Annotated in this window: 57 protein-coding genes and 4 tRNA genes (2 of these 61 only partly in view); 39 read left to right on the top strand and 22 right to left on the bottom strand. The window is 66.5% G+C overall.

Annotated features, from left to right (window positions below; translation table 11 throughout):
• Window positions 1–357 carry the 3' portion of a carboxylesterase/lipase family protein gene (locus EYE40_RS05120; protein WP_240034721.1) on the top strand. The gene continues 1,185 nt to the left of window position 1, outside the view, so 357 of the gene's 1,542 nt are visible here — the last part of the coding sequence; its start codon lies beyond the left edge, outside the window; it ends in the stop codon at window positions 355–357.
• On the opposite strand, the gene EYE40_RS05115 is transcribed toward EYE40_RS05120, so the two are convergent.
• Window positions 358–2,847 carry a DNA gyrase/topoisomerase IV subunit A gene (locus EYE40_RS05115; protein WP_130980939.1) on the bottom strand — a complete coding sequence of 830 codons (2,490 nt, stop codon included), beginning with the start codon at window positions 2,845–2,847 and terminating at the stop codon, window positions 358–360.
• A gap of 57 nt (window positions 2,848–2,904) precedes the next feature.
• Here EYE40_RS05115 and EYE40_RS05110 point away from each other — a divergent pair, with 57 nt between their 5' ends.
• Complete coding sequence (locus tag EYE40_RS05110; RefSeq protein WP_240034720.1) at window positions 2,905–3,999, top strand: alkaline phosphatase family protein; 1,095 nt, start codon at window positions 2,905–2,907, stop codon at window positions 3,997–3,999.
• 3 nt (window positions 4,000–4,002) lie between these two features.
• Here the strand turns inward: EYE40_RS05110 and sepH are convergent, their stop codons facing one another.
• Window positions 4,003–5,022 (bottom strand): septation protein SepH, encoded by a 1,020-nt coding sequence (sepH, locus tag EYE40_RS05105; protein ID WP_130980937.1) that lies wholly within the window; start codon window positions 5,020–5,022, stop codon window positions 4,003–4,005.
• Window positions 5,023–5,222: 200 nt separating this feature from the next.
• On the opposite strand from sepH, the gene EYE40_RS05100 reads away from it, so the two are divergent.
• Window positions 5,223–5,516, top strand: a complete 294-nt coding sequence (locus EYE40_RS05100) for a DUF4193 domain-containing protein (RefSeq protein ID WP_130980936.1) — start codon at window positions 5,223–5,225, stop codon at window positions 5,514–5,516.
• 14 nt (window positions 5,517–5,530) lie between these two features.
• Here the strand turns inward: EYE40_RS05100 and EYE40_RS05095 are convergent, their stop codons facing one another.
• Entirely contained in the window at window positions 5,531–5,983 is a 453-nt protein-coding gene (locus EYE40_RS05095) for a DUF3093 domain-containing protein (RefSeq protein WP_130980935.1), read from the bottom strand.
• Between the two features lie 54 nt (window positions 5,984–6,037).
• On the opposite strand from EYE40_RS05095, the gene dut reads away from it, so the two are divergent.
• The 6 genes from dut to EYE40_RS05065 all read left to right on the top strand — a co-directional run bounded on the left by dut (window position 6,038) and on the right by EYE40_RS05065 (window position 13,447).
• Window positions 6,038–6,496 carry a dUTP diphosphatase gene (gene dut, locus EYE40_RS05090; RefSeq protein ID WP_130980934.1) on the top strand — a complete coding sequence of 153 codons (459 nt, stop codon included), beginning with the start codon at window positions 6,038–6,040 and terminating at the stop codon, window positions 6,494–6,496.
• Window positions 6,493–7,128: a DUF3710 domain-containing protein gene (locus tag EYE40_RS05085; protein WP_130980933.1), complete on the top strand. Its 636-nt coding sequence runs from the start codon at window positions 6,493–6,495 to the stop codon at window positions 7,126–7,128. The genes dut and EYE40_RS05085 overlap by 4 nt, the downstream gene beginning before the upstream one ends.
• 5 nt (window positions 7,129–7,133) lie before the next feature.
• A complete protein-coding gene (locus tag EYE40_RS05080) occupies window positions 7,134–7,883 on the top strand; it encodes a DUF3159 domain-containing protein (protein WP_130980932.1) in 750 nt (249 codons plus the stop codon).
• Between the two features lie 191 nt (window positions 7,884–8,074).
• Window positions 8,075–10,885: an aconitate hydratase AcnA gene (gene acnA, locus EYE40_RS05075; RefSeq protein WP_130980931.1), complete on the top strand. Its 2,811-nt coding sequence runs from the start codon at window positions 8,075–8,077 to the stop codon at window positions 10,883–10,885.
• Window positions 10,886–10,895: 10 nt separating this feature from the next.
• A complete protein-coding gene (dxs, locus tag EYE40_RS05070) occupies window positions 10,896–12,845 on the top strand; it encodes a 1-deoxy-D-xylulose-5-phosphate synthase (RefSeq protein ID WP_130980930.1) in 1,950 nt (649 codons plus the stop codon).
• Window positions 12,842–13,447 carry a hypothetical protein gene (locus tag EYE40_RS05065; RefSeq protein ID WP_130980929.1) on the top strand — a complete coding sequence of 202 codons (606 nt, stop codon included), beginning with the start codon at window positions 12,842–12,844 and terminating at the stop codon, window positions 13,445–13,447. The genes dxs and EYE40_RS05065 overlap by 4 nt, the downstream gene beginning before the upstream one ends.
• Here the strand turns inward: EYE40_RS05065 and EYE40_RS05060 are convergent.
• From EYE40_RS05060 to EYE40_RS05045, 4 genes are read right to left on the bottom strand one after another with little or no spacing between them, the layout of a single operon-like run.
• Window positions 13,444–13,932: a hypothetical protein gene (locus EYE40_RS05060; protein ID WP_130980928.1), complete on the bottom strand. Its 489-nt coding sequence runs from the start codon at window positions 13,930–13,932 to the stop codon at window positions 13,444–13,446. The genes EYE40_RS05065 and EYE40_RS05060 overlap by 4 nt on opposite strands.
• Window positions 13,929–14,438, bottom strand: a complete 510-nt coding sequence (locus EYE40_RS05055; RefSeq protein ID WP_130980927.1) for a hypothetical protein — start codon at window positions 14,436–14,438, stop codon at window positions 13,929–13,931. The genes EYE40_RS05060 and EYE40_RS05055 overlap by 4 nt, the downstream gene beginning before the upstream one ends.
• The gene (locus tag EYE40_RS05050; protein ID WP_130980926.1) at window positions 14,435–14,947 is read right to left on the bottom strand and encodes a hypothetical protein; all 513 of its coding nucleotides are present in this window, start codon (window positions 14,945–14,947) and stop codon (window positions 14,435–14,437) included. Before EYE40_RS05050 ends, EYE40_RS05055 begins: the two co-directional genes overlap by 4 nt.
• Complete coding sequence (locus EYE40_RS05045; protein WP_130980925.1) at window positions 14,944–15,597, bottom strand: TetR/AcrR family transcriptional regulator; 654 nt, start codon at window positions 15,595–15,597, stop codon at window positions 14,944–14,946. Before EYE40_RS05045 ends, EYE40_RS05050 begins: the two co-directional genes overlap by 4 nt.
• 84 nt (window positions 15,598–15,681) lie before the next feature.
• Here EYE40_RS05045 and EYE40_RS05040 point away from each other — a divergent pair, with 84 nt between their 5' ends.
• Genes EYE40_RS05040 through EYE40_RS05030 form a run of 3 tightly spaced genes read left to right on the top strand, consistent with a single transcriptional unit; the run spans window position 15,682 to window position 18,582 of the window.
• The gene (locus EYE40_RS05040) at window positions 15,682–17,163 is read left to right on the top strand and encodes a DHA2 family efflux MFS transporter permease subunit (RefSeq protein WP_130980924.1); all 1,482 of its coding nucleotides are present in this window, start codon (window positions 15,682–15,684) and stop codon (window positions 17,161–17,163) included.
• Between the two features lie 46 nt (window positions 17,164–17,209).
• Window positions 17,210–17,608 (top strand): MerR family transcriptional regulator, encoded by a 399-nt coding sequence (locus tag EYE40_RS05035; protein ID WP_130980923.1) that lies wholly within the window; start codon window positions 17,210–17,212, stop codon window positions 17,606–17,608.
• Entirely contained in the window at window positions 17,605–18,582 is a 978-nt protein-coding gene (locus EYE40_RS05030) for an aldo/keto reductase (protein ID WP_130980922.1), read from the top strand. The genes EYE40_RS05035 and EYE40_RS05030 overlap by 4 nt, the downstream gene beginning before the upstream one ends.
• Before the next feature lie 12 nt (window positions 18,583–18,594).
• On the opposite strand, the gene EYE40_RS05025 is transcribed toward EYE40_RS05030, so the two are convergent.
• From EYE40_RS05025 to EYE40_RS05005, 5 genes are all read right to left on the bottom strand, one after another.
• Complete coding sequence (locus EYE40_RS05025) at window positions 18,595–19,005, bottom strand: DUF4259 domain-containing protein (RefSeq protein WP_130980921.1); 411 nt, start codon at window positions 19,003–19,005, stop codon at window positions 18,595–18,597.
• Window positions 19,006–19,064: 59 nt separating this feature from the next.
• Window positions 19,065–21,203, bottom strand: coding sequence for a 3-hydroxyacyl-CoA dehydrogenase NAD-binding domain-containing protein (locus EYE40_RS05020; protein ID WP_130980920.1), 2,139 nt, complete (start codon window positions 21,201–21,203; stop codon window positions 19,065–19,067).
• On the bottom strand, window positions 21,203–22,402 hold the full coding sequence (locus EYE40_RS05015) for a thiolase family protein (RefSeq protein WP_130980919.1): 1,200 nt from the start codon (window positions 22,400–22,402) through the stop codon (window positions 21,203–21,205). Before EYE40_RS05015 ends, EYE40_RS05020 begins: the two co-directional genes overlap by 1 nt.
• A 71-nt stretch (window positions 22,403–22,473) precedes the next feature.
• Window positions 22,474–23,730, bottom strand: a complete 1,257-nt coding sequence (locus EYE40_RS05010; RefSeq protein ID WP_130980918.1) for an HRDC domain-containing protein — start codon at window positions 23,728–23,730, stop codon at window positions 22,474–22,476.
• Window positions 23,731–23,755: 25 nt separating this feature from the next.
• A complete protein-coding gene (locus tag EYE40_RS05005; protein ID WP_240034719.1) occupies window positions 23,756–24,352 on the bottom strand; it encodes a DUF3000 domain-containing protein in 597 nt (198 codons plus the stop codon).
• A 75-nt stretch (window positions 24,353–24,427) separates the two neighbouring features.
• Here EYE40_RS05005 and EYE40_RS05000 point away from each other — a divergent pair, with 75 nt between their 5' ends.
• Window positions 24,428–25,666: an alpha/beta hydrolase family protein gene (locus tag EYE40_RS05000; RefSeq protein ID WP_130980916.1), complete on the top strand. Its 1,239-nt coding sequence runs from the start codon at window positions 24,428–24,430 to the stop codon at window positions 25,664–25,666.
• Here the strand turns inward: EYE40_RS05000 and EYE40_RS04995 are convergent.
• From EYE40_RS04995 to EYE40_RS04985, 3 genes are read right to left on the bottom strand one after another with little or no spacing between them, the layout of a single operon-like run.
• Complete coding sequence (locus tag EYE40_RS04995; protein ID WP_130980915.1) at window positions 25,584–26,318, bottom strand: dihydrofolate reductase family protein; 735 nt, start codon at window positions 26,316–26,318, stop codon at window positions 25,584–25,586. The two genes, EYE40_RS05000 and EYE40_RS04995, sit on opposite strands and share 83 nt — an antisense overlap.
• 13 nt (window positions 26,319–26,331) lie before the next feature.
• Window positions 26,332–26,769, bottom strand: a complete 438-nt coding sequence (locus EYE40_RS04990) for a SufE family protein (RefSeq protein WP_130980914.1) — start codon at window positions 26,767–26,769, stop codon at window positions 26,332–26,334.
• Window positions 26,770–26,819: 50 nt separating this feature from the next.
• A complete protein-coding gene (locus EYE40_RS04985; RefSeq protein ID WP_130980913.1) occupies window positions 26,820–27,722 on the bottom strand; it encodes a sulfurtransferase in 903 nt (300 codons plus the stop codon).
• A gap of 138 nt (window positions 27,723–27,860) precedes the next feature.
• Here EYE40_RS04985 and zapE point away from each other — a divergent pair, with 138 nt between their 5' ends.
• A complete protein-coding gene (gene zapE / locus EYE40_RS04980; RefSeq protein WP_130980912.1) occupies window positions 27,861–28,865 on the top strand; it encodes a cell division protein ZapE in 1,005 nt (334 codons plus the stop codon).
• Here the strand turns inward: zapE and EYE40_RS04975 are convergent.
• Window positions 28,834–29,976, bottom strand: a complete 1,143-nt coding sequence (locus EYE40_RS04975; protein WP_130980911.1) for a Na+/H+ antiporter NhaA — start codon at window positions 29,974–29,976, stop codon at window positions 28,834–28,836. The genes zapE and EYE40_RS04975 overlap by 32 nt on opposite strands.
• A gap of 214 nt (window positions 29,977–30,190) precedes the next feature.
• Between EYE40_RS04975 and EYE40_RS04970 the strand changes: the two genes are divergently transcribed.
• A complete protein-coding gene (locus tag EYE40_RS04970; RefSeq protein WP_130980910.1) occupies window positions 30,191–31,453 on the top strand; it encodes an ammonium transporter in 1,263 nt (420 codons plus the stop codon).
• A 75-nt stretch (window positions 31,454–31,528) separates the two neighbouring features.
• On the top strand, window positions 31,529–32,269 hold the full coding sequence (locus EYE40_RS04965) for a YqjF family protein (protein WP_130980909.1): 741 nt from the start codon (window positions 31,529–31,531) through the stop codon (window positions 32,267–32,269).
• Here EYE40_RS04965 and EYE40_RS04960 read toward each other — a convergent pair.
• From EYE40_RS04960 to EYE40_RS04950, 3 genes are all read right to left on the bottom strand, one after another.
• Window positions 32,254–33,039: an EI24 domain-containing protein gene (locus EYE40_RS04960; protein ID WP_130980908.1), complete on the bottom strand. Its 786-nt coding sequence runs from the start codon at window positions 33,037–33,039 to the stop codon at window positions 32,254–32,256. The genes EYE40_RS04965 and EYE40_RS04960 overlap by 16 nt on opposite strands.
• The gene (locus EYE40_RS04955) at window positions 33,039–33,278 is read right to left on the bottom strand and encodes a hypothetical protein (protein WP_130980907.1); all 240 of its coding nucleotides are present in this window, start codon (window positions 33,276–33,278) and stop codon (window positions 33,039–33,041) included. Before EYE40_RS04955 ends, EYE40_RS04960 begins: the two co-directional genes overlap by 1 nt.
• Before the next feature lie 35 nt (window positions 33,279–33,313).
• Window positions 33,314–33,386: transfer RNA gene (locus EYE40_RS04950), tRNA-Val, on the bottom strand.
• Between the two features lie 124 nt (window positions 33,387–33,510).
• Between EYE40_RS04950 and EYE40_RS04945 the strand changes: the two genes are divergently transcribed.
• The 8 genes from EYE40_RS04945 to EYE40_RS04910 all read left to right on the top strand — a co-directional run bounded on the left by EYE40_RS04945 (window position 33,511) and on the right by EYE40_RS04910 (window position 38,347).
• Window positions 33,511–33,582: transfer RNA gene (locus tag EYE40_RS04945), tRNA-Gly, on the top strand.
• A gap of 39 nt (window positions 33,583–33,621) precedes the next feature.
• Window positions 33,622–33,692: transfer RNA gene (locus EYE40_RS04940), tRNA-Cys, on the top strand.
• 25 nt (window positions 33,693–33,717) lie between these two features.
• Window positions 33,718–33,789 (top strand) — tRNA-Val (locus tag EYE40_RS04935).
• Between the two features lie 186 nt (window positions 33,790–33,975).
• Window positions 33,976–34,383, top strand: coding sequence for a hypothetical protein (locus EYE40_RS04930; RefSeq protein WP_130980906.1), 408 nt, complete (start codon window positions 33,976–33,978; stop codon window positions 34,381–34,383).
• Between the two features lie 17 nt (window positions 34,384–34,400).
• Window positions 34,401–34,925, top strand: a complete 525-nt coding sequence (locus EYE40_RS04925) for a hypothetical protein (RefSeq protein WP_130980905.1) — start codon at window positions 34,401–34,403, stop codon at window positions 34,923–34,925.
• Between the two features lie 216 nt (window positions 34,926–35,141).
• Window positions 35,142–35,789: an HAD-IA family hydrolase gene (locus tag EYE40_RS04920; RefSeq protein ID WP_240034718.1), complete on the top strand. Its 648-nt coding sequence runs from the start codon at window positions 35,142–35,144 to the stop codon at window positions 35,787–35,789.
• Window positions 35,790–35,816: 27 nt separating this feature from the next.
• Window positions 35,817–37,769: a threonine--tRNA ligase gene (gene thrS / locus EYE40_RS04915; protein ID WP_130980903.1), complete on the top strand. Its 1,953-nt coding sequence runs from the start codon at window positions 35,817–35,819 to the stop codon at window positions 37,767–37,769.
• Complete coding sequence (locus EYE40_RS04910; protein ID WP_130980902.1) at window positions 37,769–38,347, top strand: HIT family protein; 579 nt, start codon at window positions 37,769–37,771, stop codon at window positions 38,345–38,347. Before thrS ends, EYE40_RS04910 begins: the two co-directional genes overlap by 1 nt.
• On the opposite strand, the gene pdxY is transcribed toward EYE40_RS04910, so the two are convergent.
• The gene (gene pdxY / locus EYE40_RS04905) at window positions 38,325–39,176 is read right to left on the bottom strand and encodes a pyridoxal kinase PdxY (protein WP_130980901.1); all 852 of its coding nucleotides are present in this window, start codon (window positions 39,174–39,176) and stop codon (window positions 38,325–38,327) included. The two genes, EYE40_RS04910 and pdxY, sit on opposite strands and share 23 nt — an antisense overlap.
• A 72-nt stretch (window positions 39,177–39,248) precedes the next feature.
• Between pdxY and pdxS the strand changes: the two genes are divergently transcribed.
• The 12 genes from pdxS (at window position 39,249) to EYE40_RS04845 (ending at window position 50,510) form a co-directional block, all read left to right on the top strand.
• Window positions 39,249–40,142 (top strand): pyridoxal 5'-phosphate synthase lyase subunit PdxS, encoded by an 894-nt coding sequence (pdxS, locus tag EYE40_RS04900; protein WP_130980900.1) that lies wholly within the window; start codon window positions 39,249–39,251, stop codon window positions 40,140–40,142.
• On the top strand, window positions 40,132–40,731 hold the full coding sequence (gene pdxT / locus EYE40_RS04895; protein ID WP_130980899.1) for a pyridoxal 5'-phosphate synthase glutaminase subunit PdxT: 600 nt from the start codon (window positions 40,132–40,134) through the stop codon (window positions 40,729–40,731). Before pdxS ends, pdxT begins: the two co-directional genes overlap by 11 nt.
• A 14-nt stretch (window positions 40,732–40,745) precedes the next feature.
• Window positions 40,746–41,348, top strand: a complete 603-nt coding sequence (locus EYE40_RS04890; protein WP_130980898.1) for a hypothetical protein — start codon at window positions 40,746–40,748, stop codon at window positions 41,346–41,348.
• Between the two features lie 53 nt (window positions 41,349–41,401).
• The gene (locus EYE40_RS04885; RefSeq protein WP_130980897.1) at window positions 41,402–42,163 is read left to right on the top strand and encodes a YebC/PmpR family DNA-binding transcriptional regulator; all 762 of its coding nucleotides are present in this window, start codon (window positions 41,402–41,404) and stop codon (window positions 42,161–42,163) included.
• A 2-nt stretch (window positions 42,164–42,165) separates the two neighbouring features.
• Window positions 42,166–42,753: a crossover junction endodeoxyribonuclease RuvC gene (gene ruvC / locus EYE40_RS04880; RefSeq protein ID WP_130980896.1), complete on the top strand. Its 588-nt coding sequence runs from the start codon at window positions 42,166–42,168 to the stop codon at window positions 42,751–42,753.
• Window positions 42,750–43,367, top strand: a complete 618-nt coding sequence (gene ruvA, locus EYE40_RS04875) for a Holliday junction branch migration protein RuvA (RefSeq protein ID WP_130980895.1) — start codon at window positions 42,750–42,752, stop codon at window positions 43,365–43,367. The genes ruvC and ruvA overlap by 4 nt, the downstream gene beginning before the upstream one ends.
• Before the next feature lie 59 nt (window positions 43,368–43,426).
• Window positions 43,427–44,434 carry a Holliday junction branch migration DNA helicase RuvB gene (gene ruvB, locus EYE40_RS04870; RefSeq protein WP_193554520.1) on the top strand — a complete coding sequence of 336 codons (1,008 nt, stop codon included), beginning with the start codon at window positions 43,427–43,429 and terminating at the stop codon, window positions 44,432–44,434.
• Between the two features lie 85 nt (window positions 44,435–44,519).
• The gene (locus EYE40_RS04865; protein WP_130980894.1) at window positions 44,520–45,002 is read left to right on the top strand and encodes a preprotein translocase subunit YajC; all 483 of its coding nucleotides are present in this window, start codon (window positions 44,520–44,522) and stop codon (window positions 45,000–45,002) included.
• A gap of 91 nt (window positions 45,003–45,093) precedes the next feature.
• Window positions 45,094–46,893, top strand: a complete 1,800-nt coding sequence (secD, locus tag EYE40_RS04860) for a protein translocase subunit SecD (RefSeq protein WP_130980893.1) — start codon at window positions 45,094–45,096, stop codon at window positions 46,891–46,893.
• Window positions 46,893–47,903 carry a protein translocase subunit SecF gene (secF, locus tag EYE40_RS04855; RefSeq protein WP_130980892.1) on the top strand — a complete coding sequence of 337 codons (1,011 nt, stop codon included), beginning with the start codon at window positions 46,893–46,895 and terminating at the stop codon, window positions 47,901–47,903. The genes secD and secF overlap by 1 nt, the downstream gene beginning before the upstream one ends.
• 5 nt (window positions 47,904–47,908) lie before the next feature.
• Window positions 47,909–48,235, top strand: coding sequence for a rhodanese-like domain-containing protein (locus EYE40_RS04850; protein ID WP_130980891.1), 327 nt, complete (start codon window positions 47,909–47,911; stop codon window positions 48,233–48,235).
• Between the two features lie 19 nt (window positions 48,236–48,254).
• Entirely contained in the window at window positions 48,255–50,510 is a 2,256-nt protein-coding gene (locus EYE40_RS04845) for a RelA/SpoT family protein (protein WP_130980890.1), read from the top strand.
• A gap of 653 nt (window positions 50,511–51,163) precedes the next feature.
• On the opposite strand, the gene EYE40_RS04840 is transcribed toward EYE40_RS04845, so the two are convergent.
• Together EYE40_RS04840 and EYE40_RS04835 are read right to left on the bottom strand one after the other, a co-directional pair.
• Entirely contained in the window at window positions 51,164–52,396 is a 1,233-nt protein-coding gene (locus tag EYE40_RS04840) for a DUF349 domain-containing protein (RefSeq protein WP_130980889.1), read from the bottom strand.
• A 109-nt stretch (window positions 52,397–52,505) separates the two neighbouring features.
• Window positions 52,506–53,291, bottom strand: a complete 786-nt coding sequence (locus tag EYE40_RS04835; protein WP_240034717.1) for a peptidylprolyl isomerase — start codon at window positions 53,289–53,291, stop codon at window positions 52,506–52,508.
• Window positions 53,292–53,393: 102 nt separating this feature from the next.
• On the opposite strand from EYE40_RS04835, the gene EYE40_RS04830 reads away from it, so the two are divergent.
• From EYE40_RS04830 to EYE40_RS04820, 3 genes are all read left to right on the top strand, one after another.
• Window positions 53,394–54,755, top strand: a complete 1,362-nt coding sequence (locus tag EYE40_RS04830; protein ID WP_130980887.1) for a replication-associated recombination protein A — start codon at window positions 53,394–53,396, stop codon at window positions 54,753–54,755.
• A gap of 205 nt (window positions 54,756–54,960) precedes the next feature.
• Complete coding sequence (gene rpsD / locus EYE40_RS04825; protein ID WP_130980886.1) at window positions 54,961–55,590, top strand: 30S ribosomal protein S4; 630 nt, start codon at window positions 54,961–54,963, stop codon at window positions 55,588–55,590.
• 67 nt (window positions 55,591–55,657) lie between these two features.
• Window positions 55,658–55,947 carry the 5' portion of a DUF948 domain-containing protein gene (locus EYE40_RS04820; protein ID WP_130980885.1) on the top strand. 64 nt of this gene lie beyond the right edge of the window, so the window shows 290 of its 354 coding nt (coding positions 1–290); it begins with the start codon at window positions 55,658–55,660; its stop codon lies off the right edge, out of view.

Here is a 55,947-nt window from a genome sequence, read left to right as displayed (position 1 = left end):
CACTCGGCCTTTGCGCCGGTCTTCTTCTACCGGTTCGACATCGCCCCGCGCCTCGTGCGCCTCGCCGGCTTCGACGCGACCCACGGACTCGAGCTGTTCGCCCTGTTCGACCGCATGGACGGCGCCTTTGGCCGAGCGATGGGCGCGCTGGGCGGCCGCCGGGCGTTCAAGCGCGCGGGTGCACGTATGCAGCAGCACTGGCTCGCCTTCGCGCACGGTTCCGCCCCCGACCCGGGCTGGCCGCACTACACCCGTCGTGCCCGCCGCACGCTCATCATCGATGTCGCCGACCGGGTCGAGATCGATCCCCGTCGCGAGCGCCGCAAGGCCTGGCAGGAGTTCGTGCCGCACATCTGACTACAGGCTGACGCCGATCGACCCGATCACGCCGTCGAGCACGGTTCCGGATGCATCGCGCTTCGCGCCCGACTCCGGCAGGGTGCGCGCCGAGCCGTCCGTGCCGACCGCGAGCGCGGGTGCAGGCCCGGCCCAGGCCAGTGCGAGCACATCTTCGCCCTTGAGGAAGCTGTGTGCCCGCACACCGCCGGTCGCTCGCCCCTTGCCGGGGAACTCGCCGAGCGCCGAGACTTTCGCGCGACCGGGATCGACGCCTGCGATGGTCTCCGTCGATGAGGACACCGTCGCGACGATGTTCTCCGCTTCCGGGTCGAGTGCACCGAAGAAGACCACGGCGGCCTTCGCGCCGAGGTTGATGCCCGCCATGCCGCCGGCCGAGGCTCCCTGCGGGCGCACCGCGCCCGCCGAGAAGTGCAGCAGCTGCGCGTCGGAGGTGATGAAGACGAGTTCGGCAGAATCGGCGCCCTGGCTCACGCCCACGACCTCGTCGCCGGGCTTGAGGGCGATGACCTCGAAGTCGGGCTTCGAGGGGAAGCCGCCCATCGCGAGTCGCTTCACGACGCCCTGGCGGGTGCCGAGCGCGATGGGGGAGTCGCCGTCGAGCGCCACAAGGCCGAGCACGCGCTCCTTCTTGTTCGCGAGGGCGAGGTAGTCGCTGATGCGTGCGCCCGCCCCCAGCTGGATCGAGTTGCCCGGCACGTTGGGGAGGTCCACCGCGGTGAACCTGATGAGACGTCCGAGATTGGTGACGGCACCGATTTCCGAGCGACTCGTGGTCACGAGGGATGACTGGATGGCGTCGTGCTTCGAGCGGCGGCGTGCGGCTAGAGCCGATCCATCCGACGTCCGGACATCCTGGTCTTCGGCGATGTCGATGCGGATCGCGCGACCGGTCGTCGACAGCACAACCCGGCACGGGGTGTCGGCGATCTCGAGGATCGGGGCGACCTTCGACCGCGAGGAGCTCATGGCGACGCTCGCGCGAGCCTCGGTGAGCAGGGTGCGGCGAGGTGTGCCAAAGCGGTCGGAGACGTCTTCGAGCTCGTCGGAGACAAGGGTGCGCACGCGAGCGGGGTCGGCGAGAATCGCCTCGAGCTCGGCGATCTCGGCCTTCAGCTGCTCCTGCTCCTTCTCGAGCTCGATGCGGCTGAACTTGGTCAGGCGGCGCAGGCGCAGCTCGAGGATGTACTCGGCCTGGATCTGGGAGAGGTCGAAGACGTCGATGAGGCGCGTGCGGGCCTGCTCGCTGTCATCGCTCTGGCGGATCACCTGGATGACCTCATCGATGTCGAGGATCGCGATGAGCAGGCCCTCGACGAGGTGCAGTCGCTCGAGGCGTCGCGCGAGGCGGTAGCGGCTGCGGCGGGTGACCACCGAGAGACGGTGGTCGACGTAGACCTGCAGCAGCTCCTTGAGGCCGAGCGTGCGGGGGCCGCCATCGACGAGTGCGACGTTGTTGATGTTGAACGAGTCCTCGAGCGGGGTGAAGCGGTAGAGCTGCTCGAGCACGGCTTCGGGGCTGAAGCCGGTCTTGATGCCGATGACGAGTCGCAGGCCGTGCTTGCGATCGGTGAGGTCGGTCACGTCGGAGATGCCGTTCAGCTTCTTCGACCCGACGCCGTCCTTGATCTTCTCGATGACCTTCTCGGCGCCGACCATATACGGCAGTTCGGTGACGATGAGACCCTGCTTGCGGGCCGAGATCGACTCGACGGTGACGCGGGCTCGGGTCTTGAAGGCGCCGCGGCCGTTCGCGTACGCGTCCTTGATACCGTCGAGGCCGCTGATCGTGCCGCCGGTCGGCAGGTCGGGGCCGGGCACAAACTCCATCAGGTCTTCGAGGGTCGCGCTCGGATGCTGCAGCAGATGGCGTGCGGCGCCGATGACCTCGATGAGGTTGTGCGGCGCCATGTTGGTCGCCATGCCGACGGCGATGCCCGAGGCGCCGTTGACCAGCAGGTTCGGGAACGCGGCAGGCAGCACGGAGGGCTGGGTCAGCTGGTTGTCGTAGTTGGGCACGAAGTCGACGACGTCCTCGTCGAGGTTCTCCGTCATCGCGAGGGCGGTCGCGTGCAGGCGCGCCTCGGTGTAGCGAGGGGCAGCGGGGCCGTCATCCAGCGATCCGAAGTTGCCGTGCCCGTCGATGAGCGGCACGCGCAGGATGAAGTCCTGGGTGAGGCGCACCATCGCGTCGTAGATGGACGCGTCGCCGTGCGGGTGGAGTTTTCCCATGACCTCGCCGACGACGCGCGCCGACTTCACGTGCCCGCGATCGGGACGCAGGCCCATTTCCGCCATCTGGTACAGGATGCGCCGCTGCACGGGCTTGAGTCCGTCGCGGGCGTCGGGCAGCGCGCGCGAGTAGATGACCGAGTAGGCGTACTCGAGGAACGAACCCTGCATCTCGGTCGAGACATCGACCTCTTCGATGTGTTCGCCTTCAGCGGTGGCGTTCGAACCTGTGGCAGGGGGAATGGCGGGAGTAGTCATAGGATTGCCCCCATGTTACCGGCGCTCAAATCAGACCGGATGAGCCTTGCCGATGTAATGCCATCGTGTCTCGCGGCAATTTCCGGAGGCGACAACCGCCTGGGTCTGCCGCGCGCCGACCGGGCGATCGTGGTGCTCGTCGACGGACTCGGGGCGGCAGCGCTCAAGGCCCGCGCCGGCCACGCCCGCACGCTTATGGCGCCCCTGACGAAGTCGTCGATCATCGACTCGGGATTCCCGACCACAACGGCCTCGGCGCTCGCGACGCTCACAACCGGGACCCTCCCCGGCCAGCACGGGCTGGTCGGATTCACCGTGCTCGACACGGTGAACGACCGCCTTCTTAAGCAGCTCTCCGGCTGGGACTCTTCGCTGGACCCCGTCGCGTGGCAGCCGATGCCCACCGTCTTCGAGACGGCAATCGCCGCGGGTCTAGACGCGGTCGTCATCGCGCCCGAGCGTTATCGGGACTCCGGATTCACACACGGCGTGCTCCGTGGAGCAGCGTACGTAGGCGCCTCGAGCATCACTGACCGCGTCGACGAGGCCCTGGCCTGGGCAGCGACGGGTGCGCGGGGAATCGCGTACCTCTATATCCCCGAGCTGGACATGGCCGGCCACGCGCACGGCTGGGAGTCGAGCGAGTGGATCAGCACGCTCGAGAGCGTTGATGCCGCGATCCGTACGCTCGAGCAGTCGCTCGCGCCCGGCGATGGCCTGCTGGTGACCGCCGACCACGGGGTGCTCGACATCCCGGAGCACGGCCACATCCACGTCGACGGCACCCCAGCGCTGCTCGACGGCGTGCGGTTCCTCGCGGGGGAGCCGCGCTGCCTCCAGGTGCACTTCGAGAAGGACGCGTTATCCGCCGTGCGCGAATCGACTCTCGCCGCATGGCGCGCCGAGGAGAGCGACCGCGCGTGGGTTGCGACCCGGGATGACGCCATTGCCGCGAACTGGTTCGGCGAGGTGCGAGCCGAGGTGGCACCGCGCATCGGGGACATCCTCGTGGCGGCGCGCAAGGATGTCGCGTACTACGACTCCCGGCTCATCAAGCCCGGCAGCCACGGCATGATCGGCCAGCACGGCTCGTTCTCACCCGCGGAGACGAAGATCCCCGTGTTGCGATACGGAGCGTTTAGCCGTATCTAGCGGCTACAGGTCGTCGTCGGGACGTGCACCGAACACGATGTCGTCCCAGCTGGGCATTGCCGTTCGACCCTTGCGCGCCTTCGCGGGTGCCGCGACGTGTGGTTGCGGTGACGTGGCGCGACCGTCATCCGGAGCATCGTCGTTCGCGATCGGCAGGTAGTCGATGAGGGGCACGTCGACGATGCGGATGCCGGCCGTGGGCTGGCCGGGCTCGTTCGACTCGTCCTCGATGAAGGATGCGGCCTCGCGCTCGCCCCGGCGGCGGCGCAGGGCGTCGAGCAGGTCGGCGGTCTGGTTGTGATCGTCGCCGAGCTCGTCGTCTGAGGGTGCGAAGCGGTTGGCCGCGTCGGGCATGTCGCTGCGTTCAAAAGTACTGGCGTCGAATGCTCCGCTGTCGAACCGGCTGCTGTCGGCTTCGCGACCGGTCGCACTCACGGCGCGCAGGCGGGGGATGAGCCCACCGGGAGCCTCGCCCTGCTGCGAAAGCGTGGTGGCCTCAGAGTTGAGGGGTGCGAGGGCAAGCTTGCGCGGCTCGAAGCTCCAGCGCGCGTCGTGGTCGATCTGGTCGGCCGTGAAGGACAGCTTGACGACCCAGCCGCCACCCTGCTCCTTCCAGCTCGCCCAGCGTTCGTTGATCGCGCCGAGGCCGTGCAGCCGCTCGCGGATCGCCGAGCCGAAGGTCGCGCCCTGAACGAGCGGGTCGGTCTCGAGTGCGGTGTGCACGCGCACGCCGAGGGCGGTCTCGACGACGAACTCGCGCTCGGCGAGCACCGGGCCTTCGAAGCGCTGGATGTAGTCGATCGGAACGCCGGTGATGGACGAGACATCCTGGGCCGACATGCCGGCACGGATGTGCGCCTGGATCTCGCGCGGCGACAGCTTGCGGCCCGCCCCGGGTTCCGGCTGGCTCTGCCGCAGTTTCGACTGGAGCACCTCGTCGATCGGTATGCGATAGCGCTGTCCGTCGTCAGAGGCTACGAGCAGCGCTCCGTTCTCGACTCCGATTACCCTCAGGTCCTGCATTTCGGTGGCCTCCAGCCCTCGACATTCGCCCTAAGGATGACACGGCGCAGGTCACATTCGAGGGAATACGCCGGGCGTGCCGCAAGTTACCTTCACCGCGCGGATACGAGAGCAGTTCAGCGGTTTGCTATTAGCAACCCGATGATGCAAACTGTGCCCGCCGATTTCGTTTATAAGGCGCTTACAAGAAGTGGATGGGCATGGCAACCGATTACGACGCACCCCGAAAGACCGACGACGACACTGAGTCGATCGAGGCTCTGAAGGAGCGCGTTCCGGACAAAATGTCGGGTTCCGTCGGAGACGACGACGCCGACAACCCCGGCAGCTTCGAACTCGAAGGCGGAGACCTCTCCGACCTCGATCTCGATGTTGTCGTCCTGCCCCCGCAGGCTGACGAGTTCACGTGTGTGAGCTGCTTCCTCGTGAAGCACCGCTCGCAGATCGATCACCAGTCCAAGCTCGGGCCGATTTGCCTGGAGTGCGCGGCCTAAGGCCGTTCAACCAATCAGTTCGTCGCGGCGTTCCGATACGAGGCGAGAGCCTCGACGATTTTGTCGGGATGACGCGACGACACGAGCCAGTACGGTGCGGGATCCTCGGGGTCGGTGACCTCGACACGCACCACGGGAGCGATCCAGCCGCGCAGCACAAGCCACGCGCGAGCGTCGAGACGCTGCCCACGCTCGAGGGTAGCCTCCGCGCCCTCGAACGCAACGGCCTCGCCGGCGGCTGTCAGCGGAAGGCGCGCGCGGCCCGCGATGAAGTGCGTCTCGGTGACCTCTACGCTCGGTGCGCTCAGCACCATCGCGAGGCAGATGCCGACATAGAACACGACCGCCACGACGACACCGACGGTGAAGTTGATCGGAACGAACACGAGCAGGGTGGCGGGGAGCACAAGGGCCGTCGCAAGAAAGAGCCAGGGTGCTGGCCACAGGCGTTCCCGATAAGTCGTCATACCCCTATTCGACCACTTTTCGAGGCGCGCGGAGTTCTGCACTACCCTCGTGACGTGTCGAAAACCGTTGAGGTCCTCATTTCAGCTGCGGGAATCCCCGCGTATGCGCACCCGGGCGACGCCGGAGCCGACCTCGTTGCGAGCGAAGCCGTCGAGCTCGCCCCCGGCCAGCGTGCAGTCGTGGGCACGGGAGTATCGATCGCCCTGCCGGACGGATACGCGGCGTTCGTTATGCCGCGCAGCGGACTCGCAGCAAAGCACGGCATCACGCTGGTGAACGCGCCGGGAACGGTCGATGCCGGTTACCGCGGAGAGATCCGGGTCACCATGCTGAACACCGACACCTCGGTGGCGTATTCTGTGGCGGTCGGCGACCGGATCGCCCAACTCGTCATCATGCCCGTCGTTCGGGCACGGTTCATCCCGGTGGAGACACTGCCGGGCAGTGCACGCGGGGAGTCCGGATTCGGCTCTACCGGCTACAGCTCACCCGATTCAGGAGTACAGAAGTGAACGACTCGACCGAGACCGACCTCGAACTTCCCGATGAGCAGCCCGACGCCAAGTCCGCACCGCTCGACCGTGCGACGGCGGGACCGCTCGATGAGAGCGAGGCGAACGCCGTTCGCCCCTACGTCGACCTCGGTGGCGTCAAGATCGTTCCGCGCCCCGACCTGCAGCTGCGACTCGAGGTCGAAGAAGGCAGCAAGCGCGTCGTCGCGGTTGGCCTCGACTATGCCGGGTCAACACTGCAGGTGCAGCCCTTCGCCGCACCGCGCGGTGCCGGACTCTGGCATGAGATCCGCGCACAGATCGTCGAGCAGATCCAGAAGCAGGGCGGATCGACCCGCATCACCGAAGGACCGTTCGGACCCGAGGTGCTTGCGCAGATCCCGGTGACCACCGGACCGCAGACCGGTACCAATCGTCTCGCCCGCTTCGTCGGGGTGGACGGCCCGCGCTGGTTCCTCCGCGGCGTCATCGCCGGCGAAGGCGCCGTGGACGCGGATGCCGCAGCGAAGATCGAGGACCTGTTCCGCTCCATCGTCGTGGTTCGTGGCAACACGCCGATGCCCCCGCGCGACCTGATCCCGCTGCACATGCCCGCAGCGTCGGGTGCGGCCACCGAGATGCCCACCCTCTAGTGGCGATGAGCACACCAGGCGATCCACAACCGGGCGACAAGCAGCCGGAGGAGGCCGAGCCGAGCTTCTCCGACCAGCTCTCCGCAGCCATGCGCCAGTCGGCGTTCGGCAAGGTCGACCCGACCGAGGCGCCGACGTTCACCGGCCTGCTGTCGATCGTCGGCGGGATTCGCGGGCTCGTCGAGTCCTTCCTGCCCGGCCTCGTCTTCCTCGTGATGTTCTCGATCACGAAGAACCTGCCGCTTTCGCTCGCCCTGCCCATCGCCGTCGCGATCGGGCTCATCATCGGCCGGGCGGTCAACCGCCTGCCGCTGACCCCGGCCATCTCCGGCGCCATCGGCATCGCGCTGACAGCGGCGCTCTCGCTGCTCACGAACAGCGCGGGCAACAACTTCCTCCCCGGGATCATCATCAACGCGGGCGTCATCCTCGTTCTCGTCATCAGTCTGCTGGTCGGCTGGCCCTTCGTCGGCGTGATCGTGGGATTGCTCATGGCCGACCACCCCGGCTGGCGCGACGACGTGGTCAAGAAGCGCGCCTTCGTGCTCGCGACCATCATCTGGATCGTGCCCTCGGTCATTCGCGTTGCGATCCAGCTGCCGCTGTATATCGCCGACCTGCCGGAGTGGCTCGCCGGAACCAAGCTCATCACCGGCCTGCCGCTCTATGCCGCGGCGCTCTGGCTGACCTGGATGCTCGTGCGTCGCGTGTACCCGGGCGCAGAGCCGGAGAAGGATCTCGAGCAGCCCGAATAGCCTGCGCGGGTAAGGCTCACCACTGCGCGGATCATCCCGACGGCCAAAGTATCTTGATATCAAGATATATAGTGGGGGATAACGCAATGCTTTCCGGCCGCCTTTCGAGGCCCCGGGCTTAGGCTTGCCTTGCTAGCCCTGACGCTGGCTGGCAGCGAGGATTGTTCCAGGTCAGCAAGGGAGACGGCACAATGTCGGCAGTAAACAGCTTTGGGTCCAAAGACACTCTCACCGTCGGGTCAACCGACTACGAGGTCTACCGCATCGACACCGTCGAGGGCCACGACAAGCTCCCGTTCAGCCTCAAGGTGCTGCTCGAGAACCTGCTGCGTACCGAGGACGGCGCGAACGTCACCAAGGACCAGATCCAGGCCCTCGGATCCTGGCAGGCCACCGCCGAGCCCGACACCGAGATCCAGTTCTCGCCCGCCCGTGTCGTGATGCAGGACTTCACGGGTGTTCCCTGCATCGTCGACCTCGCCACCATGCGTGAGGCAGTTGTCGAGCTCGGGGGAGACCCGAAGAAGATCAACCCGCTCTCGCCCGCCGAGATGGTCATCGACCACTCCGTGATCGCAGACCTGTTCGGCTCCGAGAACGCCCTCGAGCGCAATGTCGAGCTCGAGTACGAGCGCAACGGCGAGCGCTACCAGTTCCTTCGCTGGGGACAGACCGCCTTCAACGACTTCAAGGTCGTGCCGCCCGGAACCGGCATCGTGCACCAGGTCAACATCGAGTACCTGGCCCAGGTCACTTTCACCCGCACCGTGGGCGGCGCGCTCCGTGCTTACCCCGACACCTGCGTCGGCACCGACTCGCACACCACCATGGTCAACGGCCTCGGCGTGCTGGGCTGGGGCGTCGGCGGCATCGAGGCCGAGGCGGCCATGCTCGGCCAGCCCGTTTCCATGCTCATCCCCAAGGTCGTCGGCTTCAAGCTTTCCGGTGCAATCCCGACCGGTGTGACCGCAACGGACGTGGTGCTGACCATCACGCAGATGCTGCGCAAGCACGGCGTCGTCGGCAAGTTCGTCGAGTTCTACGGTGAGGGCGTGGCGCAGGTGCCGCTCGCGAACCGCGCCACCATCGGCAATATGAGCCCCGAGTTCGGCTCGACTGCAGCAATGTTCCCGATCGACGACGTCACCCTCGACTACCTGCGCCTTACCGGCCGCAGCGAGGAGCAGGTCGCACTCGTCGAGGCCTACTCGAAGCTGCAGAAGCTCTGGCACGACGCGAGCGTCGAGCCGGTCTTCTCCGAGTACATCGAACTCGACCTCTCCACCGTGGTCCCCTCCATCGCCGGCCCGAAGCGTCCCCAGGACCGCGTCGAGCTCAGCCGCGCCAAGGAGCAGTTCGTCGAAGACCTGAACGCCTACGCGTCGGTCGACCACTCCAAGGTCGACGCCGCAATAGAGGGCAGCTTCCCGGCCTCCGACCCGAACGGCCTGACCCCCGAGGACGAGGAGAGTGCTCACCAGTACTCGCACTCGAGCCACGCGCCCTCGAACGTCTCGAAGCCATCAAAGGTCACCCTCGACGACGGATCCACGTTCACGCTCGATCACGGTGCCGTGGCGATCGCGGCCATCACGAGCTGCACGAACACCTCCAACCCGAGCGTGATGCTCGCGGCCGGCCTGCTCGCTCGTAACGCCAGCAAGAAGGGCCTGAAGGCCAAGCCGTGGGTCAAGACCACCCTTGCGCCCGGCTCGAAGGTCGTCACCGACTACTACGCCAAGGCCGGACTCACCGAGTACCTCGAAGACCTCGGCTTCTACACGGTCGGCTACGGCTGCACCACCTGTATCGGCAACTCGGGCCCGCTGCTCGACGAGATCTCCGCCGCGGTCAACGACAACGACCTCGCCGTCACTGCCGTTCTGTCCGGTAACCGCAACTTCGAGGGTCGCATCAACCCCGACGTGAAGATGAACTACCTGGCCTCGCCGCCGCTCGTCATCGCCTATGCCCTCGCCGGATCGATGAACTTCGACTTCGAGAAAGACGCCCTTGGCACCGACACGGAGGGCAAGGACGTCTACCTCGCCGACATCTGGCCCGACGCGGCCGAGGTGCAGTCGACCATCGACTCCTCGATCGACACCGAGATGTTCACGCACGAGTACGCGGGAGTCTTCGACGGTGACGCGCGCTGGCAGAACCTGCCGACGCCGACCGGCGCCACCTTCGAGTGGGACGCCGAGTCGACCTACGTGCGCAAGCCCCCGTACTTCGACGGCATGACCATGGAGCTGACCCCGGTCACGAGCTTCTCCGGTGCCCGCGTTCTCGCAAAGCTCGGCGACTCGGTCACAACCGACCACATCAGCCCGGCCGGAAACATCAAGGGCGACACCCCCGCGGGCAAGTACCTCGACGCCCACGGTGTGGCTCGCAAGGACTACAACTCCTACGGATCGCGTCGCGGCAACCACGAGATCATGATCCGTGGAACCTTCGCCAACATCCGCCTGCGCAACCAGCTCCTCGACAACGTCGAGGGCGGCTACACGCGCGACTTCACCCAGGCCGACGCCCCGCAGTCGTTCATCTACGACGCCTCGCAGAACTACCAGGAGCAGGGCATCCCGCTCGTCATCCTCGGTGGCAAGGAGTACGGCTCGGGTTCGTCCCGTGACTGGGCTGCGAAGGGAACCTCGCTGCTCGGCGTCAAGGCCGTCATTACCGAGAGCTTTGAGCGTATCCACCGTTCAAACCTCATCGGAATGGGCGTGCTTCCGCTGCAGTTCCCGGCCGGTGAGACGTGGGAGTCCCTCGGACTCGACGGCACCGAGGTCATTTCGATCTCGGGCGTCGAAGAGCTCAACGAGGGTCGCACGCCGAAGACACTCCACGTCGTGGCTGCACCCAGCGAACACTCAGCAGATGGCAAGGCCACCGTCGAATTCGATGCAGTGCTGCGGATCGACACCCCCGGCGAGGCGGACTACTACCGCAACGGCGGCATCCTGCAGTACGTTCTGAGGTCGCTGGTTTAGGCTTTCCGGTATGGGCCTTCTCGAGAACATCAGTGGGCCGAGGGACCTCGACGGACTGTCGAATGACCAGCTCGTCGAGCTGTCCGCCGAGATCCGCCAGTTTCTCGTCACCGAGGTGTCGAAGACCGGCGGGCACCTCGGTCCGAACCTAGGCGTGGTGGAGCTGACCCTCGCCATCCACCGGGTGTTCGACTCACCGTACGACGCGATCATCTTCGACACCGGCCACCAGAGCTATGTGCACAAACTGGTGACCGGTCGACAGGACTTCAGCAGGTTGCGCCAGTTGGGCGGCCTCGCGGGGTACCCGCAGCGCTCCGAATCGCCGCACGACATCGTCGAGTCATCGCACGCCTCGAGCTCGCTGTCCTGGGCCGACGGCATCTCGCGCGCCTTCACCATGACCGGCCAGGCCGATCGCCACGTCGTCGCGATCGTCGGCGACGGTGCCCTGACCGGTGGGATGACGTGGGAGGCGCTCAACAACATCAGTGACGACAACAGTCGCAACCTGGTCATCGTGGTCAATGACAACGGGCGCTCCTACGCCCCGACCATCGGTGGCATGGCGCACTTCCTCAACGATGTGCGCACCCGTCGCTCCTACCGCAAGCTGCACCGCTCGAGCGAGCGCGTGTTCGCGACGTTCGGGGCGCCCGGTCGCGCACTATACCGCGGCATCCGTGGCGGCACCCACGGCTTCCTCAGCCGCTTCACCAACAACGAGGCGCTCTACTCGAACCTCGACATCAAGTACATCGGTCCGGTGCACGGCCACGACGTCGCGGCCCTGCAGCAGGCTCTGCAGCAGGCAAAGAACTACGGCGCTCCGGTCATCGTGCACGCCATCACCGAGAAGGGCCACGGCTACGAGCCGGCCCTCGCCGACGCCGCAGACCAGTTCCACGCGGTCGGCCAGATCGACTCCGAGACGGGCGAACCCGTCGAAGTGGCGTCGAAGCCCTCGTGGACGAGCGTGTTCGCCGACGAGATCGTCGAGATCGCGGACCGTAATCCTCGCATTGTGGGAATCACGGCCGCCATGCTCCGCCCAACGGGCCTGCACAAGTTCGCCGAGAAATACCCGGATCGTGTGCTCGACGTCGGCATCGCCGAACAGCACGCCGTGACCTCGGCAGCTGGCCTCGCCTTCGGCGGCCTGCACCCCGTCGTTGCGCTCTATGCCACGTTCGTGAACCGCGCGTTCGACCAGATTCTGATGGATGTCGCGCTCCACAAGGCCGGTGTGACGTTTGTGCTCGACCGCGCGGGTGTCACCGGTCCTGACGGGCCGAGTCACCACGGCATGTGGGACCTCGCTATCCTCCAGGTTGTGCCGCACATTCGCCTGGCGGCCCCGCGCGACGCGACGCGCCTGCGCGAGGAACTCGCGGAGGCCGTTCTCGTCGAGGATGGGCCGACCGTCCTGCGTTTCTCGAAGGGCAGCGTCGGAACCGAGTTCGATGCCGTGCGTCGCACCGATGATGGTGTGGACGTGCTGCGCGAGGCGGCCCACAAGGACGTGCTCATCGTCACCGTCGGGCCGATGGCGAAGATCGGCCTGCAGGTCGCCGAGCGTCTCGCCGCCCAGGGCATCGGCGCGACGGTCATCGACCCGCGCTGGGTGGTGCCCGTGCCGGAGAGCGTGATCGGCTTCGCGGCCGAGCACCGCATCGTCATCACCATCGAGGACGGCGTTCGCGTCGCCGGCATCGGCACGCGCATCCGCCAGGACCTGCGCGCAGCGGGCGTCGACACGGCGGTCACCGAGCTCGGCCTGCCCGACGAGTTCCTCGACCACGGTTCACGCGAGGAGATCCTCGAGCGCGTCGGGCTCACCCCGCAGGACATCGCGCGCGACGTCGTCTCGCAGGTGCTCGGCAGCAAGATCCCGATCGCGCGTCCGCTGCCGGATGACGCGGTGAGTGCTGCCGACGAGTCAGCGTTCCGCGAGGGATGACGTCCCGCATCGTCGCGGCGGTTCTCGCCGCGCCCCTGGCGATCCTCACCCTCGTCGGCTGCACTGGCGAGCCGGCTCCCGCGCCGGCACCCACGAGCACCGTCACCACTCCGCAGGCGAGCTTCGACGGGGAGTGGACCCTGACCCGTACCATCACCGCGAGCAATGACGTCAGCGGCGAGACGCGCGCGGTCGGTGCGGTGTCCACGCGGCTCGTGCTGCTCGACCAGACGCCGTGCGACGCGGTCATCTGCCCCGGGATGGTGTGGAGCGGCACAACCGCTGACGCACGCGAACAGACACCGCTCACCCAGATCGACGGGGGAGTCAGCTGGCGATTCACGGGATCCCTCGACTGCATGCGCGCCGAATCGGAGGCGGTTCTCGTGCTCGACGCCTTCGACTACTCGCAGGAGGTCGAGCTGTTGGTGACCGAGTCCGCTGACGTCGACGGTGTGCTCACCGCCACCGGCCTCTCCGGCAGCATCGTCTACACCGACACGCTCAGCAAGGAGGCGATAGCCAAGGGCTGTGTACGTGATCCGGTGGAGACAACGATCGAGTACTCGGTCACCGCCGTGCGTAACACCGAGGGCCTCTAGAAGGACTCGCCCAGGGTGGCGCGCAGGCGCTGCTCGTTCTCATCGTGAACCTGGCCGCGGCGGGCCATCAGCCAGCCTCCTGCGCCGCTCAGGCCGCCCGCGACGATCAGCACAGCCAGCAGGCCGGGCAGGAGCTGGCCAACGAGCAGGCCGACGGCGGTGGCGAGAACCGCGCCGATGATCCCGGCACCGAGAGCGTGGAATGCGGGCGACGACACTCGGCGCAGCAGGTAGCCGGACAGTAGTGCGAGTGGAACACCGAAGACAAGGGCCACGACAGCACCGGTGATGATCGCGAGGGGGAAGCCGATCACAAGGATCAGCACGACCACGCCGATACCCCAGCCGCCGTGCGGACGCGTGGCGCTGTCGATTGCGGAGAAGATCGCGAAGCCGATAGTGACGCTCGTCGAGAAGAACAGCACGGTCCAGGCGCCGCCGCGGATCACATTGCGGCGGGTGATCGGAAGCAGCGGTCCACTCATGCGTTCACCTCCGCTGTTGTGGGAATCTCACGATGTTCCCGAAACGCTATCAGCCAGCCTCCGGCGGAACTGGCGGCGGTGACGAGGACGAGCACTCCGTAGGGCAGCACCACCCACAGCGACGGTTCGGCGATCGGGGGCGAAGAAGGCATCACCAAGAAGGCGATGACGACGAGGATGAAGGCGCTCAGGGCGCCAGCCGCGGCTGCGCCCGATGCGTGAGCCCTGACCGAGGAGCTGCGACGCAGGAGCATGGAAACGGCGAGAGTCAGGGGGACACCGAGGAGGGCGGTGGCAGCTGTCCCCAGCACGCCGGAGATGAGGAGCGCGTAGCCCGCGCCGAAGGCGCCCAGGACGGGTGCCCCGATGCCCTGCTCCCAGTACAACACGGTCACTCCGAGTCCGGTGAACCAGGAGGTCAGACCCACAAAGAGGAGAAGTGTCCACGCCGCCCCTACCGTGATGTTGCGGACGGTGAGCGGAAGCGGAGCCATGGAGACGCTCATGCACGGCCCTCGGCGGCTGGCTCGTCCGGCGCGTGCTGCCGCAGCGCTATCAACCAGCCTCCCGCGGAACTGGCCGCGGTGATGACCACCAGCGCTATCGCGATGGGCGCCAGGGTCGGATCGGGGATCGGGTCACCGAACACCTCGGCGGAGAGGCCGCCCGACCCGTAGAGCGACGAGTATGCCCAGAGAACGGCCAACGCGCTGACGACGCCGGCCCCTGCCGCCGCACAGACCTGGGCGATCACCGATCTGCTTCGGCGTAGGAGCGCAGAGACGGCGAAGATGAGAGGAATGCCGAGCAAGCCGGTCGCGACAGCGCCGATCGACGCCGACATGGCGAACGCGGACATCGCGCTGATCGCACCGACGATGATGGCGAGCACGGGTCCCCACAGAGCCGAGACGACTACTGCGACCGCGCCGGTTATCCACGTCACCGCCGTGACGAAGAGGACCAGCGTCCAGAGCGCCTGCCACCCGACGAAGTCCGTCGTCGACGCTCTCACGAGCGCGCCTCCTGGATGATGTCGAGCAGCTCATTGAGTGGTCCGCGCACGAACGGCAAGCGGGCGAGGGGGAGCGCGCTGCCGAACAGCTTCGAGGCGCGGTGGGCGAGCCTGCGGGTCTTCGCCTGGCCTACCGATCGGTCATAGACCCAGAACAGCGCGAGTCCCATGTAGGCGAGCCAGAGCAGTTCCGGGAGTCGCCCACGAAGATCCGCCGGGATCGACGTGCTGGCGCCGGAGACGACGAGCCGGAAGACGTCGATGGCGGCCTCGCGGGGAGCAGCGGCATCCTCACCGAACGGGCTGACGGGGGACTGCGGACCGATCGCGGCTGCCAGGAACCCGGTCGCGCTGTCGTGGAAGGGCCCGAGGGTGTCGATGCCGGCGAGCAGTGCGCGCTCGAGGCGAGTGGCGAGGTCGGTCGCGCCGTGCAGATCAGACGTGGCGCGCTCGAGGTGTTCGTCCTGCACGCGCACATACAGCTCCTGCACGAGGTGGTTCTTGGTGGGGAAGTAGTAGTACGCGTTGCCGACCGACACCCCGACCTCGGAGGCGATCAGTCTCAGCGTCGTCTGCTCATAGCCGCGCTGCTTGAACGATGCGAGAGCAGTTTCACTGATCTTCGCCCGAGTTTCTTCACTTTTTCCCATGCTCCAATTATTGAACACGTTCGAAAAGGATGCAACCCCCACACGACACACGCATGTCACACGACAGGCATACACTCGATCCTTGTGACGAGAACAGCTTCGATACCCATCCAGAGCCCCTCCGACCCGACCGGCGCGGCTCTCGCGAAGCGCAATAACCTCGTCATCTCGCTCCTGTTGGGATCCGCGTTCGTCGTGATCCTCAACGAGACGATCATGAACGTCGCCCTGCCGCGCATCATGGAAGACCTGGGCATTGCGCCCTCCGTCGGACAGTGGCTGACCACCGCCTTCCTGCTCACCATGGCGATCGTCATCCCGATCACCGGATTCATTCTCGAGCGGTTCGACACTCGCCCCGTGTTCCTCACCGCGATGGCGCTGTTCAGCGTCGGCACAGTGACCGCCGCGCTCGCGCCCGGATTCGCACTGCTGCTCGTCGGTCGCGTGGTGCAGGCCTGCGGCACCGCCATCATGATGCCGTTGTTGATGACCACGGTGCTGACGCTTGTCGCATCATCGGACCGCGGCCGCATCATGGGCCGCATCTCGATCGTCATGTCGGTGGCACCCGCCCTCGGCCCGACGTTCTCGGGTCTTATCCTCAACGTGCTTCCGTGGCCCTGGTTGTTCTGGGTCGTGCTGCCCATTGCCCTCGCCGCGCTGATCGTCGGCGCGGTGCTGATGCCGAATGTCACGGAGTCGCGAAAGATTCCGATCGACGTGCTGTCGGTGATCCTCTCCGCTTTCGCATTCGGCGGACTGATCTACGGTCTCAGCAGCCTCGGCGAGGCCGCGGAGGGCAACGCGCTTATTCCCGCCTGGGTGCCGCTCGTCGGCGGACTCGTGCTGCTCGCGCTGTTCATCCTGCGTCAGCTGCACCTGCAGAAGTCGGATCGCGCGCTGCTCGACCTGCGCACCTTTACGTCGCGCAACTTCACCTTCTCGATCATCCTGTTGAGCGTGAGCATGGTGGCGCTGTTCGGCACGATCATCATCATCCCGCTCTATGCGCAGAACGTGCTCGGGCTCCTGCCGCTCGAGACCGGGCTGCTCCTGCTGCCCGGTGGACTCGTGATGGGTCTCCTGGGTCCCATCGTCGGACGCCTGTATGACCGCTTCGGTCCGACCGTGCTGCTCGTTCCCGGAACGATCGTGCTCAGCCTCGTGTTCTGGGGTCTCTCCATGGTGCAGGCCGACTCGCCCGTGTTCGTCATCCTCATTGCGCACGTCTCGCTCAGCGTCGGCCTCGCCCTGCTGTTCACGCCCGTGTTCACGGCGGGCCTCGGATCGCTCAAACCGCACCTCTACTCGCACGGCAGTGCAATCGTCGGCACTCTGCAGCAGGTCGCCGGTGCGGCCGGCACAGCGATCTTCATTGCACTGATGACCGTTGTGGGGGTCTCGCTCGCGGCGGGCGGCGCACCCGAAGGAGAGGCGACGGCCGGGGGTATCCGCGCCGCCTTTACGTTCGGAGCGATCCTCGCGACGGCGGCGATCCCGCTGGCCTTCTTCGTGCGCAGGCCCGAAGAGACTTCAGGCGAGCCGCAGGCCGCCCACCACTAGGCCGTGAACTTGACTTAGAGCGCGCTCTAAGTTCTAGCCTGAGGTCATGACCATCATCGACACCGGCCGTTCGATCTCACAGGTTGCGGAGTTGACGGGTCTCTCGACCCACACCCTCCGCTACTACGAGCGCGAGGGGCTGATGCTGACGCCGGTCGACCGGGCATCCTCGACCCACCGGCGCTATGGCGAGGCGGACATCGGCTGGGTGGAGTTCCTCACCAAGCTGCGCCGCACCGCCATGCCCATCGCGGAGGTTCGGCGCTACGTCGAACTCGTGCGCGAGGGCGAACTCACCACCGTGCAGCGACTCGAACTGCTGCGGCAGCACAGGCTCGCCGTGCTGGAGGAGATCGCCGAGATGACGAAGAGCCTCGCAGCCATCGACTACAAGATCGGGCTGTACGAAGTGAAGCAATACGAACAGAAAGCTGTCACAGAATGAAGAGAATCACCCTCGGAACCAACGGCCCGGAGATCGGCCGCATCGGCCTGGGACTCATGGGCATGAGCGCCTTCTACACGGGCGCCGGCCAGGATGACGCCGAATCGACGCGTACCATCCACCGTGCGCTCGACCTCGGCGTGACCCTGCTCGACACCGCCGAGATGTACGGTCCGTACCTCAACGAACAGCTGTTCGGAAAGGCGATCTCAGGGCGGCGGGATGACGTGGTCATCGCCACCAAGTTCGGCACCTTCAAGAACAGCACCGATGGCACGCGCGGCCTCGATGGCAGTGCGGCGAACGTGCGCGCCTCCGTGGAGGGATCACTCGAGCGCCTCGGCACCGACTACATCGACCTGTACTACCAGCACCGCATGGACCCGAACACGCCCATCGAGGAGACGGTCGAGGCGCTTGCCGAACTCATCGCTGAAGGTAAGATCCGCGGCTACGGGCTGTCAGAGGCCGCACCCGACACGATCCGTCGGGCGCACGCGGTGCACCCCGTGACGGCGCTGCAGACCGAGTACTCGCTCTGGTCGCGTGACCCCGAGAAGGAGATCCTCCCGGTCGTACGCGAGCTCGGCATCGGCTTCGTGCCGTACTCGCCGCTTGGTCGCGGGTTCCTCACCGGAACGATCCGCACCCTCGATGCGCTCGACGCCGACGACTTCCGTCGCGCCAACCCGCGCTTCGAGGGCGAGAACCTCGAGGCGAACATCCGGATCGTCGAGCAGGTCGACGCCGTCGCCGCTGAGCTGGGCGCGAAGCCCGGACAGGTCGCGCTCGCCTGGCTGCTTGCGCAGGGTGATGACATCGCGCCCATCCCGGGCACGAAGAGGGTGAGCTATTTGGAGGAGAACGTCGCGGCGGATGCCCTCGAACTCAGCGCCGAGCAGCTCGCAGCGCTTGACGCCGTAGCGGCACCCGCGGGCGACCGCTACGCGGACATGAGCGGCGTCAACCTGTAGGCGAGTCAGGCTCTACCGCGAGGACCGCAAGCGGGCCTGCAGGTCGGCGACCACTTCTGCCCAGGAGCCGTCGCCGGCCTCGTCCCACAGGTCCTTCAGCTCGGAGTCGATCGCCACGCGCTCGACGGCACCGCTCGCGAGGGCCAGCAGGGCGGGTGTCACCAGGTCGCGACGGGCCTGGATCCAGACCGACGCCTCGGTCGGTAGATGAGTGGTGGATGACGCCGTGCGTGCCGAAGCCACAACCTCCGCTGCTGCCAGCGCGTTGCTGCAATCCGGCGCCTCGGGCTGCTCATCGATCGGGGTGTCGACGATGATGCTGAGTGCGTCGATGAGCACGCGGCCGTCGGTGTCGTCCTCGAGCTCCCACACCCAGTCGGATGCGTCGTCGTTCTCGAATACTCCGCTGCCCCATGCGCCCATGGTTAGATTCTGGCAGAGAAAAGGGGGCAGGCCGGTGGCCGGCCCCCTTTCGCTCAGTCCTAGGCGACGCCCACGATCCGCGGGTCGTGGAACGTACCGCCGAAGGCACGCTCCGACGCTCCCGCGCGGTCGAGGTACGGCGTCACTCCGCCCATCTGGAACGGGTAGCCCGCTCCGAGGATGAGGCACAGGTCGATGTCCTCCGCGGCCGAAACCACCTTGTCGTCGAGCATGCGCTTGATCTCGTCGGCCAGGCCGTCCTCGATGCGCGTCTGCAGTTCCTTTGCCGTCATCGGCGCGGTTCCCCCGGCGACGATCTTGAGGGCTTCCTTGTCGATGCCCTTGATCCTGCCCTTGGCGTCACGCTCGAAGATGCGACCGAGGTCGGCGAGCTTGTGCAGGTTCGTGCTCTCGAAGAAGCGGTCGGGGAACGCCGCGTGGTGGGTGTCCAGCACGTGCGCGCCGACCTTGAGGCCGACCAGCTCGAGCAGTTCGAACGGGGTCATCGGCAGTCCGAACGGACGTGTCGACTCCTCGACGACCTCGAACGGGGTACCGGTGTCGACCGCGTGCATTGCTTCGCCGAGAACCTTGGCGAGGATGCGGTTGACGACGAACCCGGGGGTGTCGCGTGTGATGACCGCGTTCTTGTAGAGCTTGGCGGCCGTGACCATCGCGGTGGACAGTGTCTCGTCGTTGGTCGCCGGCGTCTTCACGACCTCGATGAGCGGCATCACTGCAACGGGGTTGAAGAAGTGGAAGCCGACGAGGCGCTCAGGGTGCTTGAGCTTCGAACCGATCTGCTCTACCGAGAGGGATGACGTGTTGGTTGCCAGCACGGCCTCGGGGGAGATGTACTGCTCGACGTCGGCGAAGACGTCCTGCTTCACGCCCAGCTCCTCGAAGACCGCTTCGATGACCCAGTCGCAGTCCGCGAAGTCGGCCTTGTTGGTCGTGCCGGTGACGAGGGCCTGGAGCTGGTTGGCGTCATCCTGCTTGATGCGGCCCTTCTCCAGCAGCTTCTGGATCTCGTCGTGGATGTAAGCGACGCCCTTGTCGACGCGCTCCTGGTCGAGATCGGTGATGACCACGGGCACCTTGAGGCGGCGAACGAAGAGCAGCGCGAACTGCGAAGCCATCAGGCCCGCGCCGATGACGCCGACTTTGGTGACCTTGCGGGCGAGTTCCTTGTCGGGGGCTCCCGCCGGACGCTTCGCGCGCTTCTGCACGAGATTGAAGGCGTAGATGCTCGCCTTGAACTGGTCACCGCTGACGAGGTCGGCGAGCGCCTCGTCCTCGGCGCGAAAGCCTTCGTGCTTGGTCGTGTTGCGGGCGGCCTTGAGCAACTCGAGAGCGCGGTAGGGGGAGTGCGCCACCTTGCCGATCTTGCTCTCGAGCATCTTCGTGGCCATGTCGATCGCGATCGGCCACTTGACCGTGCGCTCGAGCTTGCCGGGCTCGTTCGCCCGCTTGACCGTGATCGTGCCGCCGATGACGCCGTCGGCCCACTTGATCGAGTCCTCGAGGAAGTTCGCCGGCTCGAAGATCGCATCTGCGATGCCGAGGTCGAACACCTGCTGGCCCTTCAGGGTGCGGTTGTTCTTCAGCGGGTTCTCGATGACGATCTTGAGGGCGTTCTCGATGCCGATGAGGTTCGGCAGCAGCCACGCGCCACCCCAGCCCGGGATGATGCCGAGGAAGACCTCGGGCAGACCGAGGGCCGGGATCGATGCGTCAACGGTGCGGTAGTCGGCGTTCAGCGGAATCTCGGTGCCGCCGCCAAGGGCGAGGCCGTTGATGAAGCAGAACGAGGGCACACCGAGAGTGGAGAGCTTGTCGAGGGTCCAGTGGCCGAGTTGCGCCATCTGAATAGCCGTCGCGCGGCTCGGGATGTCGCTGACCTTGCTCAGGTCCGCCCCGGCGGCGAGGATGAACGGCTTGCCGGTCACCGCCAGCCCGTGAATCTCGCCTCGCGCAGCACGTTCGCGCTGCGCGTCGAGCACGGCCGCGAGTTCGAGGAGTCCCGCGGGACCGAAGGTGCTCGGGCGCGTGTGGTCGCGATCGTTGTCGAGTGTCACGAGGGCGAGGGTCCTGCCACTGGCGAGCGGGACATCCCGAACATAGGAGTGGGTGACGACCTCGTCGTCACTGAGACCGGCGAGCTCGTCGAAGTCGGCGGGGGCGAATTCGTAAGTCATTACTTCTTTCCTCCGGTGTAGTGCGGGTTCTCCCAGATGACGGATCCACCCTGGCCGAGGCCGACGCACATGGCGGTGAGGCCGTAACGCACCTCGGGGTGCTCCTCGAACTGGCGGGCGAGCTGGATCATCAGGCGTACGCCCGACGAGGCGAGCGGATGGCCGATGGCGATCGCGCCGCCCCACATGTTGACGCGCGGGTCCTCGTCGTCGATGCCGAAGTGGTCGAGCAGCGAGAGCACCTGGATAGCAAAGGCCTCGTTGAGCTCGAACAGCCCGATGTCGTTGATCGTGAGACCCGCCTTGCGGAGGGCCTTCTCGGTGGACGGCACGGGGCCGATGCCCATGATCTCCGGCTCGACGCCGGCGAACGCGAAGCTCACCATGCGCATCTTCGTCTGGAGGCCGAGCTCCTTCGCCGCATCCGCACTGGCGAGGATGCTCGCTGTCGCGCCGTCATTGAGGCCGGAGGCGTTACCGGCGGTGACGCGTCCGTGCGGACGGAACGGGGTCTTGAGGGCGGCGAGTCCCTCGAGGGTCGTCTCGGGGCGGAGCGCCTCGTCGCGGGTGGCGAGTCCCCATCCCGTTGCATTGCGCGTGGCGACCGGGATCAGGTCGGGCTGGATCTTGCCGTTCTCGTAGGCGGCGAATGCCTTCTGCTGGCTGCGCAGTGCAAAACGATCGGCGCGCTCCTTGGTGAGGTGCGGGAAGCGGTCGTGGATTCGCTCGGCCGTGTTGCCCATGTTGAGGGCGTCGGGGTTCACGAGCTTCTCGGCGAGGAAGCGGGGGTTCGGGTCAGCGCCGAAGCCCATCGGGTGGCGGCCCATGTGCTCGACACCGCCGGCGATGCCGATGTCGTATGCGCCGAAGGCGATACCGCCGGCGATCGCGGTGACCGAGGTCATGGCGCCCGCACACATGCGGTCGATTGCGAAGCCGGGAACGGACTTGGGGAGACCGGCCAGAATGGCGGCGGTGCGGCCGAGGGTGAGACCCTGGTCGCCCGTCTGCGTGGTCGCGGCGATGGCCACGTCATCCACACGGTCCTTGGGAAGGTTGGGGTTGCGCTCAAGCAGGCCGATCATGGCCTTGACGACCAGGTCGTCCGCTCGCGTCTGCCAGTACATTCCCTTTTCGCCTGCTCGACCGAACGGGGTACGGACCCCGTCGACGAAGACGACTTCAGCTTTCTCGGCCACTTTGCCTCCAACATTAAGCGTTGCTCACAGCTTATGGGGCAGGAATTGGCCGGAAAATCCTTTGACTGTTCCTACGAAGAGGGTTCGGCGGGTTCTTCAATAGTTTGGCTGGCTTCCACAAAGGCGCTGGCTTCTACAAAAGAATCGGCGATTCGCTGTGCGGTTGCGTCAACCTGCCAGTCGCGGGCGCCGAGCGCGATGAGCGCCTCCCCGATGGTCTCGACGGTTGCCGGCTCCGGGGGAGTCCACGCCACGCGGCGCAGGCTGTCGGGGGTGAGCAGGTTCTCTACGGGGAGGCTCAGCTCCTCCGCGGCTTCGGTCAGCGAGGCACGTGCTGCCTTCAGTCGCTTGTCGGCGAGCGGGTTCTTCTCCGACCAGACACGGGGCGGCGGAACACTCTCGCCCTGTGCCCGCACGGCGGGCAGGTCGGTGGACGCGGAGCCCGCCTCGATGGCCGCCCACCAGCGGTCCAGCTGCGACCTGCTTGCGCGGCCCGTGAACTCCTTGAGCGCGGCGAGGTCGCGCTTGGTCGCGGGCAGAACGCGCGCTGCCGCGGTGAGAGCCGCATCCGGAACCAGACGACCCGGAGCCGTGTCGATCTCGCGGGCGTACGCGTCACGAGCGAGCCACAGCTCGCGGGCGACGGCCAGGTTGCGCTGACCGCGCACCGAGTGCAAACCGCTGAGGCGTCGCCATGGCTCGTGACGCACGACGGTGAAATCACGGTGCAGCACGGAGTCGAACTCCTGCTCGGCGATGTGGGTCTTACCGGCAGACTCGAGCAGTTCGCCCATCTTCTCGCGCAGGTCGACGAGCAGCTCGACGTCGAGGGCGGCGTAGACGAGCCAGGCCTGCGGGAGGGGGCGGGTGGACCAGTCGGCGGCCGAGTGCTCCTTGGCGAGGTGGATGCCGAGGAGCTCCTCGACCACGGTGCCGAGGCCGACGCGGGGAAGTCCCGCGAGTCGCGCGGCAAGTTCGGTGTCGTAGATGCGGGTGGGGTCGAGGCCGACTTCGCGCAGGCAGGTGAGGTCCTGGCTCGCGGCGTGCAGGATCCACTCGATCGGTGCGATGACGTCGCCCAGCTCGGTCATCGGGCCGATCGCGGGTGGGTCGAGCAGGAAGGTGCCCGCACCGCGACGGAAGATCTGGATCAGGTAGGCGCGCTGCGAGTAGCGGTAGCCGGAGGCGCGTTCGGCGTCAATGGCGATTGGACCTTCGCCCGCAGCAATCGCGGCCACGGCCTCGAGGTACTCCTCGCGGGTGTCGATCACGTTCACCAGCACGTGCGCGGCCTGCACCGCAGGCTCGACGGCTGTGTCTTCGGGCACAGTGGGCTGCGGCGCTTCGCTCTCGCTATTCACGTCCGACTCGGCGCTTCGACAACAGGCTCACTCCCTCAATGGCTGGCGGGAACCCCGCCAACATGCACAGTAACTCGCTCCAGCCTTCCACATGCGACGTTACATCGTGATCGGTGGGGGTCCAGGACGCGCGCAACTCGATCTGCGCGCCGTCGCCCTGCGACTCCAGTTCGCCGAAACCGGTGGAGAGTATGCGCGTCGCCGTGCCCGAGGCCGAGTGGTAGCCGGCGCCACGTGACTCCAACGCGTCAACGAGCCACGACCAGCTGACGCTGGCGAGGAACGGGTCGAGCCCGATGTCGGTCTCGAGGGGCGCCTGCGCGAAACAGACGATGCGGAATTCCCCACCCCACGCGTCGGGCGCGGACGGGTCGTAGAGCAGGATGAATCGGCCAGTGCCGAGCTCGGAGTCGTTCGCGTGGCGGGCGGGCGTGACATCCGCCGCAAGTGCAATCGACCAGGGGGCGAGGCCGCCGGGCGCCGGAATCTCGGTGACGACGAGCTCGGGGCGCGGAACGGCGCGGCGCACGGCGTCGAGCGCTGCTGCGAATGGGGCGGGAACCGGGGCTTCCGCGGGAGTGTCAGACACGATACGAACACTAAACTTGGTTCGGTAGATTCTCAGGGAGGCACGCCGTTCCCCGCGGCGGGAGGCGCGGCGCGCATGCAACAGCATGGTTCGAGTCGGTTCTGGGCGATCGCCGGAACGGCAGCAGTGCTGGGCGGGGCTGCAATCGCCGCCGTCGCTGCGGCCGCTGTGAGCGTGATCATGGCCCGCACCGTCGTCACCCCGCCCCGCAAGCGCGAAGAAGACATCCGCGTACTAGCCGTCACCGACGGCACGGTCACCCTCTCGCGTACCCTCGACTCGCTCACCCCCGGCCGCTACAGCTTGTGGTTCGGTGGCTCCGCCGGTCACGCCCGCATCGGCGATATCACCGAAATGGATGACTTCTCAGTGACCCGCGAGCTTCTCGCCGTCGACTTCGGGCGGCTCGCCGCCCCCTCCCGTGCTCGTATGTCGGGCTGGTTCTACGTCGGGCCGCGCGAGCTGGGCTTCGAATACGAGGACGTCGAGATCGCGACGACGCTCGGCATGGCGCCGGCCTGGCTGGTGCCGGCCGCGTCGGATACCGGTCGCTGGGTCATCCAGGTGCACGGTCGCGCGGTGCGCCGAGAGGAGGCGCTGCGCGCGGTTCCCGTCTTCCGCGAGGCCGGGTACAGCTCGCTGCTGATCTCCTATCGCAACGACGGCGACGCACCGCAGACCGGAGACAACCGCTACGCCCTCGGCGACGCGGAGTGGCTCGACGTGGACGCCGCGATTCGGTTCGCTATCTCCCGGGGAGCCACCGACGTGTTGCTCATGGGCTGGTCGATGGGCGGTGCGACCGTGCTGCAGGCCGCGACGCGGTCGGGCTACGCCGAGCTGATCCGCGGCATCGTGCTCGACTCGCCGGTTATCGACTGGGTGGGCGTGCTCGAGTTCCAGGGAACGGTGATGCACGTGCCCCGCCTCCTTCGCCGGGGAGCGATGGCGCTCATCAGCCAGGGCTGGGGTCGCCGCCTCACAGGGCAGGCCGAGTCGATCGACCTCGCCCGCCTCGACTTCGTCAAGAGGTCGGGTGACCTGCGCTGGCCGATCCTGCTGCTGCACAGCGACGACGACGGCTACGTCCCGGCCGACGGCTCACGGGCCCTCGCCGAGGCACGTCCCGACATCGTGGCGTTCGAGCGGTTCGCCGTCGCGCGGCACACCAAGCTCTGGAACTACGACGCTCCGCGCTGGAACGCCGCGATCGCCGACTGGCTCGCTGCGCTCAGCGCTCGTGAAGAACGTGCCCTGCCGGCAGCAGCCAGCGCGCGTACAGCCCGCTCGCGTCGTCCACCAGCAGCCGACTGAGCTCGGCGTCGACTGACTCGAGCTCCGCCGCTCCGAACGGGGAGAGCACGGGACCGCCGAGCCGCGGGCTCGTCGAGAGGCATACCTCGTCGAGCAGGCCCGCGGCGAGCAGCTGGGCGGCGAGGCTCGGCCCGCCCTCGCAGACGATCGAGCGCAGGTCGTGGGCGCGCAGTGCGGTGAGGATCGCCGAGGGCGCGAGCCGGCCGGCGTCATCCTCGACCACAACGAAGTCGGCATCGACACCGAGCGTCTCGCGGGACCGTTCGATGGCCGACGCGGGGCAGAGCACGAGAAGGCGCCCGGGCTCGACGGGCGCGGAGATGCGGTGGCCGGACAGGTCTCCCGACGAGGTGACGACCGCGAGGCGCGTGCGCCGGGGGAGCAGGAAGCCCTCCGCCCGCACGCTCTGCGCGCCGATCAGAACGATGTCAGCGAGTTCGCGGATCACCCCGAGAAGGCGGCGGTCGGCGGGGTTGGTGAGGGTTTCGGATGTCCCGTCCGACCCTGCGGCGCTGCCCGAGATCGTCGTGATCAGGTTGAGCCGCAGCCACTCGGGCCGGGGCGGCCGGTACAGGTCGAGCAGGCTCGCGCGGCTGGACTCCTCATCGAGGTCGATGTCGGGTCCGGCCGGACTGAGCTGTCGAAGGATCACCGCTGCCTCAGGATCACGCGGCGATCTTCTCGCGGATCTGGCGCTTGGTGCGGCCGAGCAGCGCGGTCATGCCGCGGATGCGCAGCGGGGACACGGCTTCGGTGAGGCCGATCGTGTTGGGAAAGTCATCGGGAACGTCCAGCACCTCGTCTACGGTGAGATTCGCGAGACCCTGCACGAGGATCGACGCGAAACCGCGGGTGGTCGGGGCCTCTTTCGGCGCCATGGCGAAGAGGTGCACAACCCGGGCCTCATCCACCTCGACGAAGATGAACACGGGGGACTGGCACTCCTCGACGCGCTCGAACAGGTCGGGATGGTCGGCGTACTGCGCGGGCAGCTCGGGCAGTTCGTTGGAGAATTCGAGCAACAGCTGGAGGCGATCCTTGATGCCGAGGTCGAGGAAGTCGGCGCGGATCTGTTCGAGGGCAGCAGGAAGCCGGTCAGTCATTGCGCAAATCTAACAACAACTGACCGGCTTCGCTGGGATGCCTGTGAGGTCTAGCGGGGTGCGGGGGCGGTACCGGCCTCGGCGCCCTGAACGATCGGAACGCGCACTGCCGAGCCCCACTCGGTCCAGGATCCGTCGTAGTTGCGCACGCCCTCGAAGCCGAGCAGGTGGGTGAGCACGAACCAGGTGTGGCTCGAGCGCTCACCGATGCGGCAGTAGGCGATCACGGTGTCGCCCTCCTTGAGTCCGGCGCCGTCCCGGTACAGCGCGTTCAGCTCGTCGACGCGGCGGAAGGTTCCGTCGTCGGCCGCGGCCTTGCCCCACGGCACGCTCTGGGCGCTGGGGATGTGGCCGGCGCGCAGGGCGCCCTCCTCGGGATAGGCGGGAGCTGTGGTGCGCTGGCCGCTGTACTCCTCGGGGGAGCGCACGTCGATGAGCGGGTTGCCGAAGTGGGCGAGCACGTCGTCCTTGTAGGCGCGGATCTTCGAGTCGTCGCGCTCGACGACCGGGTAGTCGACGGTCTCGGCCGACTCGGGGTCGGTCGTGTAGGCGCGTCCGTCGGACTCCCACTTGGCGCGGCCGCCGTCGAGCAGGCGCACGTCTTCGTGGCCGAAGAGGGTGAAGACCCAGAGGGCGTAGGCGGCCCACCAGTTGTTCTTGTCGCCGTAGATCACGATCGTCGACTCGCGCGTGATGCCCTTGGAGCCGAGCAGCGCGGCGAATTGCTCGCCGTTGATGTAGTCGCGCTCCACCGGGTCGTTGAGGTCGGTGTGCCAGTCGATCTTCACGGCGCCCACAATGTGGCCGGTCTCGTAGAGCAGCACGTCCTCGTCTGATTCGACGATGACGAGGCCGGGGGTTCCGAGGTTGGCTTCGAGCCAGTCACCCGTGACGAGACGTTCGGGGTGCGCGTAGCCGGCGAATTCTTCTGACGTATCGACTGCGACAGCCATGGAGACCTCCTGTGGGGTGGGAAAGCGGGGTTTCTGTTCGGTCTAGGCTTGATGCCGGACTGACCACTTCGAGCGTACGCACTGGCCCGATCGTGCGCTGGTGAACTGTAAGACTTCGACACACTACGAGCGGATCCCGTGACCACTGACGACCATCTCGTCGATCGCCAGCCCACGCTGAGTGGCGCCCAGATCATCGCGCACCTCGTGCCCCCGAGGCAGTTCGCGGATGCCACTATCGAGACGTACCGCCCCGACCCCGATTATCCCTCTCAAGCCGAGGCCGTGCAGGCCGTGCGGGAGTTCACCGCGGCCAGCCGACCCTCTGGGGGACTGTTCCGCAAGCGCGCGCCGGAAGCCCTGCCGGGTATCTACCTCGACGGTGGGTTCGGAGTCGGCAAAACCCACCTGCTGGCCTCGCTCTGGCACGCGGCTCCCGGTCGCAAGTACTTCGGAACGTTCATCGAGTACACCGCCCTGGTCGGTGCGCTCGGCTACGCGGAGGCGATCGCCCTACTCAAGGGCGCCTCGCTGGTCTGCATCGACGAGTTCGAGCTCGACGACCCGGGGGACACTCGGCTGATGTCGCGCCTGCTCTCCGAGCTGGTCGCGAGCGGATCGCGCATCGCCGCCACCTCCAACACCCCGCCGAACGCCCTTGGTGAGGGTCGCTTCGCCGCCCAGGACTTCCTGCGCGAGATCGACGCCCTAGCGGCACGTTTCCGCACGATTCGCATCGACGGACTCGACTACCGCCGCCGCGACGTCGAGGGTCACGCCGTCTCGATCACGCCCGAAGAACTGGATGCTGCGGTCGACCGTTTCTCCGGTTCCATCACGTCGGACAAGTTCGGCGACGTCATCACCCACCTCGCAACGGTGCACCCGTCGCGCTACGTGCGACTCATCGACGGCCTCGACGCGATTGCGCTCCGCGATGTCTACGTGCTCAGCGGCCAGACCGACGCGCTGCGCCTCGTTGCCTTCGTCGACCGGCTCTACGACGCGCAGGTGCCGATCCTCGCGAGCGGAATCCCTCTCGACCAGGTCTTCGCCGAGGACATGCTCGGCGGCGGCTACCGCAAGAAATACCTGCGAGCCGTGTCCCGTCTTATTGCGCTGACGTCGGGCGAGATTTCCTGAAGTAGGAACGCGAGCGCACGGCGGCGAACGTGCCGCCTACGACTATCGCGATGACCGATCCCACAAGCACACCGAGCGTGCCCTCGGTGGTGGCCTCTGCATTGCCCGCGAAGGCCAGTTCGTTCATGAGCAGCGACACGGTGAAGCCGATTCCGCCGAGCGCGGCCACGGTGAGCAGGTCGCCGATCGGCGGGGCGTCCCTCTTGTTGAGGGAGGTGGCGATGAGCGCGCCGCCCGTGATCCCGATGATCTTGCCCACCGGCAGCGCGATCACGATGGCCCAGAAGACCATCCCGAGCGGCGTGACCGACAGGTTGGGCACCGTCACGAGGGTCGCAACGAAGGCGAACAGCGGCAGGATGATCGCATTCGACCAGGGCTCGATCGCTCGGCGGGTTCTCTCGCCGACGCGACTCGCGAGAATCAGGCCGAGCGACACCCCGGCGATGGTGGGGTGGATGCCGCCCAGCGCCACAAGCACCCACGCCGCGGCGGCAAGCACGATCAGCGCGGCGACGACCAGCGGCCCGCGCACGCGATAACTCAGCCACCCGAACAGCAGGATCACGGGTACGGCGGCGAGCAGGGCGAGGGGGCGAACGTCGTCCGTGAAGAAGAAGGCGATGATGACGATCGCGATGAGGTCGTCGATGACGGCGAGGGCGAGCAGCAGGGCGCGCACCCGGGTCGGCAGGTGCCGCCCGACCAGCGCGAGCACCCCGAGGGCGAACGCGATATCCGTGGCGGTCGGGATAGGCCAGCCGTCGGAGAGTCCCGCCTGCGGGACCAGCAGCAGGAAGATCGCCGCCGGCACGATCACGCCGCCGACCGCGGCTGCGGCGGGAACGAGCGCCTTGCGCGCCGAATTCAGCTCACCGTGTCGCAGCTCGTGCTTGAGCTCTACCGCCGCAAGGAAGAAGAAGATCGCGAGGAGGCCGTCGGTGACCCAGTGCCCCAGGCTGAGGTCGAGACCGAGCCACGGGATGCTCGCGTGGGAATCCCGAATCGCGTGAGCTGCCGGCGCCCACGGACTGTTCGCAACGGCCAGCCCGAGTGCGGCGGCCACGAGCAGGGCAATGGCTGAGAACTGGGGAGAGCGGAGCAGTTGCATCCCGCTATTGTCCCCGATTGCTTACCCGCCAAACCGGCAGCAGGAGGAAACACAACGTTTACATTCGCCCCGGTCGCGTAACCGACCCGAAACACGGGGGCGCATCTTCCGAAACCTCGTCGCACCACACTGAGGGCGTACCCGGGAAAGCGAGCCCTAGCGCTTGTGGCAACTCGCGGAGTGCATCCTTTGCAAACGTTAGAGAGGTAACACAATGGATCAGGGCAACACAGCCTTTATTCTCATCGCCGCGGCTCTCGTCCTGCTGATGACTCCTGGCCTGGCATTCTTCTACGGAGGACTCGTCAAGGCCAAGAGCGTTATCAGCATGATGATGATGAGCTTCGGAGCTTTGGGACTCATCGCAGTCCTCTGGGTTCTGTATGGCTATGCCATCGCATTCCCCGGAGCTGAGGGCACGCTCGCTCCCTTCGCCGTTGACACCGGAGCATTCGGTCTCAACAACCTCCTCGAGGTTCCCGAGGGTGCCGCCTACCCGCCGCTCGCCTTCGTCGCCTTCCAGGCCACCTTCGCGATCATCACCGTCGCACTGGTCTCCGGTGCTATCGCCGACCGCGCCAAGTTCGGCTCCTGGATGATCTTCGCCGGCATCTGGGCGACCGTCGTCTACTTCCCCGTCGCCAGCTGGGTCTTCAACTTCGGCCTCGCCGAGGACGGCTCCTTCGCTTACGGTGGATGGCTCACGCACGGCCTGCAGGACGTCTTCGGAGTCGGCACCATCGACTTCGCCGGTGGAACCGCCGTTCACATCAACGCCGGTGCAGCAGCCCTCGCCCTCGCCCTAGTCCTCGGGAAGCGCGTCGGATTCGCCAAGGGCGTCAGCGTTCCTCACAACCCGCCGTTCGTCCTCCTCGGCGCCGGCCTCCTCTGGTTCGGCTGGTTCGGCTTCAACGCGGGCTCCGAGCTCGCCGCTGACGGCACCGCAGCCCTCGCCTTCGTCAACACGATCGCCGCCCCGGCAGCAGCACTGCTCGCCTGGCTCGTCGTCGAGAAGATCCGCGACGGCAAGCCCACCTCCGTGGGTGCCGCGTCCGGAGCCGTCGCCGGCCTCGTCGCCATCACCCCCGCGTGTGGCTCGCTGCACCCGGTCTGGGCGATCCTGCTCGGCGTCATCGCCGGTGCGGTCTGTGCCCTCGCCGTCGACCTGAAGTTCAAGCTCGGCTTCGATGACTCGCTCGACGTCGTCGGCATCCACCTTATTGGTGGCCTCATCGGAACCCTGTACCTGGGCTTCTTCGCCAACGGAACCGGCCTCTTCTTCAGCGGTTCGGCTACGCAGCTCCTGGTGCAGGCCATCGCGGCCTTCTCCGTGCTGATCTACTCCTTCGTCATCGCGTTCGCCATCGCCTGGGTCATCCAGAAGACGATCGGCTTCCGCATCAAGAACGAAGACGAGATCGCCGGCGTCGACACCGTGGTTCACGGCGAAGAGGGCTACGTCCTCTCCGACAAGTAAACACAGTTCACAGCACATGTGCGGGCGTCGTCCTTCGGGACGGCGCCCGTTCGTGCATGGTGGCACACTGCTTCTATGACGGATGCCGCGGCTCAGCCTCTCTCCGCCGTCGCGCCCCCGCTGGCGGGCGGCTCCAGCTCGAGCCAGCGCTGGAGTGACCTTGCCTTCCTGCACTGGAGGGTCGCAGCGTCGCTCGTGCAGCCGCTCCTGCCGCCCGGGCTCCGGCCCGACGAGTTCGACGGGTCGAGCTGGGTGGGGCTGATTCCGTTCCGCCTCGACCGTGCCCGTGTGTTCGGCAGCCCGCCGGTGCCCTACTTCGGCAACTTCGTCGAGGTGAACGTGCGGCTGTACGCCGTGGATGCCGCCGGGCGCCGGGGTGTGGTCTTCGTCTCGCTCGAGGCCTCGCGGCTTGCCGCCGTGCTTGCCGCCCGAGCCCTGTTCTCGATCCCGTATGTGTGGTCGAGCACCCGTGTGCAGCGCGAGGGCGATGCCTACCGGTACACGGCTCGGCGGCACCTGGCGCGTGACGTGGGCTGTGACATCCTCGTGACGCCGTCTGCCGTGCCGGTGGTCGGCGATCCGCTGGCCGACTTCCTCACCGCGCGCTGGGGGCTGTTCACGGCGCGGGGCGGGCGAACGCTGTTTCTACCGAACGAGCACCCCCCGTGGCCGCTGTTCGAGGCGCAACTTCAGGCTCTGGATGACACGCTTCTCGCGTCAGCGGGTTTCGACGGACTCGTCGATCGTGCTCCCGATTCCGTGCTCTGGTCGCCCGGGGTCACCACCCGCTTCGGGACGCCTCAGGCGGCCGGCTGAGGCGCCGGCGTCAGCACTCGACGACTGAGAATGGTCGCTCCCGCCACTGCCGCGGGCATCGCGATGATCGCGCCGAGCGGGATCAGGAACACGAGCCAGGTCGCCGCACCGAAGCCGACGGTCATCGCCCGACGGCTGCCGAGGGCCTTGCGCCGCTCGCGCAGGGTCTTGTCGCGCGCCTCGAAGGCGAAGTTGGCGAGCTCCACCGCGAGGAACCAGCCGCCGAACAGCGCGCCGACAGCGGGAACCAGAATCTGTCCGACCAGCGGGATGAACCCGAGCGCGAACAGCATCAGGCCGACACCGATCGTCGGGAACAGCAGCTTGAGCGAGGTGCCGATGCCCTTGAGCATCGGTTTCCAGAAACCGGCCGGGGGAGCGACCGGCTCGCCGCCAAGGGTGTTCTCCACGTGCTGCCAGATCTTCTCGTAGAAGACGTCGCCGATCGCGAGCGTGACCGCCGTAAAGGTGTAGACCACGAGCTGGAGGGCGAGGACGAGCGCCGCAAGGGCGGCGAGGATGCGGAAGCCGGAGCGGAACGGTTCATCCCACTCATTGGCGAACGGGGTGGCCCACTCCGCCAGCGCCTGCAGGTTCGAGGCGTAGGTGACCAGCAGGGCGACAACGAGAATCGCGACAATCAGGGCCGGGATGAGGCCCAGCAGCATGAGTTTCGGGGCGGTGATCCATACCCGGAAGCCCTGGCCGAGGATACCGACGCCGGAGAAGAACTCCCTCAGAACGCCCGGTCGGCCGTCGCGACGCGCCATCAGGTGTGCGGGACGTCGGCGAGGCGGGCCTCGAGCTTCTCGATGCGGTCGAGGAGGTAGATCGTGTACTCGGCAAGCACAAGACTGCGGGCCTCGGTGATGATGACGCGATCAAAGAGTTCGCGTTCGGTGGTGAAGAATCCCGTCAGGCGGTTCTCGTTCACGGCGGCCAGGCTCGCGCGCAGGCGCTGGATGGCGGGGGACTCGGCGGAGGGCGGCGGAGGCGGGGCGTCGGTCATAAGGAGAGCCTAGTGACGCTCAGATCAGGAATGTGTGGGCGATGCGGGACTCGAACCCACGACCTCTTCGGTGTGAACGAAGCGCGCTACCAACTGCGCCAATCGCCCTGACTGGACAATCCTGCCACAGCTTTGGGCAAGTCGGACACGCATCCGCGACACGCACTCGGCACGATTGGCGCCCACCGGTTCAATCGGCTACAGTTTCAAAGCACGCAGAAATGCGAGCAGTGCGGATGTGGCGCAGTGGTAGCGCATAACCTTGCCAAGGTTAGGGTCGCGAGTTCGAATCTCGTCATCCGCTCGAGTGGGAGTAGTCGGTCCGCCGGAGGCTTCCGCCCCTGGTGGAGTGGCCGAGAGGCTAGGCAGCGGCCTGCAAAGCCGTCTACACGGGTTCGAATCCCGTCTTCACCTCACAGAGTTTCAATTCAATATGCATGAGCGATTGGCGCAGCGGTAGCGCGCTTCCCTGACACGGAAGAGGTCGCTGGTTCGATCCCAGTATCGCTCACGAGACAAGGCCCCGACTTCGGTCGGGGCCTTTCTTTTTTGTGCGGGATGTCGCGCCTCGAGTTGCCAACCGCCTCATCGACGGGCTGAAGGTCGCTTCTCAGCAACCCGCTGCGTCATCCTTGCGGCGCCCAGCGTCATCCTCGCGCTTGATTGCAGGGAGTCGCGAACCCGTCAGGCTCGAGACATGTCGGGCCTGCGCCATCTCGTGATGTGGCTGTCTTTGCTGATCGCATGGCCCTGCATGGTCGTCGTCATGGTCAGTCACTATTCGTTCATGTACTACACAGGCTCGCAGTCCTGCGAATCGCTCTACGACGCGGAGAACACCACGGTGAGGTCGACGGACTCCCTCGTTCCCTTCGTCGTTCGTTGCGTGGTCTACGAGCGTGGCGAGATCGTGCATGACACCTCGACGGACATTGGCACCCCGACCGTGATCGTTGGATTCGTCGCGTCGCTGACGTTTCTGGGTGCCGCGGGGCGAGCATGTGGCCGTCCGTGGGCGCGTACAGGCCCGATCAGGTGCTCGTGCTTGCCGTTGGTGCACCGCTGCGGAGTGCAATCCACGAATGACCACCCCAGCACCTATTGATGGTGCAGTATGAGCGCGTGACCGACGAAGCGCCCGTGCCCCTCACCAACCGATTCGTGGTGCCCGAGGGCATGGCGAAGCGTGCCGCGCGGGCATTCTTCCGCTTCCAGCTGACTCGACCGCGCGCCGTTCTCGCCCTTGTGGGGTTGGTACTGGTGATGCTGGGACTCACGATGCTGGTCTCTGGTGACCAGTTCTTCGAGCGCATCGGCTTCACCGCCTCGGTGTTCCTCATCGCCCTGATCCTCGCGCTCGGACTCACCTATCGCCGGACCTACAGTGTCATCGGCCGAGGCTTCGCCCCTGGAAACGTATTCGCGTCGGGCTTCGGCGCCACCGCACTGGCGCTCAAGGGCCCTCTGACGTCGACCGAGGCTCGGTATGAGGTCTATGAGAGTGCGTCGCTTCGCGAGGGGTTCGTCTTCCTGAAGCAGCGCCATCTCAACCTGTACTTCATTCTGCCCGCCGAGCTCTTTCCCGACTCGTCCCTGGATATGGTGCGTGCAGGCATGGCCGGGAACGAACACAGACGTCAGATGTAGGACCGGACCGGATGTCGCGGTATGACGGCACGGGACGCCCGTCGCCGTTGGGAAGCGCCCGGTAATCGAATCGATTTGTGAGTTGCGAATCCTGAACACTCGGCAGACATGCGCAAGTCACAAATCGGCGCGCTGAGTCAGGCGTATCGGGCGGGTCGAAGCGGGGTAGAGCAGCCTGAAGTCGCGAGTCCCGAGAACCGCACGGGAGAATGGACCGTGACCACAACGATCAACGCCCGCGCCATCCTCTTCGACATGGACGGCACGATCGTCGACTCGACCGCGATCGTCGAACGGGTGTGGGGCCGGTTCGCCGACACATACGGCGTCTCGCTGTCAACGATCCTCGGCGACTCGCACGGCATCAAGGCGATCGACACGATCCGCAAGTACGGCCCGACGGGCATCGACGCGGAGGTGGCAGCGGCCGACCTCGCGGCCTTCGAGATCGGGGAGATCGACGGCATTGTCGAGATTCCGGGCGCGGCGGTCTTCGCCAACAGCCTGCGCCCCGAGCAGATCGCCCTGGTCACGAGCGCGCCGCGAGAGCTCGCGATCCTGCGCCTCGACCTGTGCGCGATCACCGTTCCCCGGGTGATCGTCGCCGCGGAGGACGTCGAGCACGGCAAACCGCATCCCGAACCGTATCTGAACGCCGCGCGCCTGCTCGGGCTCAAGCCGGCCGACTGCATCGTCTTCGAGGATGCGGCAGCCGGCATCAGATCGGGTATCGCTGCCGGCATGCGTGTGGTGGTGGTCGGCGAACTGGACGACCCGGTGACCGACGGACTGCCGCGGATCCCCGACTACTCGGCCGCGACCGTCGACCAGACGGCGGACGGGCTCCGCATCGTTCTCGGCTGACTCTCCGGGCGCACTAAAGTTGGTTGGATGAGTGCCCAGAAAACCGGATTCGACCTGTTCACAGAACGCAGTATCGTGGCGATGCGCGTCAACGGCGAGCTGCGTGACCTGGCTACGACGGTGGCGGATGGCGATGTCGTCGAGGGTGTGGACATCTCCAGCCCCGACGGACTGAACATCCTGCGCCACTCGGCCGCGCACGTCGCCGCCCAGGCCGTGCAGAAGATCAACCCCGAGGCGAAGCTCGGCATCGGCCCACCCATCACCGACGGCTTCTACTACGACTTCGACGTCGAGACCCCGTTCACTCCTGAGGACGTCAAGGCGATCGACAAGGGCATGGCCGCGATCATCAAGCAGGGCCAGCGGTTCACCCGTCGGGTCGTGACCGAGGACGAGGCTCGCGCCGAACTCGCGAACGAGCCGTACAAGCTCGAGCTGATCGGGCTCAAGGGCGGCTCGAACGCCGAAGACGAGTCGGTCGAGGTCGGCGGCGCCGAGCTCACCATCTACGACAACGTCGATGCGAAGACCGGCGAGGTCTACTGGAAGGACCTCTGCCGCGGGCCGCATCTGCCCTCCACCCGCATGATCGGTAACGGTTACGCGCTCACCCGCACGGCCGCGGCCTACTGGCGCGGTTCGGAGAAGAACAAGCAGCTGCAGCGCGTCTACGGCACCGCGTGGCCCACCAAGGACGAGCTGCGAGAGTTCCAGCACCGCCAGGAGGAGGCCGCCAAGCGCGACCACCGCAAGCTGGGCAGCGACCTCGACCTGTTCTCATTCCCCGACGAGATCGGCTCCGGTCTCGCCGTGTTCCACCCCAAGGGTGGGATCATCCGCGCTGAGATCGAGAACTACATGCGCGATCGCCTCATCGCGAACGGCTACGAGCAGGTCTACTCGCCGCACATCACCAAGGCGAGCCTGTTCGAGACCAGCGGTCACCTGCAGTGGTACAAGGACGGCATGTTCCCCGCGATGCACCTCGATGAGGAAGTCGATGACGAGGGCCACGTCACCCGCCAGGGTCAGGACTACTACCTCAAGCCCATGAACTGCCCCATGCACAACCTGATCTTCCGGGCGCGCGGCCGCAGCTACCGCGAGCTGCCCCTGCGTCTCGCCGAGTTCGGCACCGTGTACCGGTACGAGAAGAGCGGCCAGCTCTCCGGCCTCACCCGCGTGCGCGGCCTGACCCAGGATGACGCCCACGTGTACGTCACCCCCGACCAGGTCAAGGACGAGGTGGCGAGCCAGCTCGAATTCGTGCTCGAGACGCTGCGCGGCTACGGCCTCACCGATTTCTACCTCGAGCTCTCGACGAAGGACCCCGACAAGTACGTCGGCTCCGACGAGGCGTGGGAAGAGGCGACTGAAACCCTGCGCCAGGTCGCGACCGAGTCCGGTCTCGAGCTCGTCGCCGATCCCGGTGGTGCGGCGTTCTACGGCCCCAAGATCTCCGTGCAGGCTCGGGATGCCATCGGTCGCACGTGGCAGCTGTCCACCGTGCAGCTCGACTTCAACCAGCCCGAGCGCTTCGAGCTCGAGTACACGGCCGCCGACGGCACCCGCCAGCAGCCGGTGATGATCCACCGTGCCCTGCTCGGTTCGATCGAGCGCTTCTTCGCGATTTTGCTCGAGCACTACGCGGGAGCGTTCCCGGTGTGGCTGTCCCCGGTGCAGGTTGTCGGCATCCCGGTCGCGGAAGCGTACGAGGAGTACCTCGGTGACGTCATCCAGCAACTGAAGAAGGCCGGAGTGCGTGCCGAACTCGACGTGTCGAGCGATCGTATGCCCAAGAAGATCCGCAACTGGACGCTGCAGAAGGTGCCGTTCCAGCTGATCGCCGGCGAAGAGGATCGCGCTGCGGGCAGCGTGAGCTTCCGTTTCCGCGACGGAACGCAGGAGAACGGCATCCCGATCGCCGACGCCATCGCCCGCATCACCGAGGCGATCGCGACCAAGGCGCAGGTCTGATGAAGGACTACGACGGATCCGACTACAGCGATGTGGTCCCCGTCGAGGGAGCCGTCGGGGTTCCGGATGCGTTCCAGCGCATGTGGGTGCCGTATCGCATCGCGTACATCGAGAGCGCCCACAACGGCACGTCGCGTGACGGCGAGTGCCCGTTCTGCGTTGCTCCCACACTTGCCGACGAGGAGTCGCTGATCGTGGCGCGCGGAACGCACTCGTACGTGCTGCTCAACCTGTTCCCGTACAACAGTGGCCACATGCTCGTCTGCCCCTACCGCCACGTCTCGCTGTACGACGACGCGACGGCGGAAGAGGCGGTGGAGATCGCCGAGCTCACCCAGATCGCCATGCGCGTCGCGCGTGAGGCGTCCGGCGCCCAGGGCTTCAACATCGGCATGAACCAAGGGTCGATCGCGGGGGCGGGCGTCGCGGATCACCTGCACCAGCACGTTGTGCCTCGCTGGGCCAACGACACGAACTTTTTTCCCATCATCGGCGGGGTCAAGGCGATCCCGCGTCTTCTCGGCGAAGTTCGGGAGGCCTTCGCGAGCGCTTGGCCTAGCGCACCTTGCGCGGAGTGAACTGCATGCGCGGGTTCGCGTAGAACTCCTGCGCCTCGACGAGCTGCAGTTCGCGCTTGCCCGAATCGTGGGTGAGGGCGAGCAGGTCGAAGACGCTCGACGCGGTGCGGGCCAAAGCGTCGGCCGCATCACGACTGCGCAGGTAGTGCGCGGTGAACAGGGCAGCCGTGACGTCACCGGAGCCGTTGGCCTTCATCGGCAACAGGGGAGTCTGCACGATCCATGCGCCGTCGTCGGTGACCGCGAGCATCTCGATCGTGCCCTCTTCTCGGTCCGGGCGCTCCACGCTCGTCACCAGCACGATGCTCGGGCCCATCGCCCTGACCAGGTCGACCGAGGCGAGCGTCGACTCGAGGGTGTCTGGCTGGGTGTCGGTGAGGTAGCCCAGTTCGAACTGGTTGGGAGTAACGAGGTCTGCGACCGGCACAACGCGCTCGCGCAGCAGCACGGGGATCGCTGGAGCCACGAAGCAGCCCGACTTCGCGTTGCCCATGACCGGGTCGCACGCGTAGATCGCATTCGGGTTCGCTGCCTTGACGCGCGCCACGGTATCGATGATGACCTCGCCGACTCCCTCGCCGCCCTGATACCCGGAGAGAACGGCATCAACCTCAGGAAACGCCCCGCGTGCCTCGACGCCGGCGAGCACTGCGCGAACGTCGTCGGGAGCGATGAGGGGGCCGCCCCACTCGCCGTACCCGGTGTGGTTCGAGAAGTTGACGGTGTAGACCGGGATGACCTCGACGCCGATGCGCTGCAGGGGAAAAACGGCCGCGGAGTTGCCCACGTGGCCATAGGCGACGGCCGACTGGATGGAGATGATGGTCATCCTTCGATCCTGCCACGCTCGCCGACCTGAAACGGCGAGTCACAAACGCCGGCGGGCAATAGAATCGTTCCTATGACTGACACAGCGCCCACAGGAACCGATCGCGTCAAGCGCGGACTCGCCGAGATGCTGAAGGGCGGCGTCATCATGGACGTCGTGAACGCCGACCAGGCGAAGATCGCCGAAGATGCCGGCGCCGTTGCCGTAATGGCCCTTGAGCGTGTTCCCGCCGACATTCGCTCGCAGGGCGGCGTCGCCCGCATGAGTGACCCCGACCTCATCGACGGCATCATCGAGGCCGTCTCCATCCCCGTTATGGCGAAGGCGCGCATCGGCCACTTCGTCGAGGCGCAGGTGCTGCAGGCACTTAAGGTCGACTACATCGACGAGTCAGAGGTGCTGAGCCCGGCCGACTACATCAACCACATCGACAAGTGGAAGTTCGACGTTCCCTTCGTCTGCGGCGCGACCAACCTCGGTGAGGCGCTCCGCCGCATCAACGAGGGCGCGGCCATGATCCGCTCGAAGGGCGAGGCCGGAACCGGCGACGTCTCCGAGGCGACCCGTCACATCCGCACCATCCGCAGCGAGATCGCGGCCCTTACCGCCAAGAGCCCCGACGAGCTGTATGTCGCGGCCAAGGAGCTGCAGGCGCCCTACGAACTCGTCGCCGAGATCGCCCGCACCGGCAAGCTGCCTGTTGTGCTGTTCACCGCCGGTGGCGTCGCCACCCCCGCGGACGCAGCGCTCATGATGCAGCTCGGTGCCGACGGCGTGTTCGTCGGTTCGGGAATCTTCAAGTCGGGCAACCCCGCCGCTCGTGCCGCCGCCATCGTCAAGGCGACGACGTTCTACGACGACGCCTCGGTCATCGCCGAGGTGTCGCGGGGACTCGGCGAGGCCATCGTCGGCATCAACGTGGCCGACATCCCCGCGCCGCACCGCCTCGCCGAACGTGGCTGGTAGTCCGCGCATAGGTGTTCTCGCCCTCCAGGGTGACTTTCGTGAGCACCTCGCCGTGCTCACTGCCCTGGGGGCGGATGCAACGTCAGTCCGTCGACCGTCCGATCTCGAGTCGATCGACGGCCTGGTCATCCCGGGCGGCGAGTCCAGCGTTATGGACAAGCTCTCGCGCCTCTTCGGACTCGCGGAGCCGTTGAAGGCCGCGATCGACGGTGGACTGCCCGTCTACGGCACCTGCGCGGGGCTCATCATGCTCGCGGACACTGTGCTCGATTCGATCGACGGACAGCAGAGCATCGGCGGTTTCGATGTCTCCGTGCGCCGCAATGCGTTCGGGTCGCAACTCGACTCCTTCGAGACGGACCTCGACGTGCCGGTACTCGGCGATGTGCCGATGCACGCGGTGTTCATCCGTGCCCCCGTCGTGGAATCGGTGGGGGAGTCGGTGAACGTGCTCGCCTCGCTGGCCGATGGCCGGATCGTCGCCGTGGAGCAGGGTCACCTGCTGGGGACGTCGTTCCACCCGGAGATCACCGGGGACACCCGATTTCACGAGTACTTCCTCGACAAGGTTCGCGCGCACAGCAACTAGGTCAGGATGGGTGCATGAAGCTCTACTCGGATTTTCCCGCCCGTCGCACCCGCCAGATCTTCGTCGACGTGCTCGCGCTCGTCGCGATCGGCGCGTGGGTCTGGCTCGGCACCTTCATCTACGGGCTCATCATGAACCTCAGCGACTTCGGGGTGCAAATGGAAGCCTCGGGGGCGGAATTTCGCCAGAGGATGACCGAGATCAGCAAGACCCTCGGTGACGTGCCGCTCATCGGCGGGGGCATCCGCGCCCCGTTCGACGGCGCGAGCGACGCGGGCGCCTCTTTGGAGTCGGCGGGCCAGGCGCAGCAGCTCGCCGTGCAGCAACTCGCGACCGGCCTCGGGGTGGGCATCGCCGTGCTGCCGATCCTGATGATCCTGATCCTCTGGCTGATCCCGCGCCTGCGGTTCGTGCGCCGCGCCAGCGCCGTGCAGGCCCAGTTGCGCTCCGGTGCAAGCCTCGACCTGCTCGCTCTCCGCGCGCTCGCGACCCAGAAGCTCGGCACACTCGCGAAGATCGACGCGGACCCGCTCGAGGCGTGGCGCAGGGGCGACGCCGCGATCGTGCGCTCGCTCGCGCAACTCGAGCTGCAGGCATCCGGCATCAAAATTGACTGACTCGCAGGGCTATCGGCGGCCGGTTCATCCCGAGGCTGGCTAGAATATTCAGCATGTCAGGCCATTCCAAGTGGGCAACCACCAAGCACCAGAAGGCGATCAAAGACTCTCGCCGTGCGAAGTCGTTCGCCAAGCTCATCAAGAACATCGAAGTCGCCGCCAAGATGGGCGGAGCAGACCTGTCGGGCAACCCGACCCTGGTCGACGCCATCCAGAAGGCGAAGAAGACCTCGGTTCCGAACTCGAACATCGACTCGGCCGTCAAGCGCGGCTCCGGCCAGCTCGGTGAAGCGGTCGACTACCAGACGATTATGTACGAGGGTTACGCAGCGGGCGGCGTCGCGCTGCTGATCGAGTGCCTCACTGACAACAAAAACCGCGCTGCGGCCAATGTGCGCACCGTCATGAGCCGCAACGGCGGCACCATGGGCGACCCGGGCAGCGTCGCCTACAACTTCAGCCGCAAGGGCGTCATCTCGGTCACCAAGGTCGACGGCGTGAACGAAGACGACATCCTGGGCGCCGTGCTCGACGCGGGTGCCGAAAAAGTCAACGACCGCGGTGCTGGCTTCGAGATCGTGACCGAGCCGCAGGATATCGTCGCGGCGCGCACCGCCCTTCAGGATGCAGGCATCGACTATGACTCGGCCGACGTCGAGTTCGTGCCCGGGCTCACGATCGACGTGGACCTCGAGACGGCCAAGAAGATCTTCCGCCTCATTGACGCCCTCGATGACGATGACGACGTGCAGAACGTGTACGGCAACTTTTCCGTGCCCGAAGACGTGCAGGCCGCGCTCGACTCCGAGGAGTAGTCGTGAGCCTGCGGGTGCTCGGCATCGACCCGGGTCTGACCCGCTGTGGCGTCGGAATCGTGGATGTCACGGCCACCCGTAAAGCTTCGCTCGTTCACGTCGAGGTGATCGAGACCCCGCCCGACATGCCTCTCGAGCGGCGTCTCCTGATCATCGGAACGGGTATCGCGCGCCTGCTCGACGCTCACGAGCCGCACGCCGTCGCCCTCGAGCGCGTGTTCGCGCAGCACAACCTGCGCACCGTGATGGGCACGGCCCAGGCGAGCGGCGTGGCGCTGCACGCCGCGGCTGCCCGTGGGCTCGCCGTCGGACTGCACACCCCGAGCGAGGTCAAGGCCGCCGTCACGGGATACGGTGCCGCCGACAAGAAGCAGGTCGGCACTATGGTGGCGCGCATCCTCTCGCTCGATGCGATTCCGCAGCCCGCGGACGCGGCCGACGCGCTCGCCCTCGCCATCTGCCACGCGTGGCGCACGGGCGGCGTGGCGCCGGCGCGACCGGGCATTGCGGCAGCGTCATCCCTCACCCCCGCGCAGCGTGCGTGGCGCGACGCCGAGAAGTCGGCGGGCGTCCGTAGGCTGGGCACATGATTTCTTCCGTTCGCGGCACGGTCCTTGCCGTGGCCGGAACCTCCGCGGTGATCGAGGTGGGCGGCATCGGTCTCGCCATCCAAGTCACCCCTTCCCACGGCCTTGCCCTGCGCGTCGGCAGTGAAGCGACAGTTCGCACCGCACTCATCGTGCGCGAAGACGACCTCAGCCTCTACGGCTTCGCCGAGGCAGACGAGCTTGCCGTCTTCGATGCCCTGCGTGGCGTCACGGGGGTCGGCCCGCGCAGCGCGATGGGGGTGCTCGCGGTGCTGAGTCCCGCCGAGATCGCCCAGGCCGTTGCCCTCGAAGATGACGCAGCCTTCCGCAAGGTCTCCGGAATCGGGCCCAAGACCGCGAAGCTCATCGTGCTCTCGCTCGCCGGCAAGCTCGCCGTGCACGCTCCGCGTGCCGCAGCTCCCGCCGTCACGCAGACCGTGACCGAGAGCGTGATCCTCGCGCTCGTCGGCCTCGGCTGGCAGGAGCGGGTCGCCCTGCAGGCGATCGAGGATGCCTCCACCGCCGCCACCGACACGGAGCGCGCGAGTGTTCAGCTGATGCTGCGCCTCTCGCTTGCGCAGCTCGGACCGCAGCAGCTGGCCGGGGCAGCACAGTGACCGTCGCCGACGACGAGGTGGTCCGCCGCGCGACTGAGGCCCTGGCGACCGGGCTCGGCCTGCCGGAATCCGAAGCCGAGCTCGCCTTTGAAGGTGCACTGCGCCCGCAGTCCCTCGCCGAATTCGTCGGCCAGGAGAAGGTTCGCGGCCAGCTTCAACTGCTGCTGCAGGCCGCCGCGATGCAAAACCGCACACCCGACCACATCCTGCTCGCCGGCCCGCCCGGCCTCGGCAAGACCACCCTCGCCATGATCATCGCCCACGAGAGTGGCCGACCGCTGCGCATGACGAGCGGCCCGGCCATCCAGCACGCGGGCGACCTCGCGGCCGTACTGTCCTCCCTTGTCCCGGGTGAGGTGCTGTTCATCGACGAGATTCACCGCATGGCGCGCTCGGCCGAAGAGATGCTGTACCTGGCGATGGAGGATTTCCGCATCGACATCATGGTCGGAAAGGGCGCGGGCGCGACATCCATACCCCTCGATCTGTCGCCGTTCACGCTGGTCGGTGCGACGACGAGGTCCGGGATGCTCCCCAACCCGTTGCGCGACAGGTTCGGTTTCACGGCTCACCTCGAGTTCTACGAGAACCACGAGCTCGAGCAGGTGCTCGTGCGTGCTGCGGCGCTGCTCGAGTTGAATGTCGAGCGCCGCGCTCTCGCCGAGATCTCCGGCCGCAGCCGGGGCACCCCGCGCATCGCCAACCGCCTGCTGCGTCGTGTGCGCGACTACGCGGTGGTGAAGGGTTCCGGTGCGGGCCTCGACGCGGTGAACGCCGCACTCGAGCTGTACGACGTCGACGCGCTGGGGCTTGACCGCCTCGACCGCGCGGTCATGCAGGTCGTGCTGTCGCGCTTCGACGGCGGGCCTGTCGGGCTGAACACCCTCGCCGTCTCGGTGGGGGAGGAGGCCGAGACGATCGAGTCGGTCGTCGAGCCGTTCCTCGTGCGCATCGGCCTGCTGACCCGCACACCGCGCGGACGGGTAGCGACCCGCTCGGCCTGGAAGCATTTCGGCCTGACTCCTGAGACCCCCGGAGCGGCCACACTGTTCGACGGGGACCTCTGAGTCCCATCGCTTATGATTAACACCGGCCAGTCAGGACCATTGACTTAGACTGACCCGGCCTCCGTATCCTGTGAAAGGTTTTACCATGCCCGCCGAGATCGATATCTTCCAGTACGTCATCTTCGCCGTACTCGCCCTGCTCATCTTCTTTATGTTCCGCAACAGCCGGAAGAACAAGCAGCGCCAGGAAGAGCTCAAGAAGGAAATCGTTCCCGGCGCAGACGTCATGACGAACTTCGGCCTGTTCGGCACACTCATCTCTGTCGACGAGGTCAGCAATGTCGCTGAACTCGAGGTCAGCCCCGGCAACATCGTGCGCGTGCACCGCCAGACCATCGCCAAGGTCGTCACGACAGACGGCGAATCCGACTCCGACGAGCCCCGCTCGGTCGAAGAAGCCATGGAGCGCGCAAACCGCGAGTACGAGGCCAAGGAAGCGGCGGACGTTGCTGCAACCGAGCCCGAGTTCGGTGAACGCGTCGAGACCGTCGAGGCTGCCGATGTCGACACCACGGTTGTTCCCGAAAAGAAGACCGCACGTCGTCCGTCCAAGAAGGCAAGCGAGTAACCGCTACCCTAGGTTCTGGTCGTCCGTCGGGACGACCGTGTTGTGTTGCGCGTGAAGACGCTCGCACGCTTACAGAAAGCTGAGTTCGCTGGTGGCAAGAACGACTCCGGTCAAGAAGGCGTGGCGCGCCCTCACCTGGCTGCTGATCATTACGATCGGCATGTTCGCACTGAATGCCGTCGGTATTCTCGGCGGTAAAGACAACGAGTGGAGCAAGGACGCCTCCTGGGACCTCAAGCTCGCGCTTGACCTCGAGGGTGGAACGCAGATCATCCTCGCTCCTCGTCTAGAGAGCGGCCAGCAGGTCTCCGAAGAGCAGCTCGCACAGGCCGTGGCCATCATGCGCCAGCGCGTCGACGCGAGTGGTGTCGCCGAGGCCGAGATCACGACCCAGGGCACCGGAAGCGGCACCAACGTCGTCGTCACGATCCCCGGCACGCCCGACGAGGAGACGCTGCAGCGCATCCAGTCGTCTGCGACCCTCGACTTCCGCCCCGTGCTCCGTTCTGAAGTCGCCCCGGCCAGCGCCGTGGGCGGCGAGGGTGACGGCAGCACGTCGAGCCCGACCCCGACTCCCGACGTTCCGCTCGAGAACAACCCGAGCGTTGAACCGACCGACGCGAGTGACGAGAACTGGATCACTCCGGCGCTGCTCGACACCTACACGAACTTCGACTGCGGCAGCGTCGACGCCGCGGACGCGAACGTCGCACCCTCTGGTGAGCCGCTCGTCGCCTGCGACGACCTCGGCCAGTACAAGTACCTCCTCGGCCCGGTCGAGGTAGCCGGTAAGAACATCGCCGACGCCTCGAGCTCGCTCGTCGCCAACAGCCAGGGCGCGAGCACCGGCCAGTGGGGCGTCAACATCGTCTTCGACAGTGTCGGAACCGAGAAGTTCTCCGAGATGACCACCCGCCTGTACAGCTATGGCGCGGGCACATCTGTGCGCAACCAGTTTGCCATTGTGCTCGACGGCCGGGTCATCTCGGCTCCGACCACGAACGCGGTCATCACCGACGGCAAGCCGCAGATCACCGGCTCGTTCACGCAGGAGACCGCGAAGTCGCTCGGCGACCAGCTGAAGTTCGGTGCACTGCCGATCGGCTTCCAGGTGCAGAGCCAGGAGATCATCTCGGCGACGCTCGGTGAATCGCAGCTGCAGAGCGGACTCATCGCGGGTCTCATCGGTCTGATCCTCGTCATCCTCTATTCGCTGTTCCAGTACCGCCTGCTGGGTCTCGTCACCGTCGCCTCGCTCGTCGTGGCCGGTGTCATCACCTACATCGCACTCGCGCTGCTGTCCTGGCGCGAGGGCTACCGTCTCTCGCTCGCCGGTGTCGCCGGAATCATCGTGGCGATCGGTTTCACAGCGGACTCCTTCATCGTCTACTTCGAGCGAATACGTGACGAGCTGCGTGACGGGCGCCAGCTCGAGTCCGCGGTCGAGGCCGGTTGGAAGCGCGCGCTGCGCACCATCTACGCCGCCAAGGCCGTCAACCTGCTGTCCGCTGCGGTGCTGTTCATCCTCGCGGTCGGCAACGTGCGCGGATTCGCGCTCACGCTCGGCCTCACCACGATCATCGACGTGCTCGTCGTTGTGCTGTTCACGCACCCGCTGCTCCAGCTGCTGGCGAAGACCAAGTACTTCTCGAGCGGTCACCCGCTCAGCGGTCTCGACCCGAACGCCCTCGGCGCGGTGTACCGCGGGCGCGCGCAGTTCCGAGAGCCGGCGGTCGCCGGCGTGCGCAGCGGCGCCAACCGCGAGGCGGTGCGTCGCCAGACGATCGCCGAGCGCAAGGCGGCAGAGCTCGCCGAATCGAGCCGCCCCGACACCAAGGCCAAGAAGACCTCCTCGTCGAAGACGCAGAAGAACGACGGGAAGGACTCCTGATGACCAACGCATTCGGTAAGTTCGGAAACGACCTCTACACCGGCGCGCGCTCGGTCGACTTCGTCGGCAAGCGCAAGATCTGGTACGGGATCGCTGCCGTCATGATCCTGCTCTCGATCCTCTTCCCGGCCCTGCGCGGCGGCTTCGAACTCGGCATCGAGTTCCGCGGCGGCTCGGAGTTCCAGGTCAGCGGAGTCGCTGAGATCACCGACCGCGAGGCCGGCCAGGAGATCGCGATCGACGCTGTCGAGGGTGTCACGACCGAGGCCACGCCCCGCGTATCCATCGTCGGTGCGGGCGAGGGCGTTCGCGTCCAGACCGCCCAGCTGACCCAGGCCGAGTCGAACGAGGTGCGCGAGGCCCTGGCCGAGGCGTTCGACGTTCCGCTCGACGAGGTCACCGCATCCTTCATCGGTCCGTCATGGGGCGCGGATGTCACGGGCTCGGCAATTCGCGCTCTGATCGTGTTCATCATTCTCGCCGCCATCGTTATGGCGCTGTACTTCCGTACCTGGAAGATGTCCGTCGCGGCGATCGTCTCGCTCATCCACGACATGGTCATCACGGCCGGTGTCTATGGTGCGCTCGGCCTCGAGGTCACCCCCTCCGCGGTCATCGGATTTCTGACGATCCTCGGCTACTCGCTCTACGACACCGTTGTGGTGTTCGACAAGATCCGCGAGAACACCGCGGAGGACGGCCCCGAGTCGACCCGCACGTTCGCGCAGTCGGTCAACCTCGCGGTCAACCAGACGCTTGTGCGCTCGATCAACACGGGTGTCGTCGCCGCGCTGCCCGTCGCGGCCATCCTCTTCATCGGTGGAACGCTGCTCGGCGCCGGAACGCTCGTCGACATTTCGCTGTCGCTCCTCATCGGCATCCTCATCGGCACCTACTCGACCATCTTCATCGCCGCTCCGCTTTACTCGCAGCTGCGGGAGAACGAGCCTGAGATCCGCAAGCGCACCGACCGCCTGGCCACCCGCGCCGTCGCAGCCTCCACCAAGTAGTCGTTATGGAGCACATTTCCGCTGCCGAGGCCATCGAACTGGCCGCCGGTGAGAGTGTGCTCCTCGACGTGCGTGAGCAGTGGGAGTGGGACCAGGGTCACGCGCCCAGCGCGCGCCTGCTGCCGATGTCACGCCTCGAGGAGCTCGCGAGTGAGCTGCCCGAGGATGCCACGCTGCTCGTGGTCTGCCACAGCGGCCAGCGCTCCCTGCAGGTGACCGACGCGCTCGAGCGCGCCGGCTACCACGCCATCAACGTCGACGGCGGCATGCTCGCCTGGCAGGCGGCGGGCGGCGAGATCGTCACGGACGGCTCCCAGCCTCCAGCCGTTTAGACTTGCAGGGGAGGCAGGCATGACCGATACAACGTCGAACACGTCTGCGCTGCGCACCCTCCTTCCGCGCATCTTCTCCCGCGCCCAGCCGTCTGGCGCCGTCGACCGTCTGATCAAGACGGTGCGCCTGCACCACCCGAAGGCCGATATCGCCCTCATCGAGCGCGCTTACACGACCGCGGAAAAGGCCCACTCGGGCCAGAAGCGCAAGAGCGGCGAGCCGTACATCACCCACCCGGTCGCGGTGGCGCAGATCCTCGCCGACCTCGGCATCGGTGCGAAGACCCTCGCGGCCGCGCTCCTGCACGACACGGTGGAGGACACCGACTACACGCTCGACATGCTGCAACGCGACTTCGGCGACGAGGTCGCCATGCTCGTCGACGGCGTCACCAAGCTCGACAAGCTGAAGTACGGTGACAGCGCCCAGGCCGAGACCGTGCGCAAGATGGTGGTCGCGATGTCGAAGGACATCCGGGTGCTCGTCATCAAGTTGGCCGACCGCCTTCACAACGCGCGCACCTGGGGCTTTGTGCCGCAGGCGTCGGCGACGCGCAAGGCGCAGGAGACCCTCGAGATCTACGCGCCGCTCGCGCATCGTCTCGGAATCCAGGCCATCAAGTGGGAACTGGAGGACCTCTCCTTCTCGGTGCTCTACCCGAAGCTCTATGTCGAGATCGAGAACCTGGTCAAGCAGCGCACCCCGAAGCGCGAAGAATTCGTCCAGCAGGTCATCGACTCGGTCAAGGACGACCTCAAGTCCTCCAAGATCAAGGGCAGCGTTGCGGGGCGCCCCAAGCAGTACTACTCGATCTACCAGAAGATGATCGTGCGCGGCCGGGACTTCGACGAGATCTACGACCTGGTCGGCATCCGCGTGCTCGTGAACTCGGTGCGCGACTGCTACGCCGTGCTCGGATCGATCCACGCACGATGGAATCCGATCACCGGTCGCTTCAAGGACTACATCGCGACCCCCAAGTTCAACCTGTACCAGTCGCTGCACACCACGGTCGTCGGTCCCGATGGCCGCCCGGTGGAGATCCAGATCCGTACGACCGAGATGCACCAGCGCGCCGAGTTCGGTGTCGCGGCGCACTGGAAGTACAAGGAGCGCGTCAACAGCGGCAAGGGCGCTGCTGCCTACGACGACAAGGGCGACGCCGACATGGCGTGGCTCGCCCACATCTCCGACTGGCAGGCGGAGACGAGTGACCCCGACGAATTCCTCGAGTCGCTGCGCTTTGAGATCGGCGCCAAGGAGGTCTACGTTTTCACGCCAAAGGGCAAGGTCGTCGGCCTGCCCGCTGGAGCAACACCGGTCGACTTCGCCTACGCGGTGCACACCGAGGTCGGCCACCGCACCATGGGTGCGAAGGTCAACGGCCGGCTCGTGCCGCTCGAGAGCACGCTCAACAGCGGCGACGCCGTCGAGATCTTCACCTCAAAGAATCCGGATTCCGGCCCCAGCCAGGACTGGCTGAACTTCGTCAAGAGCCCCCGGGCCCGCAATAAGATCCGCGGCTGGTTCACCAAGGAGCGCCGCGACGAAGCCATCGAGCAGGGCAAGGACGCGATCGCCCGCGCGATGCGCAAGCAGAACCTTCCGTTGCAGAAGCTCATGAACCAGGACACCCTCGCGGATGTCGCGGCGTCTATGAACTACGAAGACGTCTCGAGCCTCTACGCCGCCGTCGGCGAGGGGCACGTCTCGACCCAGTCGGTCATCGAGAAGGTGCTCTCCGCGATCTCGACCGAGGCCGAGAACGAGGACACCGATCTCACCTTCACGCCGAAGGGCCGCTCGCGCCAGCTGCGCAACAGCGATTCCGGTGTGCTCGTGCGCGGCGCGCCCGACATCCTCGTCAAGCTTGCCAAGTGCTGCACGCCGGTTCCCGGTGACGAGATCGTCGGCTTCGTCACGCGCGGCACGGGTGTCTCTGTGCACCGCAGCGACTGCAACAACGTCAAGGCGCTGCTGCTCGAGCCCGAGCGCATGATCGATGTCGACTGGGCGCCCTCCTCGAAGAGCCTGTTCCTGGTCCAGATCCAGGTGGAGGCCCTCGACCGCTCGGGCCTGCTCTCCGACGTGACTCGTGTGCTGAGCGAGAATCACGTGAACATCCTGTCGGCGACGGTCTCGACGTCACGGGAGCGCCTCGCGATCAGCCGCTTCGTCTTCGAGATGGGCGATACCACCCACCTCGATCGGGTGCTCAATGCCGTGCGCCGCATCGACGCGGTCTACGACGTGTACCGGGTCAACTCCGGCTAAAGCGGCGCGTATCCGCTCCCACGCCTCCCGCTTGTTCGGCAGGTTGCGGCGGCGATCCAGCGCGCTGCGACACTGTTCGAGCGTGACCCCGCCGAGAACCGCGAGCGACCGGATGACCGCGCTCTCCGTCTCGTCGAAGCGGGTCACGCTGCGCGCAAGATCGGCGATCGTGCGCACGGGGGTCGTGACGCGCAACCCGCCCACCTCGCGGGTCTCATCGGTGGAGATCGCCACCTCCCGCACCGTGACGCGCCAGTGCTGCTGCGGTCGGGCCCGCGCTCCGAGGCTCGCACAGAGCTCGTGACGAGTCGGGGGGAGCGGCTGCGCTCCCCAGATCCAGGCGGCGGTGTGCTGCTCCGCGATCAGTCGTCCCGGCCACTGCAGGCGGATGCTCGCCGCGCGCTGGGAGCTCGACTGCGGCTCGTCCACCGGGGTCCAGAGTGCGTCGAGCTCCGCGAGCTCGCCGTCGAGACGAGCGGCACACAGCTCGGCGAGCGGCAGGTCGAGAGTCGTCAGGATGGGGGAGAGGCGGGGCATCCAGAAATTATGAACGCTTAGAAAGCGGCACGGTGGCGGGACAGGAAATCTGTGCGAGAAGACCCGCGAGGACCTGCTGTGGAGAGTGCTAGTTGCCCAGTGCTAGTTGCCCAGTGCTAGTTGCCCAGTGCGTTCAGCCACAGCTTGCGAGCGTCGAGCGCCTCCTGGGCGTCGGCGATCTTCTTCTTGTCCTTGGATGCCTTGGCCTCTTCGAGCTCGCGCTCGAGCTTGGCGATGGCGTCCTGCAGCTGGCTCGAGAAGCCCTGCGAGCGTGCCTGCTTTTCGGGGTTGCTCTTCTCCCAGTGGTCCTCATCGAGTTTGCGCACGGCGGTCTCGACCTTGCGCATGCGGTCCTCGACGGTCTTGACCTTGTCGCGCGGGACCTTGCCGATCGCGTCCCAGCGGCGCTGGATCGAACTGAGGGTCTTCTTCGCCGCGACGCGGTCGGTCTCGGTGAGAAGCGGCTCGGCCTCGGCCAGCAGCTCGAGCTTGAGGGCGAGGTTCGCCTCGAACTCGACGTTGTCCACGGCCTCGACCTCGGACTTCGCGGAGTACAGCGCGTCACCGGCTGCCTTGAACTTGGCCCACAGGGCGTCGTCGAACTTCTTACCGGCGCGGCCGGCAGCCTTCCAGTCATCGAGCAGTCCGCGATAGGCGGGGATTCCGTCGGCACCCTTGGTTGCGAGGGCCTCGGCCTTCTCGACGAGCTCCTGCTTGCGGTTGCGCGCATCCTTGTGCACCGAGTCAAGCTCGGAGAAGAAGGCCTTGCGGTGGGTGTCGATCGTCGACCGGGCAGCGCGGAAACGCTTCCACAGGTCGTTGCCCTCGTTCTTCGGCAGGCGCGGGCCATCGGCCTGGTGCTTCTGCCAGCGGGCGAAGATGTCGTCGATGGTCGCGGTGACCTGCTTCCACTGCGCCTTCGCGGGGTCCTGTGCAGCGAGCGTCTCGGCCTCGACGACGAGGGCCTCGCGCTCGGCGATCGCGGCGGTGACGGCGGCCTTCGACTCCTCGGACTGCTTCTCGGTCAGCTCGGAGACCGTGCTGGAGAGTGATTCGAGGCGCGTCTGCAGCGACGCGAGGTCGCCGACGGCGTTGGCGGTCGAGATGGAGCCGACGAGAGCGCGAACGGCCTTGGCGACGTCAGCAGCGGGGGCGCCGCGCTTGGCGCGCTGCTCGAGCAGGGTCACCTGACCGGCGATCTCGATGTACTTGCGCTCGAAGTAGGCAAGGGCCTCCTCGGGGGTGCCGTCAGGGTACTGACCGACAGCACGCTCGCCGGACGCCTCACGTACGAAGACAGTTCCTGTCTCGTCGACGCGTCCCCATGGAGCCTTATCGTCTGCTGACACGTTGTTCACCTTGCTGTTGGGGCCGACGGGAGAATCGGGTGTCGACCGGAAACCAGCCTAGGGCACGACGGTTTTGCAGCGCGCCCGCCGGTTGCCTCCTGCCGGATTGTTACTCGATGGTTGCGGCAGTGATGGTCGTGGCGATGTTCGGCGGGGTCGACTTGTCGGCCTGCGTCGTCGCGCCGCCCGAAGCGATCTTCGAGACCAGGTCCGGGATGCCCGCCGTCACCTTTCCGATGACCGTGTAGCCACCGGCCGAGTCGCTCGGGAAAGTCGAGTCGCCGAAGGTGATGAAGAACTGGTGACCCTGGCTGTTGCCGTTGTCCTCCTGGCGGGCGAGCGCGATCGTTCCGGTCGTGTACAGGTCGTCGGCCGCGGCGTTCTCGACCGGGCCGAAGGAGTAGTCGGGGTCGGAGCCGCCGGCACCGTCGATCGAGCCGCACTGGATGAGCTGCGCGGAGCCGGGGGAGTCGACGAGACGGTGGCAGGTCTTGCCGACGAGGTAGCCGTTCTTGATATCGCTGATGAAGGATGCAACACCCTGCGGTGCCGCAGCACCGTCGAGCTCGATTGCGAGGTCGACGTCGTTGAGCGAGAGCGAGCCGGTCCAGGTGCGGTTCTCGGAGAGCGCCGGAGACGGAACCGAACCGACCGATTCGGCGGCGGGCGCGGTTGCGGTCGGCGACGGCACGGGGGCGCCCGGGCCGCTCGTGAAGTAGGAGACCTGGAGGAACGTGGCGGCGGCCGCGACGACCAGCACCGCGGCGATGGCGATGACGTTGTCGCGCTTGCGGCGGCGGATCTGGGTGGTGTGAACAGTCTGGCGCGCGTTGTACTGCTTGAGGCGATTGCGCGCCTCGCGTGCTTCGCGTTCCTGGTTCTTGTTCGTTGCCACGGGTTCCTCCAGAGTGGGCGGGGCTCGTGCCCCCATGGAACTTTACGGTGCGGGTTGAAGCTGAGCCAAATGCGAGTCAGTGGGCGCGGTTAGCATTGCGGTATGAATGCCCAGCCCGGCCTGCGCAGCGGGGCGACCCCTCTCGCGGTGCGTATGCGCCCCACTTCCCTCGACGAGGTGGCCGGGCAGAAGCACCTCCTCGGCGCCGGCTCTCCGCTCGTCAGTCTCGCGACCGACAGGACGGGGGAGCAGGGCTCGGTCTCGATCATCCTCTGGGGTCCTCCCGGTACGGGCAAGACGACGCTGGCCAAGATCGTCGCCCACAGTTCCGGGCGTAACTTCGTCGAGCTCTCGGCCGTGACCGCGGGCGTGAGAGATGTGCGCCAGGTGATGGAGGAGGCGCTCTCCCGACGCGACCTGTACGGCATCTCCACCGTCCTCTTCCTCGACGAGATTCACCGTTTCACCAAGGCCCAGCAAGATGCGTTGCTGCCGGGTGTCGAGAACGGCTGGGTCATCCTCGTGGCCGCGACCACCGAGAACCCCTCGTTCTCGGTCATCTCCCCGTTACTCTCCCGCTCGCTGCTTCTCACCCTGGAGCAGTTGACGGATGACGATCTCGCCGGTGTCATCGATCGCGCCGTGACCTCCCCCCGTGGCCTCGCTGGAACCGTCGAGCTCGAGCCCGAGGCGCGCTACACCATCATCCACCTGGCCTCCGGCGATGCTCGCCGTGCGCTCACCGCTCTCGAGGCCGCCGCCCTGAGTGCTAGTGCGTCCACCGAGGAGGGCGACACGCCCGTCGTCACCGCCGAGATCGTGTCCCTCGCCGTCGACCGCGCGCTCCTGCGCTACGACCGCAACGGCGACGAGCACTATGACGTGATCAGCGCCTTCATCAAGTCCATCCGCGGTTCCGACGTGGATGCCGCGCTGCACTATCTCGCGCGCATGATCGAGGCCGGCGAGGACCCCCGCTTCATCGCCCGGCGGGTGATCATCAGCGCGTCGGAGGACATCGGCCTCGCCGATCCACAGGCGCTCGTGATCGCCGTCGCCGCTGCCGATGCTGTTCAGTTGATCGGAATGCCGGAGGGCCGCATCCCGCTCGCACAAGCGGTTGTCTACCTCGCGACAGCCCCGAAATCGAACGCCGCCTACATGGGTATCGACAAGGCGATCGGGGATGTCCGCGCGGGAAAGATCGGTCGCGTGCCGAAGCCGATCCGCGACGCCCACTACGCCGGTGCCAAGAAGCTCGGGCACGGCAAGGGCTACAAGTACCCGCATGACGAAGAGGTGGGCATCTCGCAGCAGCAGTACCTGCCCAACGAGCTCAAGAACACGCAGTACTACGTGCCCACGAACCACGGCCACGAGCGCGAGATCAGCTCGCGGCTCGAGAAGATCATGGCGATCGTGCGCGGCCGTGCTGCCGGTAAACCCGCGAAGAAGCCCGAGTAATCCGGGCGTCGTGCTAACCTTGTAGGCGTCCAAGACCTGATTCCCGAGCGCGGCTGCAAAGGAACTCACCGGTCGAGGAGAAACGGTCTGTAGCCGACCGATCTCCGCAGGACCATCCCTCTGACTTTTACCGGTCTGTTTTGCGCGTCGCATGCGTGCCCGCGAGCACCCGGATTCCACTGTTAGCTCAAACGAAAAGGACACTGTGTCTACCAAGTCACGTACCCGTAGCAAGACCCGCCTCTCGCGCGCACTGGGCATCGCCCTCACGCCGAAGGCAGCCAAGTACCTCGAGAAGCGCCCGTACGCTCCCGGAGAGCACGGCCGCACCAAGCGCAAGCAGGACAGCGACTACGCCGTCCGTCTGCGCGAGAAGCAGCGCCTGCGTGCCCAGTACGGCATCCGCGAGGCCCAGCTCAAGATCCAGTTCGAAGAGGCCCGTAAGGCCGCAGGCCTGACCGGTGAGAACCTCGTCGAGCAGCTCGAGATGCGTCTCGACGCGATCATCGTTCGCTCCGCGATCGCCCGCACCACGGCCCAGGCTCGCCAGATGGTCGTTCACCGTCACATCCTCGTCGACGGCCAGCTTGTCGACCGCCCGTCGTTCCGCGTCAAGCCGGGACAGCTCGTTCACGTCAAGACCAAGTCCGAGGGCATGGAGATCTTCCAGGTCGCCGCTGCCGGTGGACACGTCGATGTTCTCCCCAAGACCCCCGAGTACCTCGAGGTCGAGATCGACAAGCTCCAGGCCCGCCTCGTGCGTCGCCCGAAGCGCGCCGAGGTCCCTGTGACCTGTGAAGTGCAGCTCGTCGTGGAGTACTACGCGGCTCGCTAAGCGATTCGTTACGCTCGGTGGCGCACGGTCTTCGGATCGTGCGCCATCGTTCGTTTAAGGAGCTTCCATGTCTATCGCTGACCTCGCCGGACTGATCGCCGCCATCGTCTTCGCCATCCTCGTCGCGCTGCTCGCCGTGCCGCTGCTCAAGCTCGGGCGGGTGCTGGACGACACGAGTGCCGCGATCCGTGAGTTGAGCGACAACGTCACGCCCCTCATCGAGGAGGCGACGACGACGCTCACCGAGTCCAACCGGCAGATCGCCCGCGTCGACGCGATCACCGGCGACATCGCCGAGACCACGGGCAACATCACCGCGCTCGTCTCGCTCTTTGCGGCGACGGTCGGTGGCCCACT

Origin of the sequence: Glaciihabitans arcticus, from assembly GCF_004310685.1 — a bacterium.
GTDB classification, from domain to species: domain Bacteria; phylum Actinomycetota; class Actinomycetes; order Actinomycetales; family Microbacteriaceae; genus Conyzicola; species Conyzicola arctica.
The sequence above is the reverse complement of the archived record's forward strand: the minus strand, read 5'-3'. Positions and strand labels throughout refer to the sequence as shown.

Excerpts from the sequence above, each read along its gene's own strand:
- EYE40_RS05100 (WP_130980936.1), top strand. The coding sequence starts at position 5,223 with ATGGCAACCGATTACGACGCACCCCGAAAGACCGACGACGACACTGAG.
- ruvA (WP_130980895.1), top strand. The coding sequence starts at position 42,750 with ATGATTTCTTCCGTTCGCGGCACGGTCCTTGCCGTGGCCGGAACCTCC.
- EYE40_RS05080 (WP_130980932.1), top strand. The coding sequence starts at position 7,134 with ATGAGCACACCAGGCGATCCACAACCGGGCGACAAGCAGCCGGAGGAG.
- EYE40_RS04965 (WP_130980909.1), top strand. The coding sequence starts at position 31,529 with ATGACGGATGCCGCGGCTCAGCCTCTCTCCGCCGTCGCGCCCCCGCTG.
- EYE40_RS05110 (WP_240034720.1), top strand. The coding sequence starts at position 2,905 with ATGCCATCGTGTCTCGCGGCAATTTCCGGAGGCGACAACCGCCTGGGT.
- pdxS (WP_130980900.1), top strand. The coding sequence starts at position 39,249 with ATGACTGACACAGCGCCCACAGGAACCGATCGCGTCAAGCGCGGACTC.
- secF (WP_130980892.1), top strand. The coding sequence starts at position 46,893 with ATGACCAACGCATTCGGTAAGTTCGGAAACGACCTCTACACCGGCGCG.
- EYE40_RS04850 (WP_130980891.1), top strand. The coding sequence starts at position 47,909 with ATGGAGCACATTTCCGCTGCCGAGGCCATCGAACTGGCCGCCGGTGAG.
- pdxY (WP_130980901.1), bottom strand. The coding sequence starts at position 39,176 with ATGACCATCATCTCCATCCAGTCGGCCGTCGCCTATGGCCACGTGGGC.
- EYE40_RS05020 (WP_130980920.1), bottom strand. The coding sequence starts at position 21,203 with ATGACTTACGAATTCGCCCCCGCCGACTTCGACGAGCTCGCCGGTCTC.
- EYE40_RS04930 (WP_130980906.1), top strand. The coding sequence starts at position 33,976 with ATGTCGGGCCTGCGCCATCTCGTGATGTGGCTGTCTTTGCTGATCGCA.
- EYE40_RS05025 (WP_130980921.1), bottom strand. The coding sequence starts at position 19,005 with ATGGGCGCATGGGGCAGCGGAGTATTCGAGAACGACGACGCATCCGAC.
- acnA (WP_130980931.1), top strand. The coding sequence starts at position 8,075 with ATGTCGGCAGTAAACAGCTTTGGGTCCAAAGACACTCTCACCGTCGGG.
- dxs (WP_130980930.1), top strand. The coding sequence starts at position 10,896 with ATGGGCCTTCTCGAGAACATCAGTGGGCCGAGGGACCTCGACGGACTG.
- EYE40_RS05060 (WP_130980928.1), bottom strand. The coding sequence starts at position 13,932 with ATGAGTGGACCGCTGCTTCCGATCACCCGCCGCAATGTGATCCGCGGC.
- EYE40_RS04910 (WP_130980902.1), top strand. The coding sequence starts at position 37,769 with ATGAAGGACTACGACGGATCCGACTACAGCGATGTGGTCCCCGTCGAG.
- EYE40_RS04985 (WP_130980913.1), bottom strand. The coding sequence starts at position 27,722 with ATGGCTGTCGCAGTCGATACGTCAGAAGAATTCGCCGGCTACGCGCAC.
- EYE40_RS05065 (WP_130980929.1), top strand. The coding sequence starts at position 12,842 with ATGACGTCCCGCATCGTCGCGGCGGTTCTCGCCGCGCCCCTGGCGATC.
- EYE40_RS05055 (WP_130980927.1), bottom strand. The coding sequence starts at position 14,438 with ATGAGCGTCTCCATGGCTCCGCTTCCGCTCACCGTCCGCAACATCACG.
- thrS (WP_130980903.1), top strand. The coding sequence starts at position 35,817 with ATGAGTGCCCAGAAAACCGGATTCGACCTGTTCACAGAACGCAGTATC.
- EYE40_RS05000 (WP_130980916.1), top strand. The coding sequence starts at position 24,428 with ATGCAACAGCATGGTTCGAGTCGGTTCTGGGCGATCGCCGGAACGGCA.
- EYE40_RS04960 (WP_130980908.1), bottom strand. The coding sequence starts at position 33,039 with ATGGCGCGTCGCGACGGCCGACCGGGCGTTCTGAGGGAGTTCTTCTCC.
- EYE40_RS05045 (WP_130980925.1), bottom strand. The coding sequence starts at position 15,597 with ATGGGAAAAAGTGAAGAAACTCGGGCGAAGATCAGTGAAACTGCTCTC.
- sepH (WP_130980937.1), bottom strand. The coding sequence starts at position 5,022 with ATGCAGGACCTGAGGGTAATCGGAGTCGAGAACGGAGCGCTGCTCGTA.
- EYE40_RS04890 (WP_130980898.1), top strand. The coding sequence starts at position 40,746 with ATGAAGCTCTACTCGGATTTTCCCGCCCGTCGCACCCGCCAGATCTTC.
- EYE40_RS04975 (WP_130980911.1), bottom strand. The coding sequence starts at position 29,976 with ATGCAACTGCTCCGCTCTCCCCAGTTCTCAGCCATTGCCCTGCTCGTG.
- EYE40_RS04990 (WP_130980914.1), bottom strand. The coding sequence starts at position 26,769 with ATGACTGACCGGCTTCCTGCTGCCCTCGAACAGATCCGCGCCGACTTC.
- EYE40_RS04970 (WP_130980910.1), top strand. The coding sequence starts at position 30,191 with ATGGATCAGGGCAACACAGCCTTTATTCTCATCGCCGCGGCTCTCGTC.
- EYE40_RS05035 (WP_130980923.1), top strand. The coding sequence starts at position 17,210 with ATGACCATCATCGACACCGGCCGTTCGATCTCACAGGTTGCGGAGTTG.
- EYE40_RS05095 (WP_130980935.1), bottom strand. The coding sequence starts at position 5,983 with ATGACGACTTATCGGGAACGCCTGTGGCCAGCACCCTGGCTCTTTCTT.
- EYE40_RS04845 (WP_130980890.1), top strand. The coding sequence starts at position 48,255 with ATGACCGATACAACGTCGAACACGTCTGCGCTGCGCACCCTCCTTCCG.
- EYE40_RS04955 (WP_130980907.1), bottom strand. The coding sequence starts at position 33,278 with ATGACCGACGCCCCGCCTCCGCCGCCCTCCGCCGAGTCCCCCGCCATC.
- EYE40_RS04885 (WP_130980897.1), top strand. The coding sequence starts at position 41,402 with ATGTCAGGCCATTCCAAGTGGGCAACCACCAAGCACCAGAAGGCGATC.
- EYE40_RS04830 (WP_130980887.1), top strand. The coding sequence starts at position 53,394 with ATGAATGCCCAGCCCGGCCTGCGCAGCGGGGCGACCCCTCTCGCGGTG.
- EYE40_RS05030 (WP_130980922.1), top strand. The coding sequence starts at position 17,605 with ATGAAGAGAATCACCCTCGGAACCAACGGCCCGGAGATCGGCCGCATC.
- EYE40_RS04865 (WP_130980894.1), top strand. The coding sequence starts at position 44,520 with ATGCCCGCCGAGATCGATATCTTCCAGTACGTCATCTTCGCCGTACTC.
- EYE40_RS05115 (WP_130980939.1), bottom strand. The coding sequence starts at position 2,847 with ATGACTACTCCCGCCATTCCCCCTGCCACAGGTTCGAACGCCACCGCT.